General features: G+C 34.2%; 54 protein-coding genes (1 of these 54 running past the window's edge). 32 read left to right on the top strand and 22 right to left on the bottom strand.

Translation table 11 applies throughout. The features are described from left to right. Nucleotides 1-1,183, bottom strand: partial view of a serine hydrolase domain-containing protein gene (locus VI621_RS08400; RefSeq protein ID WP_414655487.1) — the 5' portion only. The gene continues 23 nt to the left of window position 1, outside the view; only the first 1,183 of its 1,206 coding nucleotides appear in the window; the start codon lies at nucleotides 1,181-1,183; its stop codon lies beyond the left edge, outside the window. Nucleotides 1,184-1,387: 204 nt separating this feature from the next. Between VI621_RS08400 and VI621_RS08395 the strand changes: the two genes are divergently transcribed. From VI621_RS08395 to VI621_RS08380, 4 genes are all read left to right on the top strand, one after another. Beyond that, nucleotides 1,388-2,590, top strand: a complete 1,203-nt coding sequence (locus tag VI621_RS08395; protein WP_324217931.1) for an NAD(P)-dependent oxidoreductase — start codon at nucleotides 1,388-1,390, stop codon at nucleotides 2,588-2,590. A gap of 125 nt (nucleotides 2,591-2,715) precedes the next feature. Further along, on the top strand, nucleotides 2,716-4,779 hold the full coding sequence (locus tag VI621_RS08390; protein WP_324217930.1) for a glycoside hydrolase family 97 protein: 2,064 nt from the start codon (nucleotides 2,716-2,718) through the stop codon (nucleotides 4,777-4,779). A 68-nt stretch (nucleotides 4,780-4,847) separates the two neighbouring features. Beyond that, the gene (locus VI621_RS08385) at nucleotides 4,848-6,611 is read left to right on the top strand and encodes an MFS transporter (protein ID WP_324217929.1); all 1,764 of its coding nucleotides are present in this window, start codon (nucleotides 4,848-4,850) and stop codon (nucleotides 6,609-6,611) included. 9 nt (nucleotides 6,612-6,620) lie between these two features. After that, complete coding sequence (locus VI621_RS08380) at nucleotides 6,621-8,000, top strand: M28 family peptidase (RefSeq protein WP_324217928.1); 1,380 nt, start codon at nucleotides 6,621-6,623, stop codon at nucleotides 7,998-8,000. Between the two features lie 6 nt (nucleotides 8,001-8,006). Here the strand turns inward: VI621_RS08380 and VI621_RS08375 are convergent, their stop codons facing one another. The 6 genes from VI621_RS08375 to VI621_RS08350 form a co-directional block, all read right to left on the bottom strand. Then, nucleotides 8,007-9,101 (bottom strand): PAS domain-containing sensor histidine kinase, encoded by a 1,095-nt coding sequence (locus VI621_RS08375; protein WP_324217927.1) that lies wholly within the window; start codon nucleotides 9,099-9,101, stop codon nucleotides 8,007-8,009. Between the two features lie 245 nt (nucleotides 9,102-9,346). Further along, nucleotides 9,347-10,708 (bottom strand): cell envelope integrity protein CreD, encoded by a 1,362-nt coding sequence (gene creD, locus VI621_RS08370; RefSeq protein WP_324217938.1) that lies wholly within the window; start codon nucleotides 10,706-10,708, stop codon nucleotides 9,347-9,349. Between the two features lie 97 nt (nucleotides 10,709-10,805). Then, nucleotides 10,806-11,102, bottom strand: coding sequence for a transcriptional regulator (locus tag VI621_RS08365; RefSeq protein WP_324217926.1), 297 nt, complete (start codon nucleotides 11,100-11,102; stop codon nucleotides 10,806-10,808). Nucleotides 11,103-11,107: 5 nt separating this feature from the next. Next, nucleotides 11,108-11,713: a hypothetical protein gene (locus VI621_RS08360; RefSeq protein ID WP_324217925.1), complete on the bottom strand. Its 606-nt coding sequence runs from the start codon at nucleotides 11,711-11,713 to the stop codon at nucleotides 11,108-11,110. Nucleotides 11,714-11,815: 102 nt separating this feature from the next. Continuing rightward, the gene (kdsA, locus tag VI621_RS08355; RefSeq protein ID WP_324217924.1) at nucleotides 11,816-12,634 is read right to left on the bottom strand and encodes a 3-deoxy-8-phosphooctulonate synthase; all 819 of its coding nucleotides are present in this window, start codon (nucleotides 12,632-12,634) and stop codon (nucleotides 11,816-11,818) included. Between the two features lie 168 nt (nucleotides 12,635-12,802). Beyond that, on the bottom strand, nucleotides 12,803-13,261 hold the full coding sequence (locus tag VI621_RS08350; RefSeq protein WP_324217923.1) for a 2-dehydro-3-deoxyphosphooctonate aldolase: 459 nt from the start codon (nucleotides 13,259-13,261) through the stop codon (nucleotides 12,803-12,805). A gap of 69 nt (nucleotides 13,262-13,330) precedes the next feature. Here VI621_RS08350 and VI621_RS08345 point away from each other — a divergent pair, with 69 nt between their 5' ends. Together VI621_RS08345 and VI621_RS08340 are read left to right on the top strand one after the other, a co-directional pair. Next, nucleotides 13,331-13,888 carry a YeeE/YedE family protein gene (locus tag VI621_RS08345; protein WP_324217922.1) on the top strand — a complete coding sequence of 186 codons (558 nt, stop codon included), beginning with the start codon at nucleotides 13,331-13,333 and terminating at the stop codon, nucleotides 13,886-13,888. Between the two features lie 2 nt (nucleotides 13,889-13,890). Continuing rightward, nucleotides 13,891-14,304: a DUF6691 family protein gene (locus VI621_RS08340; RefSeq protein WP_324217921.1), complete on the top strand. Its 414-nt coding sequence runs from the start codon at nucleotides 13,891-13,893 to the stop codon at nucleotides 14,302-14,304. A gap of 26 nt (nucleotides 14,305-14,330) precedes the next feature. On the opposite strand, the gene VI621_RS08335 is transcribed toward VI621_RS08340, so the two are convergent. The 9 genes from VI621_RS08335 to VI621_RS08295 form a co-directional block, all read right to left on the bottom strand. Then, on the bottom strand, nucleotides 14,331-15,008 hold the full coding sequence (locus VI621_RS08335; protein ID WP_324217920.1) for a lysoplasmalogenase: 678 nt from the start codon (nucleotides 15,006-15,008) through the stop codon (nucleotides 14,331-14,333). Nucleotides 15,009-15,017: 9 nt separating this feature from the next. After that, entirely contained in the window at nucleotides 15,018-16,289 is a 1,272-nt protein-coding gene (locus tag VI621_RS08330; protein ID WP_324217919.1) for a sterol desaturase family protein, read from the bottom strand. Nucleotides 16,290-16,360: 71 nt separating this feature from the next. After that, nucleotides 16,361-16,636: an ATP-dependent Clp protease adaptor ClpS gene (locus tag VI621_RS08325; RefSeq protein WP_324217918.1), complete on the bottom strand. Its 276-nt coding sequence runs from the start codon at nucleotides 16,634-16,636 to the stop codon at nucleotides 16,361-16,363. 42 nt (nucleotides 16,637-16,678) lie between these two features. Beyond that, nucleotides 16,679-17,299, bottom strand: coding sequence for a class I SAM-dependent methyltransferase (locus VI621_RS08320; protein WP_324217917.1), 621 nt, complete (start codon nucleotides 17,297-17,299; stop codon nucleotides 16,679-16,681). A 21-nt stretch (nucleotides 17,300-17,320) separates the two neighbouring features. Further along, entirely contained in the window at nucleotides 17,321-18,154 is an 834-nt protein-coding gene (prmA, locus tag VI621_RS08315) for a 50S ribosomal protein L11 methyltransferase (RefSeq protein ID WP_324217916.1), read from the bottom strand. 187 nt (nucleotides 18,155-18,341) lie between these two features. Then, on the bottom strand, nucleotides 18,342-19,094 hold the full coding sequence (gene tpiA / locus VI621_RS08310; protein ID WP_324217915.1) for a triose-phosphate isomerase: 753 nt from the start codon (nucleotides 19,092-19,094) through the stop codon (nucleotides 18,342-18,344). Then, nucleotides 19,094-19,591: a TlpA family protein disulfide reductase gene (locus VI621_RS08305; RefSeq protein ID WP_414655488.1), complete on the bottom strand. Its 498-nt coding sequence runs from the start codon at nucleotides 19,589-19,591 to the stop codon at nucleotides 19,094-19,096. The genes tpiA and VI621_RS08305 overlap by 1 nt, the downstream gene beginning before the upstream one ends. Before the next feature lie 28 nt (nucleotides 19,592-19,619). After that, nucleotides 19,620-20,720 (bottom strand): BT_3928 family protein, encoded by a 1,101-nt coding sequence (locus tag VI621_RS08300; RefSeq protein ID WP_324217914.1) that lies wholly within the window; start codon nucleotides 20,718-20,720, stop codon nucleotides 19,620-19,622. A 3-nt stretch (nucleotides 20,721-20,723) separates the two neighbouring features. Beyond that, the gene (locus VI621_RS08295) at nucleotides 20,724-21,266 is read right to left on the bottom strand and encodes a DUF1599 domain-containing protein (protein ID WP_324217913.1); all 543 of its coding nucleotides are present in this window, start codon (nucleotides 21,264-21,266) and stop codon (nucleotides 20,724-20,726) included. Nucleotides 21,267-21,355: 89 nt separating this feature from the next. On the opposite strand from VI621_RS08295, the gene folP reads away from it, so the two are divergent. Beyond that, entirely contained in the window at nucleotides 21,356-22,177 is an 822-nt protein-coding gene (gene folP / locus VI621_RS08290; RefSeq protein ID WP_324217912.1) for a dihydropteroate synthase, read from the top strand. Between the two features lie 5 nt (nucleotides 22,178-22,182). Beyond that, nucleotides 22,183-22,818: a hypothetical protein gene (locus tag VI621_RS08285; RefSeq protein ID WP_324217911.1), complete on the top strand. Its 636-nt coding sequence runs from the start codon at nucleotides 22,183-22,185 to the stop codon at nucleotides 22,816-22,818. Between the two features lie 44 nt (nucleotides 22,819-22,862). Here the strand turns inward: VI621_RS08285 and rlmH are convergent, their stop codons facing one another. Continuing rightward, nucleotides 22,863-23,336, bottom strand: coding sequence for a 23S rRNA (pseudouridine(1915)-N(3))-methyltransferase RlmH (gene rlmH, locus VI621_RS08280; protein ID WP_324217910.1), 474 nt, complete (start codon nucleotides 23,334-23,336; stop codon nucleotides 22,863-22,865). A gap of 140 nt (nucleotides 23,337-23,476) precedes the next feature. Then, complete coding sequence (locus tag VI621_RS08275) at nucleotides 23,477-24,745, bottom strand: T9SS type A sorting domain-containing protein (RefSeq protein ID WP_324217909.1); 1,269 nt, start codon at nucleotides 24,743-24,745, stop codon at nucleotides 23,477-23,479. Between the two features lie 479 nt (nucleotides 24,746-25,224). Between VI621_RS08275 and nadC the strand changes: the two genes are divergently transcribed. From nadC to priA, 4 genes are all read left to right on the top strand, one after another. After that, nucleotides 25,225-26,082 carry a carboxylating nicotinate-nucleotide diphosphorylase gene (gene nadC, locus VI621_RS08270; protein ID WP_324217908.1) on the top strand — a complete coding sequence of 286 codons (858 nt, stop codon included), beginning with the start codon at nucleotides 25,225-25,227 and terminating at the stop codon, nucleotides 26,080-26,082. 3 nt (nucleotides 26,083-26,085) lie between these two features. After that, nucleotides 26,086-27,009, top strand: a complete 924-nt coding sequence (locus VI621_RS08265) for a YihY/virulence factor BrkB family protein (protein ID WP_324217907.1) — start codon at nucleotides 26,086-26,088, stop codon at nucleotides 27,007-27,009. Nucleotides 27,010-27,112: 103 nt separating this feature from the next. Beyond that, nucleotides 27,113-27,547: a DUF2147 domain-containing protein gene (locus VI621_RS08260; RefSeq protein WP_324217906.1), complete on the top strand. Its 435-nt coding sequence runs from the start codon at nucleotides 27,113-27,115 to the stop codon at nucleotides 27,545-27,547. Nucleotides 27,548-27,576: 29 nt separating this feature from the next. After that, complete coding sequence (gene priA / locus VI621_RS08255) at nucleotides 27,577-30,060, top strand: replication restart helicase PriA (RefSeq protein ID WP_324217905.1); 2,484 nt, start codon at nucleotides 27,577-27,579, stop codon at nucleotides 30,058-30,060. On the opposite strand, the gene VI621_RS08250 is transcribed toward priA, so the two are convergent. After that, nucleotides 30,057-30,752 (bottom strand): LytTR family DNA-binding domain-containing protein, encoded by a 696-nt coding sequence (locus tag VI621_RS08250; protein WP_324217904.1) that lies wholly within the window; start codon nucleotides 30,750-30,752, stop codon nucleotides 30,057-30,059. The two genes, priA and VI621_RS08250, sit on opposite strands and share 4 nt — an antisense overlap. 169 nt (nucleotides 30,753-30,921) lie before the next feature. Between VI621_RS08250 and rpsF the strand changes: the two genes are divergently transcribed. The 6 genes from rpsF to VI621_RS08220 all read left to right on the top strand — a co-directional run bounded on the left by rpsF (nucleotide 30,922) and on the right by VI621_RS08220 (nucleotide 35,202). Beyond that, complete coding sequence (gene rpsF / locus VI621_RS08245) at nucleotides 30,922-31,263, top strand: 30S ribosomal protein S6 (protein ID WP_324217903.1); 342 nt, start codon at nucleotides 30,922-30,924, stop codon at nucleotides 31,261-31,263. 5 nt (nucleotides 31,264-31,268) lie between these two features. Continuing rightward, complete coding sequence (gene rpsR, locus VI621_RS08240) at nucleotides 31,269-31,565, top strand: 30S ribosomal protein S18 (RefSeq protein ID WP_126743063.1); 297 nt, start codon at nucleotides 31,269-31,271, stop codon at nucleotides 31,563-31,565. 66 nt (nucleotides 31,566-31,631) lie between these two features. Next, nucleotides 31,632-32,075 (top strand): 50S ribosomal protein L9, encoded by a 444-nt coding sequence (gene rplI, locus VI621_RS08235; RefSeq protein WP_324217902.1) that lies wholly within the window; start codon nucleotides 31,632-31,634, stop codon nucleotides 32,073-32,075. Between the two features lie 106 nt (nucleotides 32,076-32,181). Further along, nucleotides 32,182-32,655: a DUF6495 family protein gene (locus VI621_RS08230; protein ID WP_324217901.1), complete on the top strand. Its 474-nt coding sequence runs from the start codon at nucleotides 32,182-32,184 to the stop codon at nucleotides 32,653-32,655. Nucleotides 32,656-32,732: 77 nt separating this feature from the next. Continuing rightward, nucleotides 32,733-34,736, top strand: a complete 2,004-nt coding sequence (gene ligA, locus VI621_RS08225) for an NAD-dependent DNA ligase LigA (protein ID WP_324217900.1) — start codon at nucleotides 32,733-32,735, stop codon at nucleotides 34,734-34,736. A 271-nt stretch (nucleotides 34,737-35,007) separates the two neighbouring features. Next, nucleotides 35,008-35,202, top strand: a complete 195-nt coding sequence (locus VI621_RS08220; protein WP_324217899.1) for a hypothetical protein — start codon at nucleotides 35,008-35,010, stop codon at nucleotides 35,200-35,202. Nucleotides 35,203-35,381: 179 nt separating this feature from the next. Here VI621_RS08220 and VI621_RS08215 read toward each other — a convergent pair whose 3' ends face one another. Further along, a complete protein-coding gene (locus tag VI621_RS08215) occupies nucleotides 35,382-35,750 on the bottom strand; it encodes a hypothetical protein (RefSeq protein WP_324217898.1) in 369 nt (122 codons plus the stop codon). A gap of 435 nt (nucleotides 35,751-36,185) precedes the next feature. Here VI621_RS08215 and VI621_RS08210 point away from each other — a divergent pair, with 435 nt between their 5' ends. Continuing rightward, nucleotides 36,186-36,899 (top strand): hypothetical protein, encoded by a 714-nt coding sequence (locus tag VI621_RS08210; protein ID WP_324217897.1) that lies wholly within the window; start codon nucleotides 36,186-36,188, stop codon nucleotides 36,897-36,899. Here the strand turns inward: VI621_RS08210 and VI621_RS08205 are convergent. Together VI621_RS08205 and VI621_RS08200 are read right to left on the bottom strand one after the other, a co-directional pair. Continuing rightward, nucleotides 36,885-37,796: a metallophosphoesterase gene (locus VI621_RS08205; protein ID WP_324217896.1), complete on the bottom strand. Its 912-nt coding sequence runs from the start codon at nucleotides 37,794-37,796 to the stop codon at nucleotides 36,885-36,887. The genes VI621_RS08210 and VI621_RS08205 overlap by 15 nt on opposite strands. A gap of 4 nt (nucleotides 37,797-37,800) precedes the next feature. Then, nucleotides 37,801-38,577 carry a 5'-nucleotidase gene (locus VI621_RS08200; RefSeq protein ID WP_324217895.1) on the bottom strand — a complete coding sequence of 259 codons (777 nt, stop codon included), beginning with the start codon at nucleotides 38,575-38,577 and terminating at the stop codon, nucleotides 37,801-37,803. Nucleotides 38,578-38,625: 48 nt separating this feature from the next. On the opposite strand from VI621_RS08200, the gene VI621_RS08195 reads away from it, so the two are divergent. The 13 genes from VI621_RS08195 to VI621_RS08135 all read left to right on the top strand — a co-directional run. After that, a complete protein-coding gene (locus VI621_RS08195) occupies nucleotides 38,626-39,144 on the top strand; it encodes a DUF6913 domain-containing protein (RefSeq protein WP_324217894.1) in 519 nt (172 codons plus the stop codon). A gap of 1 nt (nucleotide 39,145) precedes the next feature. Next, on the top strand, nucleotides 39,146-40,027 hold the full coding sequence (dapA, locus tag VI621_RS08190; protein ID WP_324217893.1) for a 4-hydroxy-tetrahydrodipicolinate synthase: 882 nt from the start codon (nucleotides 39,146-39,148) through the stop codon (nucleotides 40,025-40,027). A 128-nt stretch (nucleotides 40,028-40,155) separates the two neighbouring features. Next, nucleotides 40,156-40,950 (top strand): outer membrane protein assembly factor BamD, encoded by a 795-nt coding sequence (locus tag VI621_RS08185; RefSeq protein ID WP_324217892.1) that lies wholly within the window; start codon nucleotides 40,156-40,158, stop codon nucleotides 40,948-40,950. Between the two features lie 10 nt (nucleotides 40,951-40,960). Then, nucleotides 40,961-41,278: a DNA-directed RNA polymerase subunit omega gene (locus tag VI621_RS08180; protein ID WP_324217891.1), complete on the top strand. Its 318-nt coding sequence runs from the start codon at nucleotides 40,961-40,963 to the stop codon at nucleotides 41,276-41,278. 8 nt (nucleotides 41,279-41,286) lie between these two features. Continuing rightward, a complete protein-coding gene (coaBC, locus tag VI621_RS08175) occupies nucleotides 41,287-42,498 on the top strand; it encodes a bifunctional phosphopantothenoylcysteine decarboxylase/phosphopantothenate--cysteine ligase CoaBC (protein ID WP_324217890.1) in 1,212 nt (403 codons plus the stop codon). Continuing rightward, nucleotides 42,491-43,378 (top strand): DUF4835 family protein, encoded by an 888-nt coding sequence (locus tag VI621_RS08170; RefSeq protein ID WP_324217889.1) that lies wholly within the window; start codon nucleotides 42,491-42,493, stop codon nucleotides 43,376-43,378. Before coaBC ends, VI621_RS08170 begins: the two co-directional genes overlap by 8 nt. A gap of 46 nt (nucleotides 43,379-43,424) precedes the next feature. Continuing rightward, entirely contained in the window at nucleotides 43,425-45,077 is a 1,653-nt protein-coding gene (recN, locus tag VI621_RS08165) for a DNA repair protein RecN (RefSeq protein ID WP_324217888.1), read from the top strand. A 110-nt stretch (nucleotides 45,078-45,187) separates the two neighbouring features. After that, nucleotides 45,188-46,378 carry an enoyl-ACP reductase FabV gene (gene fabV / locus VI621_RS08160; protein WP_324217887.1) on the top strand — a complete coding sequence of 397 codons (1,191 nt, stop codon included), beginning with the start codon at nucleotides 45,188-45,190 and terminating at the stop codon, nucleotides 46,376-46,378. A gap of 141 nt (nucleotides 46,379-46,519) precedes the next feature. Next, nucleotides 46,520-47,326, top strand: coding sequence for an enoyl-ACP reductase FabI (locus VI621_RS08155; RefSeq protein ID WP_324217886.1), 807 nt, complete (start codon nucleotides 46,520-46,522; stop codon nucleotides 47,324-47,326). Between the two features lie 103 nt (nucleotides 47,327-47,429). Beyond that, on the top strand, nucleotides 47,430-48,995 hold the full coding sequence (locus VI621_RS08150) for a T9SS type A sorting domain-containing protein (protein WP_324217885.1): 1,566 nt from the start codon (nucleotides 47,430-47,432) through the stop codon (nucleotides 48,993-48,995). A gap of 224 nt (nucleotides 48,996-49,219) precedes the next feature. Continuing rightward, nucleotides 49,220-52,039: a T9SS type A sorting domain-containing protein gene (locus VI621_RS08145; protein WP_324217884.1), complete on the top strand. Its 2,820-nt coding sequence runs from the start codon at nucleotides 49,220-49,222 to the stop codon at nucleotides 52,037-52,039. 400 nt (nucleotides 52,040-52,439) lie between these two features. After that, nucleotides 52,440-55,625 (top strand): T9SS type A sorting domain-containing protein, encoded by a 3,186-nt coding sequence (locus VI621_RS08140; protein ID WP_324217883.1) that lies wholly within the window; start codon nucleotides 52,440-52,442, stop codon nucleotides 55,623-55,625. Nucleotides 55,626-55,863: 238 nt separating this feature from the next. Continuing rightward, the coding region (locus VI621_RS08135) for a hypothetical protein (RefSeq protein WP_324217882.1) at nucleotides 55,864-57,671 on the top strand (1,808 nt) is incomplete at its 3' end.

Raw genomic sequence — 57,671 nt, 5'->3', positions numbered from 1 at the left:
CCCGCTTGAAAGGATAATCTCCAAATAAACGGGCTAAATTTTTAATTTTATAGACTTTTCTCGAGCTTATATTATTCAGGGCAATAATGGTTACATTTTCATCTTTTAAAGTCACATACGAAGACATGTTTCCATGCCACCAACCGTTATGAAAATAGAAATTTTGTCCAGTTGGCCAATTGACCATCCTAATCCCTAAACCATAATTTTTTGTGCCCTTACGTTCATTACTATAACCCTCATAGATTTGACTTCTTAATTCCGGACTTAAAAAATTAGGGGAATTCCTCGCCATGTCAAATTTTAATAAATCTCTCGGTGTTGAATAAATATTTTTGTCGCCATAAACGGCATCCAGATAATCATAACCAATTTTTTGCTTATTGAATCTATAAGAAGGAGTCACAATATCCTGGTCTTTTGCATCATCATAAACAAAAGTGTTTTTCATTCCTAAAGGATCGAAAACCATCGTTTTCATAGCTTCTTTATAGCTTTTCCCTGTGATTTTTTCAATAATTAAAGCCAACATGGCATAATTGGTATTGCAATAACTAAACCGGGTGTCAGTTTTGAATTCCAAATTGATATTCTTGTCAATCATTACGTCCAAAATATCTTGATTGGTAATGGTTTTATGTCGGTCCCAAATCTCTTTTTTATTAGTGAAATAAGCATAATTACGCATACCACTTCGGTGATTGAGCAGCGTTTTAACCGTAACTTCAGGATAGGGAAAACCAGTTAAAATGGTATTTACTTTCTGATCCAAAGTTAATTTTCCACCATGAATCAGTTTCAAAATTACTGATGCTGTTATCACTTTACTTACTGAGGCAATGTGAATTGGAGTTTCACTGGTTATAGGCGTTTTCTTTGCGATATTGCTGTAACCATCATATTTTTCGTAAATAATCTGACCGTCTTTAGCAACAAGAAAGCTAAGATGGTTATTATTTGATGGCCAGGTTTTTTTGTAAAAACGATCGATTTGAATTTTCTTTAAATTGACATAACTTTCAGAAAGTTTAGGAAATTTTAAATTCGATGGTTGCATGTTTATACTCGAAACAGTATCGGTAACGATTTGAACCGCAACCGGTTTTTCTTTTTTTGCACAAGACAAAAAAAGTAAGGTAAAAGAGAGTATTTTTATAGGTAAAAAAAGAGTTTTCAATGTCATTAAAGTAAGCTTAAGAGGCAAATATAACCAAAGATACAGATTATCAAAGAGATGTTTTGTTAAAGGTTTTTTAAAGTTTATTTCTTTTTTACTTCAATTCATTGTAATTCAGTTGTTAAAATGTTCTTTTTATTTACATAAAAGTTTTGAGAACAATGCTGTAAATCTTACTTTTGGAATCGAATAAAAAATGACACACAGCAGATGAAATTTGGTATTATAAAAGAAAGAAAAAACCCACCGGACAGAAGAGTGGTTTTTACACCTGAAGAGCTTGCAAAATTAAAAAAAGAACATCCTGAAGTTTCCATTAAAGTAGAAAGTTCCGATATCCGATTTTTTACTGACGAACAATATGCAAATTTAGGGATAGAAGTTTCAACTGACATGTCTGATTGTGATGTCCTTTTCGGAGTGAAAGAAGTCCCGGTAGAAGCTTTAATTCCAAATAAAAAATATTTCTTCTTTTCTCATACCATCAAGAAACAGCCCGATAATCGTAAATTATTACAAGCCATTCTTGAAAAAAACATCGAATTATACGATCACGAAACCATTGTGGATGCCAATTTTAAACGATTAATCGGTTTCGGGAGGTATGCAGGAATTGTAGGTGCTTACAACGCTTTCCGAGCTTTTGGAATTAAATTCGGACTCTATGCTATTCCAAAAGCAGAAACGCTGTCAGGGAAAGATGCTTTGGTAGATAAATTAAAAAGACAAATTCTGCCACCTGTAAAAATAGTTCTTACGGGTAGGGGAAAAGTAGCAAATGGTGCCAAAGAAATTCTTGATGGTATTAAAATCAAAGAAGTTTCTATTGAAAATTATTTAACAAAAAATTATACAGAACCTGTTTATACCCAAATTGATATTTTAGATTACAATAAGCGTAAAGACGGACAACCTTCAGATAAAAAAGATTTCTACGCTAATCCAAAAGAGTATACATCTGATTTTGAACGTTTCACTAAAGTTTCAGATATTTTTATTGCAGGACATTTCTACGCTAATGATGCGCCGGTTATTTTGACTCGTGAAATGCTTCAGGCAAATGATAATAAAATAAAAGTAGTAGCAGATATTTCCTGCGATGTTAACGGACCAATTGCAAGTACTATTAAAGCATCAACGATTGCAGAACCTCTTTTTGGTTATCTGCCTAGCGAACACAAAGAAGTGGATGTTTTTCATCCGGCCGCCATAGTAGTGATGTCAATAGATAATTTGCCATGCGAATTGCCAAAAGATGCCAGCGAAGGTTTCGGTGAAATGTTCATGGAACATGTTATTCCCGCATTTTTTAATGGCGATAAAGACGGTATTCTCCAAAGAGCCAAAATCACCGAAAACGGTCGACTCACCGAAAGATTTAAGTATTTACAAGATTATGTGGACGGAAAATAAAGTCTGAATCTAATTACAGCTTTTCGTTTTTATTTTTCAAACAACTGAACTTATTTTTTTACATTTGAAAAAAAATAAGTTCAGTTATGAGAAATATCTTTTGTCTTTTATTTGTTTTAAACTTCATGTATACACAAGCCCAGAGCGTTCAGTCTTCTTCAAAAGAAATAACACTTACATTTAAATTATCAGAAAAAGGAAAACCGAGTTATACGGTTTTTTATAAAAATAATCCGGTAATTTTAGAAAGTTTTTTAGGAATTAAGCTAAAAGACGGATCTGATTTGGCATCGAATTTTACACTGACAGATTCAAAAACAGCGACTTTCAACGAAACCTGGCAACCCGTATTAGGCGAACAGGCGAACATCATTAATCATTATAATGAACTGACACTTTTCCTGAAACAATTAGTAACGGGGAAAAAAATGAACATTGTTTTCAGGGTTTTTGATGAAGGTGTTGCTTTTAGATATGATTTTCCACAACAGGAAAACTTAAATTATTTTATCATATCGGATGAAATTTCTGAGTTTAATTTAGCTGGAAACCATAAGGTTTTCTGGATGCCTGGTGATTTTGACAGCAATGAATATATATATAATGAAACCTTATTTTCTGATATTAACACAGAGAAAATTGATTTGAATAATGGTATCGGCGTAAAATCCATCTCTGGAAAATATGTGGTGCAATCGCCATTAATGATGAAATCGGCCTCCAATTTATATCTCAATATTTTTGAAGCGGCAGTGGTTAATTATCCGGTTATGCATTTGAATGCGGATGTAACAAATTTCAAATTAACCTCTCAATTAGTTCCTAATGCCATTGGCGACAAAGCCTATTTACAAACGCCTTGCCACTCACCATGGCGTACTATTATGGTAAGCGATGATGCCAGGGATATCGTAAGTTCTAAAATGATTTTGAATCTGAACGAACCTTCAAAAATTGATGATACTTCATGGATAAAACCAATGAAATATGTAGGTATTTGGTGGGAAATGCATGTCGGAAAAGCAACTTGGGATTATGCAGGTTCTCAAAATGCACAAAATACGACCGCACAAGATTTGAAACCATCGGGGAAACATGGTGCTACTACCGAAAACACTAAAAAATATATTGATTTTGCCGCTAAAAATGGTTTCGATGGTGTTTTAGTCGAGGGCTGGAATACCGGCTGGGAAGATTGGTTTGGCAATTGGAAAGAAGAAGTTTTTGATTTCGTGACTCCTTATCCGGACTTTAATATCGGGGAGGTTACGGCTTACGCCAATGAAAAAGGAGTCAAAATGATCATGCATCATGAAACATCGGGTTCTGTAGCCAATTATGAAAGACACTTAGACCGGGCTTTCGATCACATGAAAAAATTCAGTTATCCAGCTGTGAAAACAGGTTACGTGGGCAAAATTATTCCGCGTGGTGAATTCCATGATGGTCAAACGATGGTAAATCATTTTAATTTTGTGGTAAAACGCGCCGCCGATTATAAATTGATGGTCAATTCTCACGAAAGTTCACGTCCTACAGGTTTTAGCAGAACGTATCCAAACTATATAGCGGCAGAAGCAGCGAGAGGGAATGAATTCAGTGCCTGGAGTTCAGGAAATCCACCAATGCACGAAACTATTCTACCCTTTACAAGACTTCTTGGTGGTCCAATGGATTATACGCCCGGTATTTTTGAAATCAAAATGAGTCATTATGATGGGGCCAAAAAAGAACAGGTTCATACGACATTAGCAAAACAATTGGCGTTATATGTGACCATGTATTCTCCTTTGCAAATGGCAGCTGATTTGCCTGAAAATTATGAGAAATACCCGGATGCTTTTCAGTTCATTAAAGATGTAGCGGCAGATTGGGATGAAAGTAAATATCTGGAAGCCGAACCGGGAGATTATTTGACAATAGTAAGAAAAGCAAAAGGAACAGAAAACTGGTTCCTGGGAGCAATAACCGATGAGAATGCAAGGAAATCAGTAATAGCTTTAGATTTTCTTCCGAAAGGTAAAAAATTCAAAGCAGTAATATATGAAGATGCCAAAGATGCCGATTGGCAAAAAAATCCTAAAGCTTATAAGATTAGAACGATAGAGGTAAACTCAAAATCAAAAATAAATTTAAGTTTAGCCGCTGGTGGAGGAACAGCTATTAGTTTTTCCCTGATAAATAAATAGTTCAGCAGTAAATTAGTAGCATTTAATAAAAATATTTATATTTAGCCAACCAATAAACCCAAATTTTTATGAGTTCTACATCTGTTAAAACAAATTATCCTGCCTTATATACCCTTATTACGGTGTTTTTCTTTTGGGGATTTATTGCTGCCGGAAACAGTATTTTTATTCCTTTTTGTAAAAGTTATTTTTCATTAGATCAATTTCAATCCCAATTGGTTGATTTTGCTTTTTATACTGCTTATTATATCGGAGCCTTACTTTTATTTGCTTTGGGCGATATGAGCGGAAAAGATATTGTTGGAAAATGGGGATACAAAAAAAGTATCGTTTACGGACTTTTGTTTTCTGCCTTGGGAGCCGGCGCCATGATTATTGCGGTTGAAGCCAATGTTTATGCCGGAATGTTATTGGGTTTATTTATCGTAGCACTTGGTTTTTCACTGCAACAAACTGCAGCCAATCCGTTTGCTATCTTGTTGGGAGATCCAAAAACGGGTGCAAGCAGGGTAAATCTTGGTGGCGGAATAAATTCTTTTGGAACGACAATCGGACCTATTGTAGTAGCCTTGGCATTATTCGGAACCGCAGCTTCAGTAACTGATGAACAAATAAAATTGCTTGAATTAAACAAGGTAATTTACTTATATATTGGCGTGGGATTATTGTTTATTGCTGCTGCTGCGATGTTTTTCTTCTCTAAAAAAGTACCAAGCGGAATCGCTGATGAGCCGATGGAGAAAGCCAATAAAGCATTGAGAACATTGGTAATTATGACCATTTTACTGGCGGTAATGTTTACACCCGTATTTAGAAGTTATAAAAGCGAAGAAGCGCTCAAAATTGAAGCTTTAACAAACGAAATCAATGAAGTTAAAAAATCGGATACACCAATAGTAACCGAAAACTCAAATGCATCAGTAGAGGTAACTGCAAAAGAAGCAGAGGTAAAAGTACTAAAAGACGAACTTGAAAAATACAGAATGTACTGGCTTTCCGGTGCATTATTAGTAGTAATTGGGGGTTTATTATTCTCCTATTCTTCTGCACAGAAAAAAGCCGAGGGTTGGGGAGCCATGCAATATCCACAATTGGTTTTGGGGATGTTGGCTATTTTCACCTACGTTGGAGTAGAAGTGGCTATTGGTAGTAATCTAGGAGAGTTATTAAAATTAAAAGAATTCGGAAACTTGCAATCTTCAGATATTGCGCCCTATATTTCGATGTATTGGGGAAGTTTAATGATTGGACGTTGGGCCGGTGCCATCAGTGTTTTTAATTTAAAAGGAAGTGCAAAAACGATAGCTTTAATTATAATTCCATTGTTAGCCTTTGGCGTTATTCTTGGCGTAAATATTATTTCCGGAAAAGACATGAAGCCTTTATATTACTATGTGGTTTGTGTGTTCGTACAAATTGGTGCTTTCTTTTTAAGTAAAGACAAACCGGCCAGAACCTTAATGATTTTTGGAAGTTTTGGAATTATTGCGATGTTAATCGGTTTATTTACTACAGGAACAGTGGCCATTTATGCGTTTTTGGCGGGTGGTCTAGCGTGTAGTATTATGTGGCCGGCGATTTTTAGTTTGTCGATTATCGGCCTTGGAAAATATACTTCTCAAGGTTCTGCATTTTTAGTGATGATGATTTTAGGAGGTGGAATTATTCCGCCATTACAAGGGAAATTATCAGATATATTAGGGATTCACCAGTCTTATATCGTTGCGGTAGTTTGTTTTGCTTATCTAACTTTATTTGCTGTTTTAGTCAAAGGAATTCTGAAAAAACAAAACATTGATGTTGATGCAATTGAAGTTGAAACTAGCCATTAAATTTTAAAAATGAAAAAATTAACCTGTTTACTATTACTCAACAGTCTATTCGTTTTTGCACAAGTAAATGACGAACAAAAAATCAAGGAAATTTACAAATCAGCTTTAACCAATGCGAAATGTTATCCTTGGTTGGATGATTTGTCCAATAAAATTGGTTCCCGTTTATCTGGTTCAACCGGAGCGGAAAAAGCAGTTTTATATACTAAAGCACAACTGGAAACACTAGGATTAGACAAAGTATATCTACAGGAAGTGATGGTTCCCAAATGGGTTCGCGGCGAAAAAGAAGTCGGCTATTTACAAATTGGAAAACAGAAAATTACCTTCCCAATCTGTGCGTTGGGCGGTTCTGTGGCAACTCCAAAAAAAGGATTACAAGCTGCTATAATAGAAGTAAACAGTTTAGAAGAATTAATAGCATTAGGAACAGAAAAAGTAAAAGGAAAAATTATTTTCTTCAACAGACCAATGAATCCGGAGTTTATTGAAACTTTCAAGGCTTACGGCAGTTGTGTCGACCAAAGATCATCAGGAGCAAGAGAAGCCGGAAAACTGGGCGCAATAGCGGTAATTGTCAGATCGATGAATTTACGATTGGATGATTTTCCACATACGGGTGCAACCAATTATGGCGAAACTCCAAAAGAACAACGAATTCCCGCTGCGGCGATTAGTACCAATGGCGCAGAGCTTTTAAGCAAAAGTTTAAAGAAAAATCCAAATGCACCTTTTTATTTCAAACAATCTTGTCAGACTTTTGACGATGTTTTGTCTTATAATGTTATCGGAGAAATTACTGGTTCAGAACATCCTGAAAGAATAATGATTGTTGGCGGACATCTGGATTCGTGGGATTTAGGAGACGGATCTCATGATGATGGCGCGGGTTGTGTACAAAGTATGGAAGTATTGAATATCTTCAAAAATATTGGTTATAAGCCCAAAAATACCATTCGGGTTGTACTGTTTATGAACGAGGAAAATGGCGTTCGCGGCGGTAAAGAATACGAAATTCAGTCCAACAAAAACAAAGAAAACCATATTTTTGCTTTAGAAAGCGATTCAGGAGGATTTTCGCCAAGAGGATTTACTATTGAGGCCGATGAAAGAAATTTTAATAAAATAGCTGGTTGGGCAACTTTATTCGAGCCTTATTTTGTTCATAAATTCGTAAAAGGACATTCAGGTGTGGATATTGGTCCGTTAAAATCAAATCATATTGTAAAAGTAGGATTGCAACCTGATTCGCAGCGTTATTTCGATTATCATCATGCGGCAAACGATACTTTCGACGCCGTTAACAAAAGAGAATTGGAATTAGGCGCTGCAACCATGGCCGCTTTGATGTATTTGATAGATCAATACGGAATAGGGGAAAATCTGTAGCTTTTTTTATTCTTTAAAAGAGATAATGAATTTTGCGCCTTCATTTATTTTGCTCTCTACAGCAATATGACCGCCTAAACTGGTAATGTGATTATACACTAAATAAAGTCCGATTCCTTTGCTATCAATATGATTGTGAAACTTTTGGTGTAAACCGAAAATTTTATCTTTGACCTTTTCCATATCAAAACCCAGTCCATTATCAGAAATTATCAATTGATTAACGCCATTGGTTTTCTGAGTATGAATAGATATAATTGCCGAACTATCCGGTTTAGCATACTTAATCGAATTGGTTATTAAATTCAGAAATATACTTTTCAGATAGGCTTTATTGAATTGAATTTTTTCAATTTCAGAAAAGTCGACATTGATAGTTACTTTTGAACCTTGGATTAAAGAATTTAAGGATTGTAAAACCTCATTTAGAGATTCATTAAAATCTAATTCTTCAATCTGGACATGTAAGCTTTCTTTTTGATTCAAAACATCAACATAATCATTTAAGTTTTTCTTTAAACTTTCACTCGCAGATTTTAAAACTGCAATAAATTCAAGTGTTTCCTCATCATTAATTTTAGAAACATCCAAAAGGCTAAAAACAGAAAGTAAATTATTTACAGGAGACCTCAAATCGTGAGAAGTAGTGTAGGTTAATTGCTTGAGATCGGTATTGATTTTGGTAAGATTGGCAAGAAGCAAATTTCGCTCCTCTTCCAGTGTTTTTTTATGGGTAACATTTTTAGCAATTGCAAAGACCAATTTGTCTTTATCTACCGGCATAGAGGTCCAGGACAGCCAAACAATTTCTCCGTTTTTTGTAACATATCGATTTTCAAAATTCAATAAAGGATTGCTTTTTGAAATTTCTTTTCGAGCCATGGCTGTAACATCCTGGTCTTCATGATAGACAAATTCATTAATTGGCTTTGAGAACAATTCCTCATTGGTATAGCCTAACAATTTAGAAACGGCAGGATTTATTCTTTTAAAATAACCATCAAAACCGGCGATGCACAATAAGTCCGGTGACAATTCAAAAAAATGTTCGAATTGATAATTAGCATTGGAATTAAAATTTAAATTATCCTCCTTAACCATTTGTATTCTTGAATTATTTGGCCTACTATTATCGGTTTACTTATCATCTGATTATCAAAAGTACCAATACCAATTTTAAAAAACAAAACTCATTCGGGATATAATTACAAAACACTATCTGTTTTTAATTGAGAAAAGGATTTTTTACTAAAGTGAAGTTGATTTTAAAAAATAAAAAGAGTCCATAATTTTGAACATTATGAACTCTTTTAACAACCCATTTGAAATTATATTACTTCAAAAAATCAGGAATTACTGTTGCTCCAATCTATTTTTCTGGAAAAATACATGACCTCAGCAAGGATTAAAAACAATCCGATACTTCCCACTAATAAAGCATAATTTTCCAATTGAATGATTACATAAATGAAAGTATATAAAGCAGTTAGTGAAAGTCCGATAAAAACCGGGAATTTCTTGTTTTTCAGAATGGAGACAGAATATAATGTGATCAGTGCGATAACAGAAATACCTGAAATAATATAGGCTTTCATGAAACTACTGTGCTCTGTAATTGAAATCAGTAAAGTATAAAACATGATTAATGCCAGTCCGATCATCGAATATTGAAAAATATGAATACTGATTTTACTTATAGACTGAATCAAAAAGAAAATTAAAAAAGTCAATCCAATGACCAAAAAGCCATATTTCGAAGCCCGCTCATTTTGCTGATACTGATCTACAGGAATTACAAAATCTACTCCAAAAGCATATTGTCTTAAATCAGGCAGATGGCCAAAAACTTGTTGCGAAAACGCTCTGTTGATATGTAAAATTTTCCAATTAGCAACAAATCCACTGGTTGTGATTTTTTTTGTTTTGTCATCAGGTAAAAAATTTCCGGTAAAACTTGGCGAAGCCCAATTGGATTTCATATTTACTTGCGTTGTTTTTCCAATCGGAACCATTTTTATTTGTTGACTACCGTTGTAAGTAATATCGAAATTGAATGCTATTTTTTGATTCGTCAGGATTTTTGTCAAGTCGATATAACCGGTTTCGAGTGCTTCAGTTGAATCTTTTGCTTCGGAGTCGTAAACAGGCTCGAAAGTGAAATTTGTCTTCCCGAAATTTATTTTTACCTCGTCTTTTATGCTTTTCAGATTCGTTGTTTTTATCAAAATCGTGGCTTTGTTCCATTGAATGTTTTCGTGCGGAATATTCCGACTGCTAAAATCGGGTTGAATATAATTCCCTTCAAATTTCATATTTGAATTAAAAACCACCGATTCATAATTGTTTCGGTTCAACGCTTTTGTGGTTACGTCTGTGTTGGCTTTTAGTTCTTCCGGGAAAAAGTAAGCATAGTTGGTATGAGCTGTTTTTTGTTTTACCGTTTCTTTTGTTTTTTCATTTATGGAAACTGTTTCTTCATAATAAGTATAAGGAATTTTCAATATTGGACCATAAAAAAAGACACTTTTGCCCCATTTATCGTTAGTTTCAGTAATAACTTCTTTTTGCCGTTGGGCTCTTTCTGAAATCAATTCTTTTACAAATTGTAAGGGAATAAGTAAAACTAAAGTAAGTAAACCTACCATAATCATTTTGGCGGTTGTAGATTGAAAAATTGAATTTTTTGTTTGCTTTTCCGGTGTTTCCATTGTTTCCATTTTTTTTGTATTTAAATTAATTGTTGATTTATTTATATAATTTATTAAAAGTACTTTGAATTTCAAAGTAAATGAATAAAAAAATAGTCTATCTTTTTTGGATTAATTTTTCCAAAGCATCAATATGATCTTTGAATGCTTTTTTTCCATCTTTAGTGGCTCTATAGCTGGTATTGGGTTTTTTTCCGATGAATTGTTTTTCAATCGCAATATAATTCTCGAGTTCTAAAGCTTTGGTATGACTGGCAAGATTACCATCAGTAACACCCAATAGTTCTTTCAAAGTAGAAAAATCCGCAGATTCATTAACCATCAGGACTGACATGATACCCAAACGAATTCGGTGATCAAATGCTTTATTGATATTTTGGATGATGTTTTTCAAAATAATTATTTTCTATCGTATTTAAAATACATCATCGATCCATACAAAATATGACAAACGCCAAAGCCCAAAGCCCAAAATTCTAATGCATATCCTGAAAATTCAGTAGCCATAAGTCCTAAAACGGTAACTGTAATTCCAAGATATCTAATATCTCTAAACGTATATTTACTGGCATTGATGCATGCCATTCCATAAAAAATTAAGGTAACCGGAGCAATCAAACCATAATTCCCGTTTCGAAGCAAGAGGATAGCAAAAATTCCGCCGGTTGCTAATGGAATTAAAAAATTAACTACCATTCTTTTGGAAGTGGCATTCCAAACCTTTTCACCTTCTTTCTTTGCTTTGCCATAAGTCAGCATTGTCGCGGTAACAACGGATGAAAGCAATACTAAAAAAGCCGTAAGCACAATTAATTTAAAAGTATTACTTTCTAAAGTAATATAAGAACCTTCATGGTTTATGATTAATTGGTGGGCAACAAATGCGCCGATCAAAGCGTAAATTCCGGCTATAATTCCGGCAAAACCACTCAAGGAAATAAACTGTGACGATTTGCTCATCATGTTTTTTATTTCACTAATGTCATTTAAATATTTGTCTTTCATTTTAAAGTACTTTGAATAGCAAAGTAAATGATAAAAAAAATAGTTACCAAAGAAATTGATAACTATTTTAAATTAAATTTTTATTCGAATAGATCTTACAGATTAAAAAGAATTAACGGTTTTCCTGATAGCCACTAATTTAGTCATTAACGACTCAAAATAGTCCAAATGCAGCATATTAGCGCCATCGCTTTTGGCATTAGCCGGGTCAAAATGCGTTTCAATGAAAATTCCATCAACGCCAACGGCAATTCCGGCTTTTGCAATGGTTTCAATCATGTCAGGTCTTCCGCCGGTTACGCCCGCAGTCTGATTCGGTTGTTGCAGGGAATGGGTAACGTCAAGAACCGTAGTCGCGTACTGTTGCATTGTAGGAATTCCTCTAAAATCCACTATCATATCCTGATAACCAAACATTGTTCCGCGATCCGTCACCATCACGTTTTGATTGTTACAATCCAATACTTTTTGCACCGCGTGTTTCATGCTTTCCGGGCTCATAAATTGCCCTTTTTTCAGGTTCACTACTTTTCCGGTATTGGCCGCAGCCACCACCAAATCAGTTTGACGAACCAGGAATGCAGGAATTTGCAGCACATCCACATATTCAGCCGCCATAACCGCATCTTCATTCGTGTGAATATCGGTAACAGTTGGAACTCCAAAAGTTTCCGAAACTTTGCGTAGAATTTTTAATGCTTTTTCATCTCCAATTCCAGAAAAACTGTCAATTCTCGAACGATTGGCTTTTTTGAATGAACCTTTAAAAACGAAAGGAATTTGTAATTTATCGGTAATACCAATTAATTTCTCCGCGATTCGCATGGCCATTTCTCCGCCTTCAATAGCGCAAGGTCCGGCAAGCAGAAAAAAGTTACCGCTTTCAGTATGTTTGATTTGAGGAATATTATGTATGTTCATGTTTTGTTTTTTTGAAAGTACAAAGGTAATTAGGAATTACGATTTTGGAATTACGATTTAAGATTTATTTGAAGCTATTTCCAGCTATCCGTTTCAATCTTTTCCTTTTTAAAGAAAAGAGGAAAAGGATTTCCACTGCTATCTGGGCTAGGGCTTTAGTATTTTAATCTATTTTTTCTTTAGACTAAATCCCACGGGAACCATCAAAACACTTTTTTCATAAATATTCATATACAGTTTCACAGGTTTATTTTGCCCGGCCCAAGTAACTTCATAAACATCAAGAAAACCGGCTCCCATTTCACTTCTTTTGGTTGGAAAAGGACAACAGCTTTCTAATTTTTTAAAAACTAATGGTTCGCCATTCGGCCCCGCCAAAGCATTCAAAAAGCGCTGTTGATTGATGGTATCGTCTTTCGTATTTCTGAAAAATATATTGATGGGATAATCAGGATCATAACCATATTTAGAATCTTTGCTGTACTCCGTAATCACAAAGGTATTGTCTGAAGTCAATTTTGGAATGGGCGCATTATCATCTACATTTTTCAGGGTAGATTTTGTGCTTACACAGGAAGAAAATATAGTCAGGACTAAGATTAATAACGAGAGAGATTTGATTTTCATTAGTCAGTTATTTTATTTTTTGAAATTAATGATATAAAGATACTATTTTTGCAAAAAAAAGTAAGCGATATGGATTTTATTTCTCAAACGTGGTCCTGGTATTTTTCAGGATTTTTAATTGGAATAATCATGTTATGCCTGATTTATTTCGGGAAAGTATTTGGGATGTCTTCTAATCTTCGATCAATGTGCTCCATGGCAGGAGCTGGGAAATATGTTTCGTTTTTTGATTTTGACTGGAAATCGCAGCGATGGAATTTAATTGTAATATTAGGAGCCATGCTTGGCGGATTTGTTGCAGTTCATTTTATGAGCGATGCTTCAAATGTGAATATCAACCCAAAAACAATCGAACAATTGGCACAACTTGGAATTGATGCTCCAAACGGGAAACTATTGCCAAACGCCTTATTTGGGAATGATGCTTTTCAATCTCCAAAAATAATTTTCATATTAATTATCGGTGGAATCCTGATTGGTTTTGGTTCACGTTATGCGGGTGGATGTACTTCCGGACACGCAATTTCCGGATTGAGTAATTTACAGATTCCATCATTAAAAGCAGTTATCGGATTTTTTATCGGTGGATTGATTATGGCTCATTTTATTTTACCCTTAATTTTTTAATTATGAATGTATTAAAATACCTATTCGTTGGATTTGTTTTCGGAATTGTTTTGACAAAATCGGAAGCGGTTTCCTGGTACAGAATATATGAAATGTTCCAGTTTCAATCCTTTCATATGTTCGGAATTATTATGATTGCCATTGCTACCGGTGTAGTGGGAATTCAAATTATAAAAAGAAAAAACATAAAAGATATTGATGGTTTACCTATAGAAATTCTGGATAAAGAGCGCGGTTCTGTTCGATATTGGGTTGGCGGAATATTTTTTGGATTAGGATGGGCTTTGGTAGGATCTTGTCCGGGACCAATATTTATTTTACTTGGCGCAGGGTTTTGGCCAGTAATTTTAGTCTTGTTCGGAGCTTTATTGGGTACTTTTCTCTATGGATTGGTAAAAGATAAATTGCCTCATTAATAAAACAGTAATTCTGGTTCGCCTTGTTAGTTTTTATTGGAAGTGTTCAATTTTAGAATACCAACAACTATCGCAAATTGCGCAACCAAATACGTAAACATAATTAAAAAAGCGGCATAAGGTAATGGCTCATAAAATTTGTTAATAGCCAAAATACTATCGGAAGTAACAAAAAACATGGCTCCAAAAAGTATGGAGATATTGGCTGGTTTTTTCCAACTGAAATATCCTTTCAATGCCACTAAAAGCATTGCTGAAATAGTAAGGGAGTAGATAGAAACAGGAATTTTAAGATCTCCTAATTTAGGAAAAAGCAGTGTTAGCATACTTTTCAAATAAAGGATAATCAAGATAAAAGCAATCCAGAAGATAATATTTTTTCTGTAATCCGTGGTAGTTCCCTGTTTCGAAAATAAGACTATGTATAAAATATGACTTATTAAAAAGGATACCAATCCAAAAATAAAATACAACTCTCCTTTATCGGCAAACATCAAAATGACATCACCAATCCAGGAAAAAGTCAAAGCACTTAAAAGTAAATTCTTTGTTGGAAATTTTTCAAAACTATAAACTGAAAAAAGCAAAAAGGGGAGTAATAAAGGCTTCAAAAACCATGCAATCGCTTCATGTCCCAAAAGGATAATCAAAAGATAAACAACACTAATACCAATATAACCTTTTAATAGTAAATTGTTTTTCATAGACAAATTTTAGGAATTGACCAGAATCGGTTTTTCTTTTTTGAATTCAAAAGCCACAAAATAAATGGTCATCATTAACGAAAGTATAAGATAGGCGATAACCAAATAATTCCCAATAGGTAAAAAGGAATTCATTCCAAACCAATCTCCAAAATAGACAAGAATGCCTATTCCAAAAAGAAATCGGATACTTTCCCAATACACAGAAAAAGTTTTTGTATCCATTAATTCGGTGTAACTATAAACCGTAATAAAAATAAATAATCCATAAATGAAGATATTAGGCAAGCCAATAACTGCGATATTATTAAACAAATAACTCACAAACAATAAGGTGGTTAATGCTTGTGCTACCGACCAATAAATTAATTTTGTTGAATTATCAGTTCCGTATTTGTTGAAATCATACACGTTTGTAATCTTGTTTACGGGATATTTCTCTTCAAAATTTTCCGGACGCCAGCCTGTTGGCTTAAACCAAATGGTAAATTTGTCTTTCCAGTTTTCGGCGCGCCAGGCATCGGAAATCAATAATCCCAAATGCTGAAAATTTATGCGAATCGGGTTCCAGGTTTGTGCAGGCCTTGTAATTCCAAAAACTGTAGGAACCGTTTCTAATTCTTCCTGAAAAGTGCCAAATAGTTTGTCCCAAATAATAAATATCTGTGAATGATTTTTGTCAAGATATTCTGGATTTATCGCATGATGCACCCGATGATGTGATGGAGTAACGAGAATATGTTCCAGAAAACCCATTTTTTTGATGTGTTTCGTATGATACCAAAATTGCAAAAATAATTGAATAGGAAGCGTAATAACAATAACTACTGGAGGAACGCCAAGAATGGCAGCGGGAACAAGTAAAAAAGTGAATAAATTTACAAAACTGGAAACGGTTTGGCGCAAAGCACAAGCTAAATTGAACTCTTCGCTACTATGATGAATAGCATGTTTGTTCCAGAAAAAATTGACATGATGTGCCAGTCGATGGGTCAAATATCCGTAAAAATCAATGATAATAAAGGCAATAAAATAGGTTAGGGCATTGGCTTCCAAATGAAAAATGGCCACTTTAGAAACCATCCATTCATAAGAAATAAAAGTCAGGCTGAGTCCTAAAACATCTTTAACGGCATTTGTAATTCCGGAACTCACACTCGAAACACCATCCATTAACGGAACATTATCTTCTCCTTTATAAAGGCCATAAAGCTTTTCTATTATGATTAATAATAAAAAAAGGGGCATCGCAATGACTAAGATTTTACCGTATTCTTCCATATTTTTTTAATTGGATTGTTAGATTTTACGACCATTAAGTTCCAACACTATAAAATCTAACAACCCATATTTTAAACTATTTCTGCGCTTAATCCAGCTTCTAAAAGTTGAGAGCATTGAGGTGTTAATTCATCCATTGAACCCGTTTTTACGGTACATTTTCCTTTGTAATGCACAATTAGGGAACATTGTTCAGCTTGCTCCGAGGAGTGTTTACAAACTTTCATCAAAGTATCAATTACATGATCAAAAGTATTTATATCATCATTATACATTACAATTTCGTTGTCAAATGAAATGGCTTCTTTCACTAAGACTTTTTCTTTTATTTTTTCTTTTGTACTCATAGCTTTATAATTTAGGGGATTATGAATTATGAATTCTCAAATTTAGTTTAAATTTTCTCTTTTGAAACTGCAAAATAAAAAATTCTGTTTGGTTTCAAAAGGAGTTATATGGTCTTCAGTGGTACATTTTAATTTCTTGAAACCATCAGAAAGTTGGTGTTCAAGTTCGGTTTCTGTGTATTGTTTAATTTCCAGACCACTGCATTTTTTTGGCCCATTTTCAGAAAAAGTTCCAATAGTCATAAAACCAGTGACCGATTTTTTAACAGTTTCAATATAAGTTTTTATTTGTTCAGGCGAGGTCAGGAAATGAAACGTGGCCCGGTCATGCCAAATATCAAAAGTATTGTCAGGATTGAATTCTGTAATATCCGAAACAATCCAATTCACTTTCTCAGCCTTTTTGCCCAGCCTTTTTTTGGCTCTTTCCAATGCATTTGCAGAAATGTCTAAAACCGTTATGTTTTGGTAACCTTCCTCCAATAGAAAATCCACTAATTTACTGTCTCCTCCACCAATATCAATTATTTTGGCTGATTTGTCTAAATTAGTATCCCGAATAAAATCAAGCGAAGTTTTTGGATTTTCTTGTGTCCAACTCACTTCATTGGGCTGTTTGGTTTCATAAACTGTTTCCCAATGCTCTTTTCTATTATTTTCCATTTTCCCCGAATTTTGTCTAATCTAATTTACGTATTTTAAAGATACCCAGTTGTTTCTTTGAAACTTTTTAACATAAGTTAACCCTTTTTCCGTACAAGAAGCATCGATAAAAGGAATGTCTTCTTCATAAAATCCACTTAATAACAAAGTACCTTTTGGATTTAAGCAATCCACATAACTTTGCATGTCGTTCAACAATATATTTCGGTTGATATTAGCAATAATCACATCGTATTTTTTACCTGCCAAAAGCGCTGCATCACCTTCATAAACCGTGATATGATGACAATCATTACGTTCTGCATTTTCGATTGAATTCTGATAACACCAGTTGTCAATATCAATGGCGTCAATCGGCTGAGCGCCTTTCATTTCGGCCAAAATCGCCAAAATCGCCGTTCCGCAACCCATGTCTAAAGTTTTCTTTCCGGTGACATCCGTTTCCAGTAAATGTTGAATCATCATGTGTGTCGTTTCGTGGTGACCGGTCCCGAAACTCATTTTTGGTTCTATGATAATATCAAATTCCGCATCGGTTTTTGGATGAAAAGGAGCACGGACATGGCATTTTCCATCTACGTCAATGGCTTCAAAATTCTTTTCCCATTCTTCATTCCAGTTTACTTGTTCGATCTCTTCTATCTTATAGGAAATCACAAATTCCGGTGACGATAGAACATGAATATCTTCCAAAATATCTTCTGTCCAAAACTGTTTTTGAATGTATGCAATAACACCAAATTCACTTTCTATAAAACTTTCAAAAGGCAATTCGCCTAATTCAGCCACTAATATTTCTGACCCTAATTCTTTTGGTTCCACTTCGAAATGAAATCCTAAATATATGTTTGACATATGGTGTTTATTTTTTACAAAGGTAACAATAGCCTTTCAAACCTCTTTTGTATTTTAAAATTTATTTTGCTTTGTTCAGATTTAGAAAAATGCAGAACTGTAGATTGATAAAAACATTTTGGAACAGGCATTGAAATAAAAAAAGCGATAATAAAATTACCGCTTTTTTATAATTTAAAAAGGAAGTTTAAATGGCATTTACAATGGCTGCAAAATGATCGGAATTTAAAGCTGCTCCGCCAATTAATCCACCATCGACATCAGGTTTTGAGAAAATTTCTTTGGCATTATCCGGCTTCACGCTTCCGCCATAAAGAATAGAAACATCTTCGGCAACATCGCCTCCGTATTTAGCATTAATGGTTTCTCTGATAAAATGGTGCATTTCCTGTGCTTGTTCCGGAGTGGCAGTTTCGCCGGTTCCGATTGCCCAAACGGGTTCGTATGCCAAAACAATATTTACCCAATCTTTTGTTTCTAAATGGAATAAGCCATCGTTCAATTGGTTTTCAACAATATTAAAATGTTGATGGGCTTGTCTGTCTTTCAATTCTTCACCAAAACAGAAAATCACGCGCATATCATGTTTCAGTGCGGTATTTACTTTTGAAGCCAGTAAGGCATCACTTTCGTGAAAGTAAGCGCGACGTTCAGAATGACCAAGAATTACGGTATTCACCCCAATATTTTTTAACATATCGGCCGAAATTTCACCAGTAAAGGCACCACTTTCTGCCTGATGCATATTTTGTGCGGCTACATCGATATTTGTAAATTCTAAATGATCAACTGCTGATGCTAAATTAACAAATGTAGGCGCAACAATGATTTCCACAGCTACATCACTTGGAAGTTTAGCAATCAGTTCATTCAATAAATCTTCGGTTTCTTCTGCATTTTTATGCATTTTCCAGTTTCCTGCAACTATTTTATGTCTCATTATTTTTGGGATTTGAGTATTGAATTTATTTTTTCGAAATCGGTTTCTATAGCTCGATATAAAGTGATTTTACCGGTCTTGTCTATTATAACATATCTTGGAATCCAGTCTAAATCTATCGCTTTAGCAAAAACACCTTTCATGCCGTCATTGGCCATGAAATGTGCGCCTTTAAGTTCGTGTTTTTCAATGCCTGATTTCCACTTGTCAGCCGTTTTGTCCATCGAAATAAACACATAAGCAACTTCTGGATTATTGGCTTGTAATTCTTTGAATTTTGGCATCGCCTTTATACAATCACCACACCAGGAAGCCCAAATTTCAAGAACCACAGTTTTACCTTGATGCTTTTTCAGAATATCTTCAAAAGCAATTTGACTTCCGTCTGTAGCTAATAATTTTTCAGATAAAGCTTCTTTTGAGAATGCTGTTTTTGGAGTAGAATCCGAACAGGAAAGCATGGTTATGGCGAATAAAAATGCAACTATTTTTTTAATTTTCATTTCTTTAATTATTTTAATAAAGTTACAATTTCAATTCGTCAATATCATTATGATGAACTTTTTGCTTAACGGTTCCTTTTTCTAAAATAACGATACTAGGATTGGCTCTTTCAATAGTTTTTAGAGTAATGGCATCGCAGAAATAAAAATCAAATGTTAATCCGAAATCTTTTTTTGCTTTTGCAATTTCATCTGGTAAAGCTGCGGTCATTCCAATCACTTTATAGCCTTTTGCTTTGGCTTTCTGATTTAGTTTTTCCAGCTTCTTCATTCCCTCGATGTCTGATTTTGATAAATCGTAAGCTACGAACATCAGTAATTCTGGCTCCACTAATAACTCATCTTTATAATCAGAACCATCTTTTTCCATCGTAAAATCATGAATAGGAGGAACGTAGCCTTCCATGAGCACTTTGTCTTTTCGGTCTACAAAAGTGGCTCCTTCTGGGATTGCCGACAATTGTTTTTCGGTAAATTCTTTATCTACACCATTAACTTTATAAATGAAAACCATTTCTACCAGCGATTTTGGCGCCCCCGCAGGAATTTTCATTCCTTGTTGGATATTGTTTCCAACTTTAAAAGGACGAAAATCAATCAAAGGCAAGTGATTTAAAACCCAATAGCCCATAAAACCACATAAAGCCAAACTTGTCAAAACCAATATGTTTTGGACAGAGTTGCTAAATAACGGTTTTATTAATTTTCTATGGAAAAAGAGGATGAGTATAAAAAACAACAAAACCACATCTTTTGTAAAGGATTGCCATGGCGTTAATTTTAATGCATCACCAAAACAACCACAATCTTTTACTACATTAAAATAGGCAGAATAAAAGGTAAGGAAGGTAAACATGACAATTAAAAGCAATAAACTCCAAACGGTGAATTTGGATTTGTAACCAATGAGCAGCATTACGCCTAAAACCACTTCAAGAATCACTAAAAAGAATGCAATTGCCAATGAAAATGGAACTAAAGCAGGCATGTTGAAAACCGGCTCACCAAAATACTCCGCTAGTTTGTAGGAAAAACCAACAGGGTCATTTAGTTTTATTAAACCCGAAATGATAAATAATAATCCAACGATTATTCTTGAAAATGGAACTAGGATATTTTTCATAATTTATTTTTTAAAACCCATTAAAATCAAAGCAAAAACCGCGTAATTAATCATATCCTGATAATTAGCGTCAATGCCTTCGGAAACCAAAGTTTTGCCTTTATTGTCTTCAATTTGTTTCACGCGAAGTAATTTCTGTAAAATCAAATCTGTTAGAGAACTCACCCGCATTTCACGCCAGGCTTCGCCGTAATCGTGATTTTTGGCTTCCATTAAATCTTTGGTCAGCTTAATTTTAACATCGTATAATTCAGTTGCTTTGGCAACATCTAAATCTGGTTGATCAGCAACGCCTAATTCCAATTGCATCAAAGCCATAATCGAATAATTGATGATTCCGATGAATTCGCCTGTTTCATCTTCATCTATTTTCCGAACTTCGTTTTCCTGTAAACTTCTGATTCTTTGTGCTTTTATGAAGATTTGGTCGGTCAAGGAAGGCAGTCTTAAGATCCGCCAGGCACTGCCATAATCTTTCATTTTGTTGATAAACAGTTCGCGACAAATCGCAATCACGTTATCATATTCTTGGGAAGTATTGCTCATTATTGATGTATATTTGTATTCAAATTTTTTCAAAAATAAGAATAATTTTTTTGAATGTGGAATTTTGAAGTCTTTAAAACTGTAAACCAATGACTATTAATTGCAAAGGAGAACTTATCGATTTATCAACTCCCAAAGTAATGGGGATTTTGAATGTTACGCCCAACTCCTTTTTTGATGGCGGGAAGTATAAAAACGAAGGTGAATTGCTAACTCGTGTGGAGACAATGTTGAATGAAGGCGCTGCATTTATCGATATTGGGGCGTATTCCAGCAAACCAAATGCCGAGTTTGTTTCCGAAGAAGAGGAAATTTCCAGAATAATTCCCATGGTTGGATTAATTCTGAAAAAGTTCCCGGAAACCTTGCTTTCTATTGATACTTTTCGAAGTGAAGTAGCCAAAGTGTGTATAGAAAACGGAGCTGCAATCATCAATGATATTTCTGCCGGTAATCTGGACGATAAAATGCTGGAAACCATTGCAAAATATAACGTTCCTTATGTTATGATGCACATGCGTGGCAATCCACAAACGATGCAAACAATGACAGATTATGATGATATCGTGAAAGAAATGCTTTTTCATTTTTCCGAAAAAGTCAATAAAGCCAGAAGTTTAGGTATCAACGATTTGATTATTGATCCCGGTTTTGGTTTTGCGAAAACGATAGAACAAAATTATGAAGTTTTACAAAATTTAGAATTGTTTCAAATGCTTGAATTGCCTTTATTAGTAGGTTTTTCCAGAAAATCTATGATTTATAAGCCTTTGCATTCCAATGCAGAAGAAGCTTTAAACGGAACTACTGTTTTGAATACTATCGCTTTAACCAAAGGGGCAAAAATTCTTAGGGTTCACGATGTAAAAGAGGCCATGGAATGTGTTACGTTATATAATAAAATCAATTAAAAATCATGAAATATTTTAGTTTAATTATTGTTTTTCTTATTTTTTCGTGTGGTAATAAAGAGGACATTCTGTTACCAAAATCCAATATAACGATTGTCAAAAATATTGTTGATATTTCTCCGGTTTATATCTTTTTTAGAACAAAAGGGAAAGATACTTTGGCCGAAGTAAACAAAAACACTGCTATTAGCACCACTAATTGGGCTTTTAATATCGATAAACGTTTGCCATTGCGAATAGTGATTCCAGAAATCATGAAATTGCAGGAAAAAAAGCGTGCCGGAAAGGCAAATGAAAACAAAAAACCTCAAAATTATTATTCGTACGCTGATAGTATTGGCAAGAACATAGCCTTTCTTCCTTTTACAGATGTGTATTATAAAATGGAAAAACCTGAAATTAATAGTTTTTTAATTTATTTTAAAAAAGGAAATGAAATGGTTTTGGTTAATAAAAAACTAATAAAAAAAGATGAGGTTTTAAATTATGTTTTTAGTTTAGATTTTGTTATTCAGCCTAAAATACTTTTATTGTTTGATAAGAATATGAGTTTTCAAGAATATATTCAGAATAAAATTTTAATTCAAAATTTGGAATCCTACAATAAAAATAAAGAAGTTCCTGAGGAATTTGTATTTTAAGTCCTAAAATTTTCAATCTGAATTCGGCAATCTGCAAAGTAAAATCACTGATGATGATAAGGTTCGTTTTTCAGAATCGTAAATCCGCGATACAATTGTTCAATAAAAAACAACCGCACCATTTGATGTGAAAAGGTCATCAGCGAAAGTGATATTTTTCCATTTGCCTTAGCATAAACCGTTTCCGAAAAACCATAAGGCCCGCCAATTACGAAAACTAAAGTTTTTACACCGGAATTCATTTTCTTCTGCAATTCTTCCGAAAAGCCAACGCTGGAAAACGTTTTTCCGTTTTCGTCCAATAAAATTAATTGGTCAGTTGGGGTAATTTTCGCCAAAATCAATTCGCCTTCTTTTTCCTTTTGTTGACTTTCGGAAAGATTTTTTACGTTTTTGATGTCGGGAATAATATCCAAATCAAACTTGATATAAAAAGACAAGCGTTTTTGATAATCGTCTATCAAAGATTGCAGGGATTTGTTATCGGTTTTGCCAATAGCGATGAGTTTAATGTTCATTGAGGTTGCGTTTCAAAGCGGCAAAGTTACAAAAGATGAAAGCAACTCGCTTTTATTTATTTTGAAAACTTAAAAAGCTAATTTCTACTGGACATAATTCATCACTTAGTAACCTTAAATTGCTTTAATAGACTATTATTTTATTTCTTAATCATCTTAATCGTCTGTTTTTCATATTGTCCAATCTGAATAAAATAAATACCATTGGCAAATGGATTAACATCAATAGCTGTCTCTTCTATATTTAATGTTCCGGTCAAGATAAGCTTGCCTGTTTGGTCAGTAATATAATATGGTAATCCATAAATATTGTTGTTTGTTTTAATCGTGATAATATCAAAAGCGGGATTAGGATAAGCTGTAAAGTAGCTTTTATCTGTGAAATCAGCAATCCCTAATGGAGAATAGTTAAATGTTATTCTCTCAGAATTATTCCAAATACTTAATGCATTGTCCCATAGTTGAATTACAATTTGATATACAGTTCCGTCAGGATTATTGGTATAATTGGATTGCGTGTCATTTTCCCATGAGCTTGAAGGAATATTCCAATCTTGGGATAAACTATTTGTCAAATAACCGTTGCCGTCATAAGTATTTGTTTCCTTGGTAGCGTTCATCCAATTTGTACCTATCCATAATTCGGAAATTGCTGTTAGAACTTTATTTGAAGCATTGTAAGTATAGGTTGATCTTAAAAAATTTTCCCATACATTGGTTCCATTTTCCCATGTTTCAGTAAGTACCGTTAAAACATTATTAGATGCATCGTATGTATAGGAATGTCTTTGATAATTGTTCCAAATACTACTTCCGTTGTCCCATAATTGAATGACTTCCTGATTTACACTTCCATTTGGATTATTGGTATAAATAAATTGGATCAAATTTTCCCAAGAACTTGAAAGGACAATCCAATTTTGATATACGGCATTTATCAAATAATTGTTCCCGTCATAAGTATTTGTAATCTTTGAAGCGTTCTGCCAATTGCCAGAAGTCCATGTTTCAATTACCGTTGTGAGCACTTTATTAGAAGCATTGTAGGTATATGTCATTCGTTGATAATTATTCCATACATTGCTTCCGCTGTCCCACAATTGAATAATAATTTGGCTTACATTTTCATTAGAATCATAGGTATAATTGTATTGGGTAACATTTTCCCATGAACTTGAAAGGGTAATCCAATTTTGAGACACACTATTTGTCAAATTGTTACCCGTATAAGTATTTGTTGTCAGAGTAAAGTTCTCCCATACTTGATTTGTCCATGTTTCTGTAAGTGTCGAATAAATCTTTTGCCCGAATGAGTTTAAACTAAATAGTAGACTTATAAATAGTATAGCAAAGGTGTCGATTTTATTTTGACCTGACTTGAAAGTAGTTTGTGTTTTCATCTTTTTCATCTTTTGATTGTTTAAAGCTTTTATTTCACTTGATTTTCGGTATTCCCGCTTTTTATAGTGAACCCAAGGATCCAAATTTTTTGTCAGTAGTTACAGTTGCGAAGTATGAAACCGTCCTATCTGTTATAGCGTCAGTTGCCGTCTTTTTTTATTTAAACTTGCTAAAAAACCATGAAAAGATGCAACTACTCAAAGTTACAAAAAAAATACAATCAACTGATTTGTAATGTTTTATAAAAAAAAATAAATTCAAAAAAACTTTTTATAAAGTCTGATTATTTATTTCGGTATATCACAACATGATCTTGATATCTTCATAATTTTAATAATTTTTGAATAAATCAGACCTTTAAAAGAACATTTTTAAATGCTTAAAACTGATGTGTCTTCGCACTTCTGAAATCCCAAAATTTACAAACACTCAAATTTCCAAATCAGCAAATAAAATCTTACTTTAGCATTCTATAAATTTCATAAGAATGATTAGCGAAGCACAGTTTCAAAAAGAGTTACAATTAATAATTTCAAATGCCATTCGGGAAGATGTAGGCGATGGCGATCACAGTTCATTGGCTTGTATTCCGGCTTCGGCACAAGGAAAAGCAAAACTCCTGGTCAAAGACGATGGAATTATTGCAGGAGTGGCTTTTGCCAAAATGATTTTTAATTATGTTGATCCGAGTTTACAAATAGAAGTATTTATAGAAGACGGAACTCCCGTAAAATACGGCGATGTCGTTTTTCACGTTTCAGGAAGTTCACAAGCAATCCTGAAAGCCGAAAGATTAGTGCTCAATTCCATGCAAAGGATGTCCGCCATTGCAACCAAAACCAAAAAATATGTTCAACTTTTGGAAGGTACAAATACAAAAATCCTTGATACCCGCAAAACAACGCCCGGTTTCCGTGCTTGCGAGAAATGGTCGGTAAAAATTGGCGGAGGCGAAAACCACCGATTTGCGCTTTATGATATGGTTATGCTCAAGGACAATCACAACGATTTTGCCGGAGGAATTACTTTGGCGATTGCCAAAACTAAAGCATATCTCAAAGAAAAAAATCTTGATCTGAAAATCATTGTCGAAGCCAGAAACCTCGAAGAAGTCAAAGAAATCATTGCCAGTGAAGGGGTTTACAGAATTCTGTTAGACAATCTCGATTATGAAACTACCAAAAAAGCGGTAGCCTTAATTGGAGATAAATGCTTAACAGAATCATCCGGGAATATCAACGAAAATACCATACGAAATTATGCCGAATGCGGTGTTAATTATATTTCATCCGGCGCATTAACCCATTCCGTTTACAATATGGATTTGAGTTTAAAAGCGATTTAATTTATGTCAAAAGAACTAGAAGAAAGATTCGAAAAAATCCCGGTAGTACGAAACCTTGTTCGTGTGCTAAAAGGGATAAAACTTTCATGGTTACAGGATTTATCGCTCTATGATTTAGTAGAGTTGTATGTTATCGGAATCATAGAGAGTGGTTTTTCCTATCATGCCAGTTCTATTGCATTTAGTTTTTTTATGGCTTTGTTTCCCTTTGCATTATTTATTCTAAATTTGATTCCATACATTCCGATTGAAGGATTTCAAGAAGATTTTCTGCAATTTGTCGAAGAAGGTGTTCCGCCGAATACTTACGATGCCATTGCAAATATTATCAATGACATTCTGCATAATAGCCATTCCGGATTGCTATCCACAGGATTTATATTGTCAATTTTCTTGATGGCGAACGGTTTGAGCGGGATTCTTGGCGGATTCGAATCTTCCCGTCATGTCCTTATCAAAAGAGGCTTCTTTCATCAATATTTTGTAGCCCTTGGTATGTCATTATTGTTATCGGTGTTATTAATAGTAACCATTGCGGCCATCATTGTTTTTGAAGTTTTTATACAAAAAACAATCTTTCATGATGTGTTAAACGAATATGTTTCCTTTATAATTTTGGGCAGGTATGCTTTTGTTATCCTGATGATTTTAATCACCATCTCGATTCTTTTTAAGTTTGGTACAAAAAGAGAAAAAGACAGAGCATTTATTTCGGTAGGTTCTGTATTTACTACGATATTAATTATTCTGGATTCTTATATTTTTGGAATTTGGGTGCTAAAATTTTCTAAATACAACGAATTATACGGTTCCATTGGGACATTATTAATCCTAATGTTTTATATTTGGATAAATAGTGCAATTTTACTGTTGGGATTTGAATTAAATGCAACCATCAACAAATTAAAAATAAAAAAAGAAGCTTAATTTTGAGGAGCTATTTCCTGCTATACGTTGCAAATAAAATTCACTGAACTCAAATAAAAATAAAAGTATAGTGAAGTAATCAGGGCTAAAAAAACTAAAAATCATGAAAAAAGGTATCTTATATATTATAGTATTGTTATTTTCAACGATTTTCTATGCGCAAAATCAAACCGTTATCGGAAAATGGAAAACCATTGATGATGAAACAGGGAAACCCAAATCAATCGTTGAGATCTATGAAAAATCAGGAAAAATCTACGGAAAAGTAATAGAGATTTTGGATGAAGAACACAAAAAAAGTGTTTGTAGTAAATGTTCGGGCGGGGATAGAAACAAGCCCATTCTCGGGATGACTGTCATTAAAGGATTATCAAAAAAAGGAAACCATTATACTTCCGGAAAAATCCTGGATCCCCAAAACGGAAAATTATACCAATCCATTGTTGCTTTGGAAGGAAAAGACAAACTTAAAGTTCGTGGTTACATAGGAATTTCATTGTTGGGACGAACACAATATTGGTATCGAGTAAAGAATTAATTTTTAAAATAGCCAAACCAAAATCCTAAATGCAGTTCTTCGTCGAAGTAATTTTGCCACTTTCTCTTGCCAAAACGTTTACTTACAGCGTTTCGGAAACCGAATACCATTATATCAAAAAAGGAATGCGCGTGACGGTGCCTTTCGGTAAAAGTAAAATCTACACCGCATTGGTGATTGAAATCCATCAAAATCAGCCCACTTTATACGAAGCCAAAGAAATTCATCAGATTCTTGATGAAAAACCCATAGTAACCGAAATCCAAATCGCCCATTGGCAATGGATTGCGTCCTATTATATGTGCGCAATTGGCGATGTTTATCGGGGTGCCATGCCAAGCGCCTTATTATTGGAAAGTGAAACTGTAATTTCTCAAAAAACAGATTCTTTTGTAGACGAAAGTTTGCTTTCGGATGAGGAGTATTTGGTTTATGAAGCCTTACAGCACCAAAGTTCCCTGAAAGTACAAGACATCATGTCTATTTTAAACAAGAAAAATATCTTTCCGGTAATCCAAAAACTGATTGATAAAAATATTTTAGTACTTCAGGAAGAAATATTGGAAAGCTATAAACCCAAATTGGTCCGATATGTCCGATTGCATTCCAAATATGAGACAAATCAGGGTCTAAGCGAATTACTCGAAACCCTCAAAAGTGCTAACAAACAAAAGGAAATCGTTTTAAGTTATTTCCAATTGAGCGCATCTGAAAAGACCCGAGGCGAAGTCGGACGAAGCGGAGCTAAACCCATCACAGTAAAAAAACTGGTTGAATCTGCCAATTCTTCTGCGGCAATCGTAAAAGCATTAATCGAAAAAGAGATATTTGAAGAATACTTTTTACAGGAAGACAGAGTCAATTTCTTAGGGAAAACCAAAGAAGCACAACTGCAATTAAGTGCCGCACAACAAACGGCTTTTGATGAGATCAAAGACAGTTTTACTCAAAAGGAAGTCTGTCTTTTACATGGAGTAACTTCCAGCGGTAAAACCGAAATCTACATCAAGCTCATTGAAGATTATCTGCAAACAGGAAAACAGGTCTTATATTTATTGCCAGAAATTGCATTAACAACCCAATTGGTAGGAAGATTGCGTGAATATTTCGGAAATAAAGTAGCCGTTTTTCATTCTAAATACAGCAATAATGAACGCGTTGAAGTTTGGAATCACGCATTGACAAATTCCGAAAAAGCGCAAATAATAATAGGAGCTAGGTCGGCTTTGTTTTTGCCATTTCACAATTTAGGATTTGTGATTGTAGATGAAGAACACGAGCAAACCTTCAAGCAAATAGATCCTGCGCCACGTTATCATGCACGAGATGGCGCTATAGTGTTGGCAAATTTTCATAAAGCCAAAGTTTTATTGGGTTCAGCCACGCCAAGTATTGAAACCTACTTCAATGCAAAATCAGAGAAGTACGGTGCGGTTGAAATTTCCGAAAGATATGGCAATGTCATGATGCCGGATATTGAATTGGTCGACTTGAAAGACAAATACTTCCGCAAAAAAATGTCGGGACATTTTAGCGATACTTTAATTGATGAAATCACCACTGCTTTGTCATTAGGCGAGCAGGTGATTTTGTTTCAAAACAGGCGTGGTTATTCGCCTTTACTGGAGTGTATGACTTGCGGACACGTGCCACAATGCCAGCAATGCGATGTAAGTTTAACGTATCATAAGCATAAAAACCAATTGCGTTGTCATTATTGCGGCTATTCCATTGCAAAACCTACGCATTGCCACAGTTGTTCAAGTGTCGATTTGACTACAAAAGGTTTTGGGACAGAACAGATTCAACTAGAATTGACCGAACTTTTTCCTACTCATAAAATAGGAAGGATGGATCAGGATACCACTAGAGGAAAATTTGGTTTTGAAAAAATAATTGACAGTTTCAAAAACAGGGAAATCGACATTTTAGTCGGAACCCAAATGCTTGCCAAAGGATTGGATTTTGACAATGTGACTTTGGTAGGAATTATGAATGCCGATAATATGTTGTTTCATCCTGATTTCAGGGCTTTTGAAAGAAGTTTTCAAATGATGACACAAGTTTCAGGACGTGCCGGTCGTTCAGAGAAAAGAGGAAAAGTAATTATTCAGACGTATAATCCCGATCATAATACGATTCAGCATGTGACTAATAATGATTATGTTGGAATGTATGCGGAACAATTATATGAAAGACAGATGTACAAATATCCGCCGTATTTCAAATTGATCAAACTTACTTTGAAGCATCGTGATTTCGATAAACTAAAAGAAGGTTCTATGTGGTTGTATCAAGTCATGCAGCAAAACCTGAATATGCCTGTTCTTGGTCCGGAAGAGCCGCCAATCAGCCGTATACGAAATGAATATATCAGAACAATAATGGTAAAAATACCATTGAATCTTTCTATAGGGAGTACGAAGAAAACGATTCAGAAAATGTTGAACAGTTTTGAGGCAGTTCCGCAATATAGGGCAATTAGGGTGACTGTAAACGTAGATTTTTATTAACCAAGAGCAAGAGCTTTTACCAAGTCTTCTTTCTTGTTTCTGCTCAGTGGGATTTTTGTAATACCGATTTCTGCAAATTTGCTGTTAAAACGCTCAACTTTATCAATATTAATGATATACGATTTATGAACCCGAATAAACTTATCTTTCGATAGGTCTTTTTCGAAAGATTTCATCGTAGAGAGTACCAGATTGCTGTCATCTTCGGTAACCACTTTTACATAATCACCGAAAGCTTCGATCCATTTAATTTTAGCAGTAAAAATTTTCAGTTTTTTCAGATTGCTTTTAATAAAAATATGCTCGCCTTCTTCTTCATGATTTTCTTTTTTGAGCATGTGCAAATCCATAGCTCGCTTTACAGCAGCATTAAATCTATCGAGAGCAATAGGTTTTTGAAGATAATCAGTAGCATCATAATCAAATGCTTTCAGGGCATATTCCGCCTTGGAGGTGATGAAAATAATTTGGGGTTTAACTTTTAAAACATCCAGAAAATCGAAACCGCTAATGACTGGCATTTCTATGTCCAGAAATATTAAGTCAATGTCATGGACAGACATGCAGTTTTTTGCTTCAATTGCATTAGAATAATCGCCAACTAAATGTAAGTTGGGATGATTGTTTACTAATTTTGCGATAATCATTCTTTGAATAGAACTATCATCAACAACAACACAATTTAGTTTCATGATTTTTGCCTATTTTAGATTCGGTGGTTTAAAAGTATTTGTTTTTTTTTAATTATCCTAAAGAAGTCTTAATTTTTTTTGCAGTACGTCGAATAAAGTCATTTATGGCTTGTGTGTTTAAATAAAAAGATTACTTTTGCAGCCAAATTAACATATAAAATAATTTTTTATGAATCATTATGAAACTGTTTTCATTTTAAATCCCGTTTTATCTGAAGTTCAGGTAAAGGAAACAGTAAGCAAATTCGAAGAATTTCTTACTTCCAGAGGAGCAGAAATGGTATCAAAAGAGGATTGGGGTCTGAAAAAAATGGCTTACGAAATCCAACACAAGAAAAGTGGTTTTTACCATTTATTCGAATTCAAAGTAGCAGGAGAAGTTCTTATTGCATTTGAAACTGAATTTAGACGTGACGAGAGAGTAATGCGTTTCTTAACTGTAAGTTTAGATAAACACGCAATTTCTTGGGCTGAAAGAAGAAGAACAAAATTAAAATCATCTAAAGCGTAATCATTATGTCTACATTACAACAATCAGCTTCAGGAAAAAAAGACGGGGATATCAGATATCTTACGCCTTTAAACATAGAAACAAACAAGGCAAAAAAATATTGTCGTTTCAAAAAATCTGGTATCAAATATATTGATTATAAAGATGCAGATTTCTTATTGAAATTCGTTAATGAGCAAGGAAAAATTCTTCCTCGTCGTTTAACAGGAACTTCATTAAAATACCAAAGAAAAGTGTCTGTTGCTGTAAAAAGAGCACGTCATTTAGCTTTAATGCCATATGTGGCGGATTTACTTAAATAATTTATAAACACAGTTGTTGGTTTCTCGTCAAAAACGGAACCTAACTTCTATAATAAGGACAACAACATGGAACTTATCTTAAAAAAAGACGTTCAAAATTTAGGATTTAAAGATGATGTAGTTACTGTGAAAAATGGTTACGGTCGTAACTTTTTGATCCCACAAGGTCATGCACATTTAGCTACTTCTTCTGCAAAGAAAGTATTAGCTGAAAACCTAAAACAAAGAGCACATAAAGAAGCTAAAGTAGTAAACGATGCAAAAGCATTGGCTGAAACTTTAAAAGCTATCGAAATTAAAATTTCTGCAAAAGCAGGTGGTGAAAAATTATTCGGTTCAATCACGAATATCGACATCGCTGAAGCTTTAGCAAAAGGTGGTCAAGAAATTGACAGAAAATTTATTACTTCTGGAATCGTTAAACGTACTGGTAAATATGCTGCTACCGTTAGATTACACAGAGATGTAATTATTGAATTGCCTTATGAAATCGTTGCTGAAAAAGCATAATTTCTAAATTGATATAATTAAATCCCGATGGAAGTCGGGATTTTTTTTGTTTAAATGAATTGTCATTCCAACAAATATTAGGAATGTTATAAATCTTAAATTACAAATGAAATATACAAGACTAACCAAAGAGCAATTCGATGAACTGAATCAGGAATTCGGTACATTTTTGGCCACTCAAGCTATTGATAAAGCCGAATGGGATAAAATTAAAGCCGAAAAACCAGAAGTAGCCGAACAGGAATTGGATGTTTTCTCCGATTTAATTTGGGAAGGTGTTTTATCTAGAGCAGAATATTTGGAGCATTTCTCTAAAAACCATATTTTCCTTTTTCAGAGTTTTGATACCTATGTTCAGTCGATAGTTTTGAAATCGTTGGTTCCTGAAACGGATTTCCTAACCAAAGGAGGGTTACAATGGCTGAGCGACAATATGTTTACCGATGCCATTGAAATGAAAGTAGGCAAAAAAGAATTTACCGAAGATAGAAATATCTCTATTTTTGCTCTTATACAGCAAGGTGCATTTTTGAGTGACGGACAATTATACAAGCAAATAAATTCGATTATTGAATCGTAATTATAACGGTTATTTCTTCTAAATTGGTTATTTTAGTACTTTTTTTCAAAAGCTAAAATAGCCAATTTTTATTTTCTATGGATATTCAAAATACGATTCAAACCTTAAGAGACGAATTAAACCAACACAATTATAATTATTACGTGTTGGATAAACCAACGATTTCTGATTTTGAATTCGATTTGAAATTAAAGCAACTTGAAGAACTCGAAAAAAAATATCCGGAATACTTTGATGAAAATTCCCCAACGCAGCGAGTAGGAGGAGCGATTACAAAAAGTTTCCAAACTGTACCGCATGATTACCGAATGTATTCTCTTGATAACTCTTATTCCAAAGAAGAATTAATGGAATGGGAAAAACGGATTCAAAAAGTTTTAGGAAATGTTCCGTTAGAATACACCTGCGAACTTAAATATGATGGTGCCTCCATCAGCATAACTTACGAATACGGAAAACTAAAGCGTGCACTTACGCGTGGCGATGGTTTTCAGGGTGATGATGTGACCAATAATATCAAAACCATTAAATCAATCCCATTAAAATTAAATGGAAAATATCCGGATAAATTTGATATACGGGGCGAGGTTATTTTGCCTTTCGCCGGATTCGAAAAAATGAACCAGGAATTAATCGAAATCGGTGAAACACCGTATTCCAATCCACGAAATACGGCTTCAGGTAGTCTGAAACTACAAGACAGTGCAGAAGTTTCGAAAAGGCCATTGGATTGTCTAATGTATTTTGTAATTGGAAATAATTTACCTTTCAATTCTCAATTGGAGAGTTTAGAAACAGCCAGAAATTGGGGATTCAAAGTACCAAAAGAAGCCAAGTTGGCTCATAATATGGAGGAAGTTTTCCGATTTATTGATTATTGGGATATTCACCGTCATAACTTACCCTACGAAACAGACGGAGTTGTTGTTAAAGTAAATAACTATCATTATCAGGATGAATTGGGTTTTACGGCTAAATCACCACGTTGGGCAATAGCTTATAAATTTAAGTCAGAACAGGTTTCAACACGATTAAATTCGATTTCATATCAAGTAGGAAGAACAGGTGCTATTACACCGGTGGCCAATTTGGAACCTGTGCAATTAGCCGGAACCATTGTAAAACGTGCTTCTTTACATAATGCAGATCAGATTGAAAAATTGGATATTCGCATTGGCGACGAAGTTTTTGTTGAAAAAGGAGGCGAAATTATTCCCAAAATAATTGCAGTGGATTTAAGTAAACGCCCGGCCAATTCGGAGCCAGTAAAATATATTACCCATTGTCCGGAATGCCACACCGAACTGGTTCGTAATGAAGGAGAAGCCAATCATTATTGCCCGAATTTTTATGGTTGTCCGCCACAAATTATCGGTAGAATTCAGCATTATATTTCACGTAAAGCGATGGATATTGAAGGACTTGGCGGAGAAACGGTAGCTTTATTATTCAATAATGGATTGGTTTATAATTATGCCGATTTGTATGAATTGACTGTCGAACAAATTCTGCCTTTGGAAAGAATGGCTCAAAAATCTGCGGAAAATTTAGTGAAAGGTGTCGAAAATTCTAAAAATATTCCTTTTGAACGTGTTTTATATGCACTTGGAATTAGGTTTGTGGGAGAAACGATTGCTAAAAAATTAGCCAAACATTATAAAAGTATTGATGCTTTGAGTAAAGCAACTTTTATGGATTTGGTTTTAGTGGATGAAATAGGGGAGAAGATTGCACAAAGCGTAATTGAATTTTTTGTAAATCAGGAAAATAGAAATATTATTGACAGATTAAAAAGTTATGGTATTCAATTTGAAACGATTGAAAAAATAAATCCGAATGCTACAGATAAGCTATCCGGAAAAATATTTGTTGTTTCTGGTGTTTTTGAACAATTTTCGAGAGATGATTTGAAAAAGACAATTGAAGATAACGGTGGAAAAGTAGGCAGTTCAATTTCGGCCAAAACCGATTATGTGGTTGCAGGAGAAAATATGGGGCCTGCAAAATTAGAAAAAGCAGTTAAGCTAAATGTCCCTATAATTTCAGAAACAGACTTCATAAAACTATTAGAGTTGAATTAAAAATACTTTTCTTGTAGGTTTTTTATGTTTAAATCAATAAAATAATTTAACAACTTCACTACTTTTTTAAGGAAATGTTATAAAAAAGACTAAATTAGCTGTTGTATAATTTGTTTTATAGTAATAATATTACACTTTAATCTTTTGATACTCAGCAAACAATGATTTTTTTTATTATTGTGCTGAATTTATTCATTTTTACCTTGTTAAACTGAAATCTTTCGGTAAATTTACGCTAAGTATTCTTGACATAAATATAATAATTAATGTTATGACATTAGAACAGATTAAATCAAAACTTAAGTACGGGGATTATAACACTCTGGGGCAAATTTTAGGGATTACCTCAGATGCGGCAAAGATGCGATTTAACAGAAAGGATCTTAACGCTATGGAAGCGATGATTAAAATTATCCAAAGTCGTGAGGATCTAATTCGAGAATACCAGCCTGAAAAATTTAAATAAGATAAAATTTTTAAAATTATTATAATCTAAAATTAAGCAATAATTTATTGTTCTATATTTTAGATTATTTTGTTTTGGATATAAAAGCTGAAGTATTTATTGGAGGGATCTTCAGTAATGTTTCTTTTTTAATCGTTCAGATTGTAACTGGCTTTATTTGAAGAATGGTAACTTTGAATTTAATTAAAATCAAGCGTTTTTCTGTTTTGTTTTAATTCAGTAACTTCTATTTCCAATTTTACAATTAACTTTTTTTGCAGGTCTACAATATATTTATCGCCAGTATTATGGTCTGTAATTGTAGGTGAAGTTGTGTGAATGTCTTTTTCTATGTTCATAGAACCACATCCGGTAAGGAGCCAATTTGCATTCAGATCACTGAAATAACTGAAAAACTTCAGTAAACTGTCTTCGTTTAAGCCACTTGAATTACTAAAAGTACCATCTGAAATTCCGGTCTTTTCGTAGATTTCCCTCATACTGATGCCTTGACATTCAGCAAATAATCGTATTCTTTCTTTTAATAAGCTGAATTTTTTTGTTTTCATTTTGATAAGCTGAAAAGTTTCAGTGTTTTTATTGGTTAATTAGTACAAATATAATAATTAATTTAATATTGTTATAACATCGTAACAAATAAATTAAAAATTAAGAGTGTTGGTTAGAATAAGCTAGGTTTTAATGAACTAATTAGAGAATAGCTTTCGGGAAAATTAAATAGAATAGTTTAATCATTTTGCTGTTGTTTTTATTAAGAAATGATAAGTTTTATTTTGGTTTTCGTTTACATTTTTTTGTAACATAGATTGATTGTTATGATAGAATATTTTTCAATTCATTACAATAATAAGGTTTGTCTTAGGACAATTTAGCTAATATAAATTCAAGGTAAATTGGATGCTGCAGGAATAATAATCCAATATAGTACTTGTTTAGGTTTAATCCAGAAATACTGTAAATGTTGATTCTAAAAATGCGGGAAAATGTTAATGCTAAAAAAAGAAAATAATCTTGTAAGACTAATTACTGGTTTTTATTTTACTATTGCCACAGTTGAAGTGACCGCGGAGTTATTTTCATTTAAACCAATTCTTTTTATCTTCGAGCCATTAATGTTATTGTTATTAATGATTCTGTATTGGATTACTTCCAGTCTAAAAAGTCTGTTGTTTTTCGGAACGATGTTTTTCTTATTACTTTCTAAAATGCTCTTTCTCCAAAATACTGAAAACATGCTGTACTTTGGATTTATTGCTTTTCTGACGCATCAGTCGGTAATTATTATCTATATCTTGAAATTAACGAAACTCAAGGATTACGTTCCTTCGTTCATCGCAGTAACGCCTTTTCTATTTGTTTTTTTTTATTTGTTTTCCGTTTCAAGTGAAATACCTAAAAACAGTTATTATTTTCTGGTTATTCAAAATATATTGGTTTCTGTTATTGGCGCGGTTACTTTGTCTGATTATACGATGAAAGACAATAAAAAAAACTCGTGGTTATTGATATTCGGTTTGTTAACTGTTGCCCTTTATTTTATCGATTTTATTGAAAAATATTACCTTTCAGACCTGGTTTTATCTATTTTTAAACTTTTGGTAATGGTGTTAAATGTGGCGGTTTATTACGCTTTTTATAAATTTGCCATAAAAACCGAAAGTCTAAATCTTGAAACTGAAAATTTAAACAATAATTGATTTTCCATTTGATGATTTTGCTTGGTCATTATCAAAATAAAAATCTATTCGACCAAGATTTATTCCATAGCAGCCTACCTGATTTACCAATACCTCTTTTCCTTCCAGATTTTTCATAACCGTAGGTTTGTCCAAAAAAGTATGCGTATGTCCGCCAATAATCAAATCAATATCCTTTGTAAGTGCCGCTAATTTTATATCCGAAATTTTATTAGGTTCGTCTTTGTATTTGTAGCCAATATGAGAAAGACAAATCACTAAGTCGCATTTTTGTTCTTTTTTCAAAATCCGAACCATATCCTGGGCGACTTCAACCGGATCGTTATAAACAGTTTCTTTATAGTTTTTCTTGTCAACCAAACCCGCTAATTCCACACCAAGTCCAAAAACACCCACTTTAATTCCATTTTTGTGAAATACTTTATAAGGTTTCACATGGCCGTCCATAATAGTATTTTTGAAATCATAATTTGCCGAAATGAAGTCGAATTTGGCATGAGGCAATTGCGCATACAGCCCATCAATACCGTTATCAAAATCATGATTTCCAATAGTTGAAGCATCATATTGCATCATGCTCATCAATTTAAATTCCAATTCGCCGCCATAGTAATTAAAGTACGGCGTTCCCTGAAAAATATCACCGGCATCAAGAAGCAATACATTTGGATTTTCTTTGCGAATGCTTTCTATCAATGCTGCTCTTCTGGCCACGCCGCCCATATTTGGGTTTCTGGGATGATCTGCAGGAAACGGATCAATATAACTATGCACATCATTGGTATGAAGTATCGTTAAATGTTTTATTTTGGATGATTCAAAGCTGCTCAATGACAAACCTAAACCCATTAATGCTGTGCTTGCAGCTGTCTTTTGTATAAAATCTCTTCTTTTCATTTTCTTATTCTTTTGTGATTCTTACATCGGTAATTTCAGGAATTGTATCTACTTCTTTGAAATAATCAATAAGGATATTTCTCAATTTGTAATCCAGATCGTATGAAGCAATTCCCTTTTTGAAGAAATCCATTTTGTCACCGCCATTCGATAAATAATCAGAAGTCACTACATAATAGGTTTTATCATTTTCCAATGCTTTTCCTTGTATCACAATGTTTTTTGCGGTACTATTTTTATCAATGGTAAAAGTCATACCAGATAACGGATGCGGTTTTTTTTCTGAAATGATATGATTGGCCATTTCAATAATTTGTTCGCTTTTTAATGCAACGACAATGGCAGTATTTTCAAAAGGCATCACTTCAAAAGCAGTTCTTGCGGTCACATTTCCTTTTGGAATAATAGAACGAATTCCGCCGTGGTTGAGCAGACAAATGTCAATGTTTTTTTTCTGGCGAGAATTAAAAACAAAATTTCCTTTTTGTAAAGTTACATCCGCCATTAAATTTCCGATGGTGGTTTGCCATTGTCCGCTTTTGTCCAAAGTTTTGGGTGCATAAGCCAGAACGGTATTTAAATCTTTGTTGATATGCTCACGGTAGGGTTTTATAAAATCCTCAATTGCAGCAACTTCATTGTTTTTGTCTGTAATTCCAATTTCTTTGCCTTCAATTTTTGTCACATAATATTTTTGTTGAGCACAAGAAACTGACAAAATAAATGTTAAGAATAAGACAAAATGTTTCAGAACAACGTTATACTTTTTTAGATTTACCATCTGATATGCAACTTATTTAATTAAATTTGTATTCAAAGCAAAAATACTATGTTTTTAAAGTACCTGAAGAATTTTTTTACTAAAAAAATAGTTAAAAAAAGTTTATCAAATGTTAAACACGTTTCGTCAAACAATATTATAAAAACCGTCGGAATTATTTTTGACGAAAGTTATTTTTACGAAAGAGCTGCTTTAATTCAGGAATTAGTGCAAAATGAAATTCAGGAAAAAGATGTTAAAGTCCTGGTTTTTAAGGATAAAATAAAAAAAAACGAAGTGTTTGATTACCCAACATTCAGTCCTAAGGATTTGAGTTGGACGGCTACTATCGACAAGCCCGAAGTGAATGATTTCATGGCACAGGAATTCGATTTGTTAATTAATTATTATGATTTAGAAAAAGTGCCTTTGTTATTGGTTTCCCATCAATCTAAAGCAAGTTTCAAAGTGGGCTTTCCCTCAATTGACAAGAGACTGAATCATTTTATGATTAGCACTAATGCTGAAAACTATAAGGTTTTCATGGATGAATTATTCAAATACCTAAAAATATTAAACAAAATATAATATGCAATCATTAATCGGAACTGGAGTTGCACTTGTTACTCCTTTCAAAAAAGATTTTTCAGTAGATGTTGAAGCTTTAAAAAGAATTGTCAATTTCCAGATTGATAACGGGATAAATTATCTTGTAATTCTTGGTACCACTGCAGAAACGGCAACGCTGAATCAAGATGAAAAAGAATTGGTAATACAAACGGTTATTGAAGCCAATAATGGAAGATTGCCTTTGGTTCTTGGAGTTGGAAGCAATAATACGCAACAAGTCGTTGAAGAATTAAAATCGAGGGATTTTTCTAAATTTGTTGCCATTCTTTCCGTTTCACCTTATTACAATAAACCAACACAAGAAGGAATTTACCAACATTTCAAGGCTATTGCCGAAGCTTCACCAATTTCCGTAATTGTATATAATGTACCGGGAAGAACAGGAAGTAATATGTTACCGACAACGGTAATTCGTTTGGCTAATGATTTCAAAAACATTGTTGCACTCAAAGAAGCTGCCGGAGATATTGTACAAGCAATGAAATTAATAGAAAACAAACCTAAGGATTTCTTAGTGATTTCGGGTGATGATATGATTACATTGCCAATGGTTTTGGCTGGTGGAAGCGGTGTGATTTCTGTAATTGGAGAAGGATTTCCAAAAGAATTTTCCGAAATGGTCCGTTTAGGATTAGAACGAAAAGTAGACGAAGCTTACAAATTGCATTATCTTTTAGCGGATAGTATCGACATGATTTTTGAACAAGGAAACCCAGGAGGAATCAAAGAAGTCTTTAAATCATTGGGATTGTCAGAAAACACAGTGCGATTGCCATTAGTAAATGTTAATGATGATTTGGCTAATAGAATCAATCAATTCGTAAAGAAAATCAATAAATAATTAAGAAAAAAGGCAAGTGTTTTTTTAATCAAAAAAAACATTTTGTAGTCGCTAAATTAATAACTAAATTTGCAGTTGGTTTTTAAAGGTCTTGAAATGCCTATAAATCAACGGAACCAATCAAAATAATGAAGAAATTTTTATTTACATTACTAATTGCAGTTGTTTTTTCCTCTTGTAGTGAATATCAAAAAGCAATAAAAACGGAAGATGTTGCTGTGAAATTTGATATGGCCACCAAGCTATACGAAAGCAAAAAATATACAAAAGCGATTCGACTTTTTGAACAATTGGCACCTACTTACAGAGGGAAACCTCAGGCAGAAAAAATGTTTTACATGTTTGCACAATCGTATTACAAAACAAAACAGTACTATTTGGCTGGTTATCAGTTTGAAAGTTTTGCTTCGGGTTATCCAAAAAGTGATAAAATACAAGAAGCTGCCTTTCTTGGAGCAAAATGCTATTCGATGTTGTCGCCCGTTTATAGTTTAGACCAAACGGACACCTATAAAGCAATTGATAAATTACAGGCGTTTATAGATACGTATCCAAATTCGGAGTATTTAGCTGAAGCTAATGTACTTGTAAAAGCATTAAGAGAAAAATTAGAGAAAAAAGCTTTCGAAAATGCAAAAGGGTATAACAAAATTTCGGATTACAAATCTGCAATTGTAGCACTTGATAATTTTATTTCAGATTATCCAGGAACTCCTTTCAAAGAAAAAGCATTGTTTTATAAATTGGATTCGGCTTATCAATTAGCCATCAATAGTGTTCCTTCAAAAAAGGAAGAACGATTAAATGCGGCTAAAACAGCTCATTCAAGTTTGATAAAATTCAATGCAAATTCAGAATACAAAAAAGAAGCTGACGAAATGTTGGCCAGAATTGATAAAGATTTACAACAATTTTCCAAATAAATAGAAAGTCATGGATTTAAAAAAGACGAATGCTCCAGTAAATACAATTACTTATAACAAAAGTATTATTGAAGAACCAACTGGTAATGTATATGAGGCGATAACAATTATGGCTAAAAGAGCAAACCAAATTAACTCTGAAATCAAAAAAGAATTGACTGAGAAATTGGAAGAGTTTGCTACTTACAATGACAGTTTAGAGGAAGTTTTTGAAAACAAAGAACAAATTGAAGTTTCTAAATTTTACGAAAAATTGCCAAAACCACACGCTCTTGCAGTTCAGGAATGGTTAGACGATAAAATCTACTATAGAGACGCAAATAAATAATTATTAGCATGTCTGTTTTAAGCGGTAAAAAAATAGTACTGGGCATTTCTGGTGGAATTGCCGCGTACAAAACAGCTACATTAGTAAGACTCTTCATAAAAGCAGGTGCGCATGTCCAAGTGATAATGACACCTGCTTCTAAGGATTTTGTAACGCCACTTACGTTATCTACACTTTCAAAAAATCCCGTATTTTCCAGTTTTTATAATGAAGAAGATGAGAATGCGAAATGGAACAACCATGTCGATTTAGCTCTTTGGGCCGATTTGATGGTTATTGCTCCTGCTACGGCAAATACATTGTCAAAAATGGCAAATGGGGTTTGTGATAATCTTTTGATTGCAACCTATTTATCAGCAAAATGCCCTGTTTATTTTGCTCCGGCAATGGACTTGGACATGTATAAACATCCTTCAACTCTTGCGAGTTTTTCTGCATTAAAAGAATTCGGAAATACTATAATTCCTGCCGAAAGCGGTGAATTGGCAAGCGGACTTTCCGGCGAAGGCAGAATGGCCGAACCCGAAAATATCGTCGCTTTTCTGGAAGCCGATTTAGAAAGTAAATTACCTCTAAAAGGAAAAAAAATACTAATTACTGCCGGTCCAACATACGAAGCAATCGATCCGGTACGTTTTATAGGGAATCATTCTTCTGGAAAAATGGGATTTGATATTGCGCAAAGTGCCGCAAATCTTGGTGCTTCGGTAATTTTAGTTTCCGGGCCAACTCATTTTACATTAGAAAATAATTTAGTGAAAGTGGTGCGCGTAGTTTCAGCTCAAGAAATGTACGATGCCTGTCATCTTTATTTTAAGGATGTCGATGTAGCGATTGCAGCAGCTGCAGTTGCCGATTACAGGCCTAAAATTATAGCGGATCAAAAAATAAAAAAATCAGAAGAAAGTTTTATAATTGAATTAGAAAAAACGAAAGATATATTGGCTTCGTTGGGTGCAATTAAGAAAAATCAGTTTTTAATTGGCTTTGCCTTAGAGACCGAAAATGAAATTGAAAATGCAAAGTTGAAAATTCAGAAAAAAAACTTAGATTTGATAGTTCTGAATTCTTTGCAGGATGAAGGTGCCGGTTTTGGGAAACCAACCAATAAAATTACCTTTATAGATAAAAATTTCAAGGTGGAACCTATGGAATTAAAATCGAAAGAAGCAGTTGCAGATGATATTTTAAATAAAGTAATAGCACATTATTATGCGTAACATTTTTAGTTTATTTTTAGTGCTGATTTTCGGATTTACACAAGGCCAGGAGCTGAATTGTATTGTAACTGTCAATGCCGATAAAATTGGTAGTACCAACACTCAGGTATTTAAAACTTTGGAAAAATCATTGAACGAGTTCATGAATAAAACCGACTGGACTGGGCAAGTTTACAAGCAAAATGAAAAAATAAATTGTTCAATGTTTATAACGCTTACCGGATATAGTTCGGATCAATTTACTGGGACAATTCAGGTGCAATCCTCAAGGCCAATTTTTAATTCTACTTATGCCTCACCGGTTTTAAATTTTAATGATAAAGATTTTAATTTCAGATATATAGAGTTCGAAAACCTAACTTATAATCCTACAAGTTTCGATTCCAATCTGGTTTCTGTATTGGCTTTTTACAGCTATATGATTATCGGGATGGATGCAGATACTTTCTCACTACAAGGTGGAAGTAAATACCTCGAAATGGCACAGGATGTTTCAAATGTTGCACTACAAGGTGGCTTTAAAGGTTGGAGTCAGACCGATGGAAATCAAAATCGTTATTTTCTGATCAATGATATGCTTTCGAATACGTTTAGCCCATTTAGAGAGGCTATGTATGAATACCATTACGAAGGTTTGGATATGATGAATAAAGATTTAAAATTGGCTAAAGAAAATATAAAAGCATCCTTAAAAACTATTGGTAAAATATATGAAGTCAGACCAAATGCTTTTATAACGAGAGTTTTTTTTGATGCAAAATCAGATGAAATTGTTTCTGTTTTTTCTGGCGGACCAAATATTGCTATTGCCGATTTGGTTGAAGATTTAAACAAAATTTCCCCGCTTAACTCAAGCAAATGGGCTGGAATTAAGTTTTAGATTAATAGAAACAAAACATTGTAATCGGAACACTTAAAAACCAGAAATGCTTAATTCACTTTCCATAAATAACTTTGCCTTAATTGAAAAATTAGCAATTGATTTTTCTAAAGGATTTTCAATCATAACCGGAGAAACCGGTGCGGGAAAATCTATTTTATTAGGGGCATTAGGACTGGTTTTAGGAAAAAGAGCCGATTTGACTTCTTTAAAAAACAAAGAAGAAAAGTGCATTATTGAAGCTCATTTCCAGCTTTCAAGATACAATTTGCAACCTTTTTTTGAAGCCAATGATTTGGATTATGAAGAAGAAACTATCATTCGCAGAGAAATTTTGCCTTCTGGAAAATCGCGTGCTTTTGTAAACGATAGTCCGGTAAATCTTCAGGAATTGCAAGAATTGGGTTTGTATTTGATAGATATTCATTCACAACACCAAACCCAGGAATTATCCGAAGAAAACTTCCAATTTCAAATTATAGATTCCATTGCCAGCAATCAGGATTTGATTAATGAATATGGTACTGTTTTGAAATCATATAAAAAAGATAAAACGCAACTGACAACTTTAAATATCCAACTTCAAGCGGTATTAAAAGAGCAGGATTACAATACATTTTTGTTAGAAGAATTACTTTCGGCCCAACTAAAGTCGGGAGAACAGGAAGATTTGGAAAGCATTTATGAGCAATTAAATAATGTCGAATTCATAAAGGAAAACCTTGATAAATCTTTGGCTTTAGCCAATGAAGAGCAATATGGAATTCTTCAAAACCTAAAAGAGTTGAAATTGGCTTTGCAAAAAACAGCTAATTTTTCCTCGGACTATCATTCGTTAACCGAAAGAATCAGCAGTGTCTCCATTGAATTTGATGATATTGTAAATGAATTGGAACAATTGACTGAAAGTTTAACAAACGATCCGGAACAATTGGATTTAGTCAATCAAAAATTGCAAACCATTTACAATCTTCAAAAGAAACATCAGGTAAGCACAATTGACGAATTGCTTGAAATTCAAAACGATTTAGATAGCAAAGTAGTTTCTGTTGGTGAATTAGAAAATGAGATTGAAAAACTCCAAGGTAAAATCCAGCAATCAGCACTAGAGTTGGATAATTTCGCAAATTCAATCAGTGAAAATCGCATTAAAGCCGTTCCGATTTTATCCCAAAAATTGATTGCAATATTGGAACAATTAGGAATGCCAAATGTTCGTTTTAATATGGAAATCAATTCCACTTCCAATTATTTACAAAACGGAAAAGATGAATTGCAGTTTTTATTTTCGGCCAATAAAGGTTCCGATTTTGGATTGTTAAAGAAAGTGGCTTCCGGCGGAGAAATGTCCCGAATTATGTTGGCTACCAAAGCCATTTTGGCACAATATTCAAAATTACCAACGATTATTTTTGATGAAATTGACACGGGAGTTTCCGGAGAAATCGCCAATAAAATGGGTGATATCATGAAAGAAATGAGTGGAGCCATGCAGGTTTTTGCCATTACACATTTACCGCAAATTGCAGCAAAAGGGAATGCCCATTTCAAAGTATTCAAATCCATAGTTGGAGAGCAGACACAATCAGAATTAAAATTATTAAACAGCGAAGAACGGGTAGTAGAAATAGCGCAAATGCTGTCAGGAACTGTCGTTTCAGATTCGGCCATAAATCACGCAAAAGCCTTGCTGAACTAAATATTTCAATTATATTTGTTTCTTAAAATAAGTAGGCTTTATTGAATAAGCCATAAGCAGAAAACGATTCAACGATTAACCAAATCAACGAATAAACAATTAAAAAAAATATGATTATAGAGCCAAGAATGAGAGGGTTTATTTGTTTGACATCTCACCCAAAAGGATGCGAGCAAAATGTTAAAAATCAAATTGAATATATAAAATCAAAAGGACCTATTGACGGGGCTAAAAAAGTGCTGGTAATTGGAGCTTCAACAGGATTTGGTCTGGCTTCCAGAATTACAAGTGCTTTTGGTTCAAATGCAGCAACTATTGGTGTATTTTTTGAAAAACCTCCAACGGAAGGCAAAACGGCTTCACCAGGTTGGTATAATTCTGCCGCTTTTGAAAATGAAGCACATAAAGCAGGTTTATATGCAAAGAGTATCAACGGAGATGCTTTTTCAAATGAAATCAAACAACAAACATTAGATCTTATAAAAACCGATTTAGGCCAAGTAGATTTAGTAATCTATAGCTTAGCTTCACCGGTTCGTGTGCATCCGGTTACTGGTGTTATGCATCGTTCGGTATTGAAACCGATCGGAAGTGCCTTTACCAACAAAACGGTAGATTTTCATTCAGGTAAAGTTTCCGAAATTACAATCGAGCCATGCAGCGGTGATGATATCGAAAATACCATTGCAGTAATGGGTGGTGAAGACTGGTCGATGTGGATGGAAGCCTTGAAAGCAGCAAATCTGTTGGCTCCCGGCGCAACAACAGTGGCTTATTCTTATATCGGGCCATCCTTAACGGAAGCAGTTTACAGAAAAGGAACTATTGGTCGTGCAAAAGACCATTTGGAAGCAACTGCTTTTGCTATTACAGATAGTTTGAAAGATCTTCAGGGAAAAGCGTATGTTTCCGTAAATAAAGCATTGGTAACACAAGCAAGTTCTGCGATTCCGGTTATTCCTTTATACATTTCTTTGTTATACAAAATAATGAAAGAAGAAGGCATTCATGAAGGATGTATCGAGCAAATTCAACGTTTGTATCATGATAGATTGTATACAGGTAAACCTATTGAAACAGATGAAAAAGGCAGAATCCGAATTGATGATTGGGAAATGCGTGCCGATGTTCAGCAAAAAGTAGCTGATTTATGGATACAGGCTACTACTGAAAATTTAGCTGAAATAGGCGATTTGGAAGGATATAGAAAAGATTTTCATAACCTTTTTGGCTTTGGTTTTGAAGGAGTAGATTATGAAGCGGATACTAATGAAGTAGTGGATATTTCAAGTATTAAATAAATTTAAAGCTTTATTTAAATTGTAAATTTTTTAAAGTACCCTAATTTCTTAATGGTTTTATACATTCTATAAAATTAAGAAATTGGGGTACTTTTTTATTTTAACCAAAGATATTATTAGTAATAAAATAAATTTTTTGATATGTATAACTTATTAAAAGGAAAAAGAGGGATTATTTTCGGTGCCTTAGATGAAAATTCAATCGCATGGAAAACAGCTGAAAGGGTTCATGAAGAAGGCGGTATTTTCGTTTTAACCAATGCTCCGGCAGCCATGAGATTGGGTTCTATTGATCAATTAGCTCAAAAAACGGGTGCGCAAATTATTCCTGCAGATGCGACTTCTGTTGAAGATTTAGAGAATTTGGTAGACAAAGCTGTTGAAATTTTAGGCGGGAAAATCGATTTTGTTTTGCATTCTATTGGAATGTCGGTCAATGTCAGAAAAGAGAATCATTATACCAACCAAAATTATGAATATACCGAAAAAGGGTGGAATGTATCCGCAGTTTCGTTTCATAAAGTAATGCAGGTTTTATATAAAAAAGATGCGATGAACGAGTGGGGGAGTATTGTTGCCCTGACCTATATGGCGGCACAACGTGTATTTCCGGATTATAATGATATGGCGGATAATAAAGCTTATTTAGAATCGATAGCCCGTAGTTTTGGCTATTTCTTCGGAAAAGATAAAAAAGTGAGAGTAAATACCATTTCGCAATCACCAACTCCTACAAAGGCCGGTCATGGTGTGAAAGGTTTTGATGGATTTATTGCTTATGCAGAAAAAATGGCTCCACTTGGAAATGCAACTGCTTTAGATTGTGCCAATTATACGGTGGCGATGTTTTCTGATTTAACGAAAAGAGTCACATTGCAAAATTTATATAATGATGGCGGTTTTTCTAATATGGGCGTAAGTCAGGAAGTTTTGGAAAATTTCAGTTAATTCTACCACTTGTCATTTTTACTAAAAAAAAGCTCACAATTATTTTGTGAGCTTTTTTTTATTCAATATCTTTATGTGATAATTAACTATAAATCAAATGATTATGAAAAAAAATATTTTATTCTTATTTGTTTTATTTGCTTTCATACAAACAAATGCACAATCCATTGTGATAGGAACCGGTACTGGCACGACTGCAGGAAGTGAAAGCGATCCTGTAGACGGTTATTTTCAGGCATTTAGATATCAGGTCGTATATACTGCTGCACAATTAAGCGCTTCATTGACTCCTTATGACCAAATTACCGCTTTAGGATTTTCTATTGATGAAGATTATGCCGGCGGAAATTTAATGGGTTATACGATCAAAATGGGAAACACCACAGAAACAAATTCAGCCATACACAATGTAAATGCAACTACAGTAGTTAAAAATGCGTTTGCTTATAATCCTACGGTTACAGCCGCAGGAGTATTTAATATGATAATTTTCGACACCCCATTTGTATGGAACGGTGCAGATAATGTTGTTGTGGAAATTTGTTCAGATGGTCCAAATGTTTTCTCCGCTACTCATGGTGGTGTCAGAACGACGCCTGTAATTAATGGCTCAAGAAGATTTCGTATTGATTTAACAACAGCTTGCGGTGTAACAACTCAAACGGTAAATGGAAATAGACCAAATATTCAATTTAATTATGTTAATGGAGTACCACCTTCTTGCCCGGCACCAACGGGTCTGGTAGCTAATAATGTTACTTCAACTTCAGCAAACATAGTCTGGAATGCAGTTGCTGGTTCGGTAAATTACGAATATGTTTTAAATAATACAGCTACAAATCCGGTGGGTTCAGGAACAATTATTACGGCAACAACTTATGCAGCTTCTTTAGCACCATTAACTACCTATTATTTCCATTTAAGAGGCAATTGCGGCGCAGGTGGCTTTAGTTCCTGGTCCACGCTTTCTTTCATAACTCCAGCTACACCTCCGGTAAATGATAATTGTTCGGGTGCAACGGTACTGATTCCGGCTGTGAATTTTGCTTCAGGTGTGCAGTCAGGGACTATTTTAGGGGCGACCACTACTGTAGGAATAGCACCATCTTGCCAATCTTCCACTGCAAATGATGTTTGGTACTCAGTAGTTGTTCCTGCCTCAGGAACTTTAACTATAGAAACACGAGCAGCAGCCAGTGATAGTATGACAGATTCTGTCTTAGCTGCCTTTTCGGGGACTTGTGGGGCATTAATTGAAGTAGGCTGTGATGATGACGCTGGTATTGAAAGTATGTCTTTGTTATCATTAACAGGACAAACTCAGGGGGCTACACTTCGTGTGGGTGTATGGAAATTTGGAACATCTGATTTGTCAGCGATTAATAACCAATTTCAAATTGCAGCTTATGACGCTTCATTAGGAAGCGATTCTTTTGATAACGCTAATTTTTCATACTATCCGAACCCAGTAAAAAACAGGTTGAATTTATCTTATGATCAAAATATTTCTGATGTCACGATATATAATTTACTTGGACAGCAAATGATGGTAAAAGTAATTAATGATAATCAATCACAAATTGAGATGTCTCATTTTTCAAGCGGTACCTATTTGGTGAAAATCACAGCTGAAAGTCAGGTAAAAATGTTGAAAGTGGTTAAAGAATAAAATATTTTAATTTTTTTAATAAGCTTATCGTAGTCTGCGAAAAAGAAAAACGCAGCAGAATACAAAGATTTTGATGGTTGATTAAACATGGGCTCAAGACAGAAATTTTCTAAAACTTTTTATAATATAGAACATTTTTTATTTTACAAAAAAACTCACAATTATTTTGTGAGTTTTTTTTATTTGATATCTTTATGAAATAATTAACTATTAACTAAACATTTATGAAAAAAATTACCTTTTTACTATTACTTTTTGGTATTAGCTGGCAGATGGATGCGCAATGCATTCGGACATCAGAGTATGGAAACATTACCTCAAATAATTTGGGTTTGCCTCAAACGATTACAACTTGTGCTTATAGCACTATTGAATACTCTACTATAGCTGGTTTATTAGTAGGAAGTAATTATGTTTTTACCGCTAAAACAGGTAGCGCAGCTGGTGCTGGAACTGATATTTATATTACTCTGACTGATGTTTCCAACAATGTTATTCTTGATGGTATGTCGCCACTAACAGTAACTGGAATAACTGAAGGAACTGTGAGATTGCATTATTCTGAAGATGCTGCTTGTGCTGGTGTTGCAAGTTGCAGAAACGGCCAAGTGCAGTATTTAGCAACATGCCCACAGCCAACAAATTTGGCCGCATCAAACATAACTACAGTTTCTGCAAACTTATCCTGGACTCCACAAGGTGCAGCAACAATTTGGGATTTGGAATGGGGAGTGTCTGGATTCGCTCAAGGTAGTGGAACTGCAGTAAACGGATTAACTAGCTCAACCTATTCTTTAACTGGTTTGACCAATTCTAGCAATTATCAATTTTATGTTAGAAGTTATTGTAGTGTCTCTGACCAAAGTTTTTGGGCAGGTCCTTTTAGTTTTGTAACTTCTTGTCTTCCCGTAAATAATTTTTCTGAAAATTTCGATGGGGTTGCAACACCAAATTTGCCAATTTGTTGGGGAAAAATCATCAGCAATGGTGCTAGTACATTTGCGACAGTAGGTACTTCAACTACAAATAGCTCTACTCCTAATGGAGTAAATCTTTATAACTCGGATTCTCCTTCAACTTCAAATATCATTTTGGTTTCACCAACATTATCAAATTTGTCAGCAGGTACACATAGAATTCGTTTTACTGGTCGAAACTCTACTGCAACTCAAGATATCGAAATAGGTACACTTTCAGACCCTAGTGATGCATCTACTTTTACGGTTTTACAAACGGTAGATTTATCAACAACATTTGCGGACTATGTTGTGAGTTTTGCAACTTATAGTGGATCAAATACTTATATAGGTTTTAGAAGATTGTCAACGTCTACTTATACCAATGTCTATTTAGATAATATATATTGGGAAGCAATCCCTGCTGTAGCACCTTCTTGCACGACTAATTTTGTTGCAACACCAAATGCTACTTGTGGAAATTTTGCAACTCTGTTAACATGGAATGCATCGGCGAATACTGATGGTTATAAATTAACAATAGGAACAACTAGTGGTGGTACCAATATTTTAAATAATTCTAATATCGGTAATGTTACGACATACTCTATAAGTGGAAATATAAATACGACTTATTATTATACAGTGGTACCTTATAATTCAGCAGGTGATGCTGTTGGTTGTACAGAAAACACTTTTGTAACTGTGGCTACAGGATGTTACTGTACTTCAGTTCCTACAAGTAATGATGCGGCTGGGGTTTCAAATGTTCAAGTAGGAACTACTGACTTCGTTTCTGGAGATGTTACTTATGTTGATCATACAGCAACACCTGTTAATTTAGCTCAAGGAATCAATTCAAATGTTCAAATTACTTTTGCTACAGGATATACGTATGATGCAAATATTTGGATTGACTTTAATAATAATTATACTTTTGAGAGCACTGAATTAGTTACTTCTGTCATAGGTACTAATAATACAAATCCAACCACAATGAATGTGTCTTTCATGATGCCAATGTCAGCTGCTCTTGGACAACACAGAATGAGAATCGGTACTGCCGATTCAGGACAACTAGTTCCAAATTCATGTTATTCAGGTGCTTATGGTGTAACTTTAGATTTTACTGTTAATATAATTGCTCCTCCATGTACACCACCAGCAGGTACAACTTCAGTAACACTAGATTGTGTAAATAATCAATTCTTTGTTAATGTCAATGTAACAGCTTTAGGTAATGGTACCCCGGCAATTACTGATGGTACAACAACATGGCCAGTGACTGCATTAGGTAATATTCAAGTAGGTCCATTTGCTTTTGGAACTCCAGTTTCATTAAATTTACTACATGGTGTAAACAGCCTTTGCAATGTTTCATTAGGAACATTCAATTATAATGCTTGTCCTCCGGTAAATAACAATTGTTCAAATGGAATCGCATTAACTCCAACTGCAAATTTTGCATCAGGAGCTCAAACCGGAACAATTTATGAAGCTACGACTACTTCAGGAGTAACGCCATCTTGTCAAGCTTCATTTGGTAATGATGTTTGGTATACTGTAGTTGTTCCTCCATCTGGAACTTTAACTATTGAAACTCAAGCTGCTGTTAGCAATAGTATGACAGACTCTGTATTAGCTGTGTATTCTGGTGCCTGTGGGGCATTAGTTCAAGTGGGTTGTGATGATGACCTTGGTACTGGTAATATGTCATTATTATCTTTAACAGGACAAACTCCGGGTGCCACACTTTATATAGGTGTTTGGAAATATGCGACTGCAGCTCCATCTGTAACAAATAGCCAATTCCAAGTTGCTGCATATGATGCATCATTAGGAACGAATTCTTTTGATAATGCTAATTTCTCTTACTATCCAAATCCAGTAAAAAACATGCTGAATTTATCATATACAGAGAATATTTCTGATGTAGTGGTCTATAATTTACTTGGACAACAAGTGATTGCAAAAGCAATTAATGCCAATCAATCACAAATTGATATGTCTCATTTGTCAAGTGGAGCATACATGGTAAAAGTTACTGCTGATAATCAGGTAAAAATGATTAAAGTGATTAAAGAATAATTTCATAATATTTCTTCATATTAAAAACCACCAACATAAAAGTTGGTGGTTTTTTTATTTGTTTTATTTTTTATGTTTATCTTTATTGTAAATAATTGGAATTGTGGTGTTTACATTAAAACAAAACCAATCTATTCCTTTGTAACAAGCTGTGTTTCTCCTACAGGATGGAGTGGGTGCACTTTAAGAAGTTCATCAAAGTTTACAAAAATGGCAATCCGATTAAAATATATAATGATGGTGCTTTATCTGATTTGAAGTAGGTCGGAACTTTTGGAGCATCCCTTTAAGTTATGGTGAGAATATATCGTTCGATATTTAAAATAATAAAGACTTTTTTATTAATGAATCAATTTTTAAAAATTTATTTACCAATTAACTATTTAATATATAACACATTATGAAAAAAATTACTTTGGTTATTATTTTTATTGTGATGTCAGTAACATCAAGTAAAGCGCAGTTATTTACTATTCCTACCTGTAATGGAACAATTGGTTCTAATTTATATGGGCCAATGAACAGTATAACTACTGCAAATGCTACGAACAGAACTGCAGTGATTTATCCCTCTTCACAATTGACGGGTATTGCAGGACAGATTTTAAATGGGGTTTATTTTAAAAGAATTGCCGCTTCTGGTACTATGGCTGGAACTCCAAATTTTAAAGTTTACTTAAAAGAGACTCCTGCTATTGATTTTGGTGCCTCAGCTATTGATTGGGCTACCCAGATTGCTACTGCAACATTAGTTTATGATTCAGACCCAACTGCTAGTGTTGGTTCAACTGCGGGATGGAAAAATTTTGTATTTTCATCGAATTTCACATATTCCGGGACATCCAATTTAGCCGTATTTATGGAGTATGTTAATACTACTGCATTGACGACTTCCATAACTTGGGAATATGAATATTCATCGCCATGTATTTCTACAACAAACAGTAATACCACTAAGTACATCAATAATACAACAGGAGTTCCAGGATCAAGTTTAACCTCTACAAATTATAGAAGAGCTTATATTGGTTTCGATTTTGTGGTTTCATGTCCGGCACCAACAGGTTTGACTGCTACTAATATAACTACAAACTCTGTAGATTTGAATTGGACAGCTGGAGGATCCGAGACCGGATGGGAATATGTGGTTCAACCTGCAGGTACCGGAATACCAACTGTTGGAACTACTACAAGTCTGTCATCTTTTAATGTAGGGTCATTAAATTCAGGTACTGGTTATGAAGTATATACCAGAGCAGTATGTGGGGCAGGTGATAACAGCGTTTGGGTTGGACCAGTTAATTTTAGTACAGTTTGTGCTACTTTTCCAGTACCTTCTTTGGAAAATTTCACAACTTATGTGCCTAACTGTTGGCAAGAAGCAGATAATGGAGATCTTGCTGCCGGTCCTTTAACTTTTGGAACAAGCACTTGGATTGCCGATGGTTTTGGTAATGTGGGAACTACAGGCGCTGCAAGATATAATATCTCTACAAACTTGGCTAATGATTGGTTGTTAACACCATTATATACTATTCCGGCTATTGGATATCAGCTTAAATTTGATGCGGCGGCAACTCAGACAGGAAGTATAAATGCTCTAACCACAGCTTGGGAATCTGATGATATTGTAGAAGTGTTAGTCTCAACAGGAACTACAAGCTGGACTGTTCTTTATACTTATAATGATACAAATGTTCCATTAAATACAGGTTCAACAAATTTTATCAATCTGAATTCTTATGCCGGACAAGATGTAAGATTTGCTTTTAGAGTTGTAGAAGGAACAAGTAATGGTTCTGCAAATATTGATTTTTCAATTGATAATTTTGAATTACGATTAACACCTTCATGCATTGAACCAACTAGTTTAGTGGTTAATAATATTACTGATTCTTCTGCAGGCATAGTATGGGGCGCTGTTGCTGGTTCTGTAAATTATGAATATGTTTTAGATAATGTTATGACAGCTCCGGCGGGCTCAGGAACATCTACAACTGCAACCAATTTTTCCGCAACCTCTTTAACTCCCTTGACAACATATTATTTTCATGTAAGAAATAATTGTGGTGCTGAATTTAGTACTTGGTCAACAATATCTTTTACAACTTTAGCCTCACCTCCAGTAAATGACAATTGTTCAGGTGCTATTGCATTAACTGTAAATGCAGATCTTAATTGTACGACTGTAACTTCAGGAACAGTTTTAGCAGCAACAGCTTCAAGTGTCGATGCAACAGCGTGTTCAGGAACCGAAGATGATGATGTATGGTTTTCTTTTGTTGCTACAAATGCGACTCATAGAATTCAACTCTTAAATGTGGTCGGTAGCGTAACGGATATGTATCATTCTTTATGGACAGGGGTTGACTGCAATTCCTTATCACTCGTGACAGGAAGTTGTAGTGATTCTAATACCAGCAATCCTTCTGGTTTAATTATTGGGAGTACCTATTATTTAAGAGTAAATACTTGGACAGCTACTAGTGGTCAGAATTCAACTTTTGATGTTTGTATAGGAACACCACCACCACCACCAGGTAATGATTTGATTGCAAATGCTTCTATTTTGACTGAATCTACAAATGAGACATGTAATAATGGACTTTTAGGCACAACTGATTCTGCAACTCATTCTTCCGATTATTCTTGTAGTGCTACGGATGTTGATGTTTGGTATACTTTTACACCATCAATAACTGGAATCTATAACTTCAACAGAACAATTACTTTTGGAACAGGGACTGGATATGTTGCAATATATTCAGGGACTCCGGGAAGCTTAACGATTTTAAATACATGTTCAGTAAACAATTTTGCACAGCTATTGACTTCAGGAATCACTTATTATTTAGCAGTTGCATCTTCTGCGACTAGTACTGTAAGCTTTTCTTTATGTGCATATTTAGTTCCGGCAGCTCCTGCAAATGATTTATGTACTGGTGCTATTCCATTAACTGCGGGAGGTGTATTTGCTACTGGGGCTGTTGTTGGTTCAACAGCAGGTGCTACAACGGTTTCAGGATTAACCTATGCATGTCAGACGAATCGTTTTGAAGATGTTTGGTATTCTGTAACAGTTCCTGCTTCAGGTACTTTAACTATAGAGACAAAGCAAGTAACCGGTTCAGCATTAATTGATACCGTTCTTAGCGTATTTTCCGGAACTTGTGGTTCTTTAACAGAAGTAGGATGCAATGATGACGGCGGAGATGGAGCTCATTCTATCATAAGTCTAACTGGACAAACTCCTGGATCAACTTTATATATTGGAGTATGGAAATGGGGAACGTCAGCATCTGGCCAATTTCAGGTTTCAGCTTACGATGCTTCATTAAGCACTTCAGGTTTTGATAATAAAAGTTTCAGCGCTTATCCAAACCCAGTTAAAGAGGTATTGAATTTATCTTATACTCAAAACATTTCTGATGTGGCGGTATATAATTTACTTGGACAACAAGTGATTGCAAAAACAATCAATGCCAATCAATCACAAATTGATATGTCGCATTTGTCAAGTGGAACATACATGGTAAAAGTTACAGCTGATATTCAGGTGAAAATGATTAAAGTGATTAAAGAATAAGTTTTATAACATTTCTTCATATTAAAACCACCAACATAAAAGTTGGTGGTTTTTTATTTTTAATCATTAGTTGTTTTTCTGATATAGCAATAAATCTATAGGTTAAAAATGCGTTGTGGATAATTTTTAATGAAAATATAACAATAAATATTTAAAATGTGAAAGACTTTTCTATAATAGATTGTTTTTTTAAAATTGACTTACATTCGCCGAATATTGACAATTTTATCCCTATTTCATGAAAAAAATTACATTATTTATTGCTTTTGCGTTTCTATTTATACTCAAAAGTAATGCACAAGTTTCTTCTTATAGTTTTGCGCAGTCTAACGGATCTTATTCTGAATTTACAGATGGAACTGTTTTAGGAACTGCAACAGGAAATGCCGTTGGTGCACCTTCATTAGATAGTGAAGTTTATATGGTAACATTGCCATTTTCATTTATTTTTAATGGAGCTAGTTATAGTTCATGTTATGTTAGTTCTAATGGATATATTACTTTTGGTGCGACTGCGCCTACAACAGGGTTAGCTACTCCGATTTCTAATACAGCGGCATACAATGGTTCAATTTCGGCTTGGGGCGGAGATTTAAATGCTTTATTCGAATTAGGAGGCTTAACTGGTGATATGCAATGGAAAGAAATAGGAACGGCACCTAATAGAGAATTAGTTTTTCAATATAGAAGTTTTAGACCTGCGTATGCAACTAGTACAACTCTAGCTCCGTACATTAATTTTCAAATCCGATTGTCTGAGACAACAAATGAGATTAAATTTGTTTACGGTAGTTCAGGGTTGGCTGTTGGAACTACAAATAGTTCTACAACAAAACAAATTGGACTAAGAGGTGCGACAAACACTGATTTTAATAACAGAACAAACGCTACAACTGTTTTATTTACAGCTTCTACGTCAGGAACATTAAATACGAATACACAAGCTTACTCTTCAGTAAATGCAACACCAGGTGTTCCGTCAAACGGTTTAACATATACCTGGACACCACCAACGTGTTTAGCGCCATTATCAACGGAAGTTTCAAATATTACAACTACTACTGCAACCATATCCTGGTTAGCGACTGCAACAGTTCCTTCTGGAGGATATGAATATTATTATTCTACTTCAAATGTTGTACCAACAGGAGCAGGAACATCAACTTCAAATTTAACAGAAAATTTAACGGGTCTTTCGGACAGTTCTAATTATTTTTTATGGATAAGAAGTAATTGTGGATCTGGTAATTTCAGTGCGTGGGTAGGTCCGGTTTCTTTTGCAACAACATGTGTGTCTGCGACTAGTTTTTCTCAAAATTTTGATGGAGTTGCAGCATCAACTTTTCCTGTTTGTTGGGGTAAAGTAGGTACCACTGGATCTGCAAATTTGCAAACAACAAATCCTAGCTCTGCACCAAATACTTTGTATATGTATTCAACAAGTGCAACTACAAAAGCGGTCGTGAAAACTCTGCCAGTTTCAAATTTAGGTGCTGGTACTCATAGGTTAAAAATGCAAATGAGAGGAAACTCATCAATAGGTGGTGTTATAGAAATTGGTTATTTAACAGATGTTGCTGATGCAGCTTCTTTTGTTTCATTAGGTAGTGTAATAGCTGCTTCATTGGCTTATCAAGAATATAGTTTTGTTCCCGCAGCAGGAACTTATACTGATAATTTAGCACTTAGACATACTGGTGCACCTGCATATAGCGTGCTTATTGATGATGTTGTTTGGGAGACTATTCCAGCAGTAGTACCTAACTGTTCGGTGGTTTCTACTCCAGTTAACGGAAGTACAAATCAAAATGTGGCTACAAATTTAACATGGAGCGTGAATGGTATTGCAAGTGGTTACAAGCTTTCTATAGGTACAACTTCCGGAGGAACAGATATTCTAAACAATGTTGATTTAGGGAATGTAACTTCTTATAATCCACCAATAAATTTTGCTCCAAATACTTTGTATTTTTTATATCTAATTGCATACAATGTTACAGGTGATGCTACAGGATGTACAGAAACAAGTTTTACAACATCAGTACC

The sequence above is a fragment of the Flavobacterium sp. genome, from assembly GCF_035292545.1.
Lineage (GTDB): Bacteria > Bacteroidota > Bacteroidia > Flavobacteriales > Flavobacteriaceae > Flavobacterium.
The sequence above is the reverse complement of the archived record's forward strand: the minus strand, read 5'-3'. Positions and strand labels throughout refer to the sequence as shown.

Coding starts and splice junctions, on each gene's coding strand:
- creD (WP_324217938.1), bottom strand. CDS start 10,708: ATGGAAACACCGGAAAAGCAAACAAAAAATTCAATTTTTCAATCTACA.
- VI621_RS08285 (WP_324217911.1), top strand. CDS start 22,183: ATGAAATATTTTAGTTTAATTATTGTTTTTCTTATTTTTTCGTGTGGT.
- coaBC (WP_324217890.1), top strand. CDS start 41,287: ATGTCTGTTTTAAGCGGTAAAAAAATAGTACTGGGCATTTCTGGTGGA.
- VI621_RS08345 (WP_324217922.1), top strand. CDS start 13,331: ATGGATTTTATTTCTCAAACGTGGTCCTGGTATTTTTCAGGATTTTTA.
- rpsF (WP_324217903.1), top strand. CDS start 30,922: ATGAATCATTATGAAACTGTTTTCATTTTAAATCCCGTTTTATCTGAA.
- VI621_RS08350 (WP_324217923.1), bottom strand. CDS start 13,261: ATGAAAATCAAATCTCTCTCGTTATTAATCTTAGTCCTGACTATATTT.
- VI621_RS08140 (WP_324217883.1), top strand. CDS start 52,440: ATGAAAAAAATTACTTTGGTTATTATTTTTATTGTGATGTCAGTAACA.
- VI621_RS08170 (WP_324217889.1), top strand. CDS start 42,491: ATGCGTAACATTTTTAGTTTATTTTTAGTGCTGATTTTCGGATTTACA.
- VI621_RS08385 (WP_324217929.1), top strand. CDS start 4,848: ATGAGTTCTACATCTGTTAAAACAAATTATCCTGCCTTATATACCCTT.
- VI621_RS08180 (WP_324217891.1), top strand. CDS start 40,961: ATGGATTTAAAAAAGACGAATGCTCCAGTAAATACAATTACTTATAAC.
- VI621_RS08200 (WP_324217895.1), bottom strand. CDS start 38,577: ATGGTAAATCTAAAAAAGTATAACGTTGTTCTGAAACATTTTGTCTTA.
- VI621_RS08360 (WP_324217925.1), bottom strand. CDS start 11,713: ATGAAAGACAAATATTTAAATGACATTAGTGAAATAAAAAACATGATG.
- rlmH (WP_324217910.1), bottom strand. CDS start 23,336: ATGAACATTAAACTCATCGCTATTGGCAAAACCGATAACAAATCCCTG.
- VI621_RS08195 (WP_324217894.1), top strand. CDS start 38,626: ATGTTTTTAAAGTACCTGAAGAATTTTTTTACTAAAAAAATAGTTAAA.
- VI621_RS08145 (WP_324217884.1), top strand. CDS start 49,220: ATGAAAAAAATTACCTTTTTACTATTACTTTTTGGTATTAGCTGGCAG.
- kdsA (WP_324217924.1), bottom strand. CDS start 12,634: ATGAACATACATAATATTCCTCAAATCAAACATACTGAAAGCGGTAAC.
- nadC (WP_324217908.1), top strand. CDS start 25,225: ATGATTAGCGAAGCACAGTTTCAAAAAGAGTTACAATTAATAATTTCA.
- VI621_RS08335 (WP_324217920.1), bottom strand. CDS start 15,008: ATGAAAAACAATTTACTATTAAAAGGTTATATTGGTATTAGTGTTGTT.
- VI621_RS08320 (WP_324217917.1), bottom strand. CDS start 17,299: ATGGAAAATAATAGAAAAGAGCATTGGGAAACAGTTTATGAAACCAAA.
- ligA (WP_324217900.1), top strand. CDS start 32,733: ATGGATATTCAAAATACGATTCAAACCTTAAGAGACGAATTAAACCAA.
- VI621_RS08390 (WP_324217930.1), top strand. CDS start 2,716: ATGTATACACAAGCCCAGAGCGTTCAGTCTTCTTCAAAAGAAATAACA.
- VI621_RS08300 (WP_324217914.1), bottom strand. CDS start 20,720: ATGAAAAATATCCTAGTTCCATTTTCAAGAATAATCGTTGGATTATTA.
- VI621_RS08220 (WP_324217899.1), top strand. CDS start 35,008: ATGACATTAGAACAGATTAAATCAAAACTTAAGTACGGGGATTATAAC.
- fabV (WP_324217887.1), top strand. CDS start 45,188: ATGATTATAGAGCCAAGAATGAGAGGGTTTATTTGTTTGACATCTCAC.
- VI621_RS08150 (WP_324217885.1), top strand. CDS start 47,430: ATGAAAAAAAATATTTTATTCTTATTTGTTTTATTTGCTTTCATACAA.
- recN (WP_324217888.1), top strand. CDS start 43,425: ATGCTTAATTCACTTTCCATAAATAACTTTGCCTTAATTGAAAAATTA.
- VI621_RS08205 (WP_324217896.1), bottom strand. CDS start 37,796: ATGAAAAGAAGAGATTTTATACAAAAGACAGCTGCAAGCACAGCATTA.
- VI621_RS08250 (WP_324217904.1), bottom strand. CDS start 30,752: ATGAAACTAAATTGTGTTGTTGTTGATGATAGTTCTATTCAAAGAATG.
- VI621_RS08185 (WP_324217892.1), top strand. CDS start 40,156: ATGAAGAAATTTTTATTTACATTACTAATTGCAGTTGTTTTTTCCTCT.
- VI621_RS08380 (WP_324217928.1), top strand. CDS start 6,621: ATGAAAAAATTAACCTGTTTACTATTACTCAACAGTCTATTCGTTTTT.
- tpiA (WP_324217915.1), bottom strand. CDS start 19,094: ATGAGACATAAAATAGTTGCAGGAAACTGGAAAATGCATAAAAATGCA.
- VI621_RS08395 (WP_324217931.1), top strand. CDS start 1,388: ATGAAATTTGGTATTATAAAAGAAAGAAAAAACCCACCGGACAGAAGA.
- VI621_RS08260 (WP_324217906.1), top strand. CDS start 27,113: ATGAAAAAAGGTATCTTATATATTATAGTATTGTTATTTTCAACGATT.
- folP (WP_324217912.1), top strand. CDS start 21,356: ATGACTATTAATTGCAAAGGAGAACTTATCGATTTATCAACTCCCAAA.
- VI621_RS08230 (WP_324217901.1), top strand. CDS start 32,182: ATGAAATATACAAGACTAACCAAAGAGCAATTCGATGAACTGAATCAG.
- VI621_RS08275 (WP_324217909.1), bottom strand. CDS start 24,745: ATGAAAAAGATGAAAACACAAACTACTTTCAAGTCAGGTCAAAATAAA.
- VI621_RS08215 (WP_324217898.1), bottom strand. CDS start 35,750: ATGAAAACAAAAAAATTCAGCTTATTAAAAGAAAGAATACGATTATTT.
- VI621_RS08265 (WP_324217907.1), top strand. CDS start 26,086: ATGTCAAAAGAACTAGAAGAAAGATTCGAAAAAATCCCGGTAGTACGA.
- prmA (WP_324217916.1), bottom strand. CDS start 18,154: ATGTCAAACATATATTTAGGATTTCATTTCGAAGTGGAACCAAAAGAA.
- rpsR (WP_126743063.1), top strand. CDS start 31,269: ATGTCTACATTACAACAATCAGCTTCAGGAAAAAAAGACGGGGATATC.
- dapA (WP_324217893.1), top strand. CDS start 39,146: ATGCAATCATTAATCGGAACTGGAGTTGCACTTGTTACTCCTTTCAAA.
- VI621_RS08340 (WP_324217921.1), top strand. CDS start 13,891: ATGAATGTATTAAAATACCTATTCGTTGGATTTGTTTTCGGAATTGTT.
- priA (WP_324217905.1), top strand. CDS start 27,577: ATGCAGTTCTTCGTCGAAGTAATTTTGCCACTTTCTCTTGCCAAAACG.
- VI621_RS08375 (WP_324217927.1), bottom strand. CDS start 9,101: ATGGTTAAGGAGGATAATTTAAATTTTAATTCCAATGCTAATTATCAA.
- VI621_RS08295 (WP_324217913.1), bottom strand. CDS start 21,266: ATGAGCAATACTTCCCAAGAATATGATAACGTGATTGCGATTTGTCGC.
- rplI (WP_324217902.1), top strand. CDS start 31,632: ATGGAACTTATCTTAAAAAAAGACGTTCAAAATTTAGGATTTAAAGAT.
- VI621_RS08210 (WP_324217897.1), top strand. CDS start 36,186: ATGTTAATGCTAAAAAAAGAAAATAATCTTGTAAGACTAATTACTGGT.
- VI621_RS08155 (WP_324217886.1), top strand. CDS start 46,520: ATGTATAACTTATTAAAAGGAAAAAGAGGGATTATTTTCGGTGCCTTA.
- VI621_RS08330 (WP_324217919.1), bottom strand. CDS start 16,289: ATGGAAGAATACGGTAAAATCTTAGTCATTGCGATGCCCCTTTTTTTA.
- VI621_RS08325 (WP_324217918.1), bottom strand. CDS start 16,636: ATGAGTACAAAAGAAAAAATAAAAGAAAAAGTCTTAGTGAAAGAAGCC.